General features: G+C 68.1%; 50 protein-coding genes and 1 tRNA gene (2 of these 51 only partly in view). 29 read left to right on the top strand and 22 right to left on the bottom strand.

Translation table 11 applies throughout. The features are described from left to right. Window positions 1-649, bottom strand: the 5' portion of a protein-coding gene (pobA, locus tag WG903_RS13730; protein ID WP_340076281.1) for a 4-hydroxybenzoate 3-monooxygenase. 527 nt of this gene lie to the left of the window's left edge; the window shows 649 of its 1,176 coding nt (coding positions 1-649); the start codon lies at window positions 647-649; the stop codon falls past the left edge of the window. A 113-nt stretch (window positions 650-762) separates the two neighbouring features. On the opposite strand from pobA, the gene WG903_RS13725 reads away from it, so the two are divergent. The 6 genes from WG903_RS13725 to WG903_RS13700 all read left to right on the top strand — a co-directional run bounded on the left by WG903_RS13725 (window position 763) and on the right by WG903_RS13700 (window position 6,047). After that, window positions 763-1,521 carry an IclR family transcriptional regulator domain-containing protein gene (locus tag WG903_RS13725; protein ID WP_340076279.1) on the top strand — a complete coding sequence of 253 codons (759 nt, stop codon included), beginning with the start codon at window positions 763-765 and terminating at the stop codon, window positions 1,519-1,521. Window positions 1,522-1,649: 128 nt separating this feature from the next. Next, window positions 1,650-2,648: a sulfate ABC transporter substrate-binding protein gene (locus WG903_RS13720; protein WP_340076277.1), complete on the top strand. Its 999-nt coding sequence runs from the start codon at window positions 1,650-1,652 to the stop codon at window positions 2,646-2,648. Between the two features lie 3 nt (window positions 2,649-2,651). Continuing rightward, the gene (gene cysT, locus WG903_RS13715) at window positions 2,652-3,530 is read left to right on the top strand and encodes a sulfate ABC transporter permease subunit CysT (RefSeq protein ID WP_340076274.1); all 879 of its coding nucleotides are present in this window, start codon (window positions 2,652-2,654) and stop codon (window positions 3,528-3,530) included. Then, the gene (cysW, locus tag WG903_RS13710) at window positions 3,530-4,420 is read left to right on the top strand and encodes a sulfate ABC transporter permease subunit CysW (RefSeq protein ID WP_340076272.1); all 891 of its coding nucleotides are present in this window, start codon (window positions 3,530-3,532) and stop codon (window positions 4,418-4,420) included. The genes cysT and cysW overlap by 1 nt, the downstream gene beginning before the upstream one ends. Next, window positions 4,417-5,511, top strand: a complete 1,095-nt coding sequence (locus tag WG903_RS13705) for a sulfate/molybdate ABC transporter ATP-binding protein (RefSeq protein ID WP_340076270.1) — start codon at window positions 4,417-4,419, stop codon at window positions 5,509-5,511. The genes cysW and WG903_RS13705 overlap by 4 nt, the downstream gene beginning before the upstream one ends. A gap of 2 nt (window positions 5,512-5,513) precedes the next feature. Continuing rightward, window positions 5,514-6,047 (top strand): disulfide bond formation protein B, encoded by a 534-nt coding sequence (locus tag WG903_RS13700; RefSeq protein ID WP_340078245.1) that lies wholly within the window; start codon window positions 5,514-5,516, stop codon window positions 6,045-6,047. Here WG903_RS13700 and WG903_RS13695 read toward each other — a convergent pair. The 5 genes from WG903_RS13695 to argA all read right to left on the bottom strand — a co-directional run bounded on the left by WG903_RS13695 (window position 6,036) and on the right by argA (window position 10,597). After that, a complete protein-coding gene (locus WG903_RS13695; RefSeq protein ID WP_340076268.1) occupies window positions 6,036-7,391 on the bottom strand; it encodes an erythromycin esterase family protein in 1,356 nt (451 codons plus the stop codon). The genes WG903_RS13700 and WG903_RS13695 overlap by 12 nt on opposite strands. Window positions 7,392-7,401: 10 nt before the next feature. After that, window positions 7,402-8,070 carry a phosphoribosyltransferase gene (locus tag WG903_RS13690; RefSeq protein ID WP_340076266.1) on the bottom strand — a complete coding sequence of 223 codons (669 nt, stop codon included), beginning with the start codon at window positions 8,068-8,070 and terminating at the stop codon, window positions 7,402-7,404. After that, window positions 8,067-8,747 (bottom strand): dienelactone hydrolase family protein, encoded by a 681-nt coding sequence (locus tag WG903_RS13685; protein WP_340076264.1) that lies wholly within the window; start codon window positions 8,745-8,747, stop codon window positions 8,067-8,069. Before WG903_RS13685 ends, WG903_RS13690 begins: the two co-directional genes overlap by 4 nt. Before the next feature lie 82 nt (window positions 8,748-8,829). Continuing rightward, window positions 8,830-9,246, bottom strand: coding sequence for a VOC family protein (locus WG903_RS13680; protein WP_340076262.1), 417 nt, complete (start codon window positions 9,244-9,246; stop codon window positions 8,830-8,832). Window position 9,247: 1 nt separating this feature from the next. Then, window positions 9,248-10,597, bottom strand: a complete 1,350-nt coding sequence (argA, locus tag WG903_RS13675; RefSeq protein WP_340076260.1) for an amino-acid N-acetyltransferase — start codon at window positions 10,595-10,597, stop codon at window positions 9,248-9,250. A 74-nt stretch (window positions 10,598-10,671) separates the two neighbouring features. Here argA and WG903_RS13670 point away from each other — a divergent pair, with 74 nt between their 5' ends. Together WG903_RS13670 and hrpA are read left to right on the top strand one after the other, a co-directional pair. Further along, window positions 10,672-11,880, top strand: coding sequence for a diguanylate cyclase domain-containing protein (locus WG903_RS13670; protein WP_340076257.1), 1,209 nt, complete (start codon window positions 10,672-10,674; stop codon window positions 11,878-11,880). Between the two features lie 29 nt (window positions 11,881-11,909). Beyond that, entirely contained in the window at window positions 11,910-15,743 is a 3,834-nt protein-coding gene (hrpA, locus tag WG903_RS13665) for an ATP-dependent RNA helicase HrpA (protein ID WP_340076254.1), read from the top strand. 4 nt (window positions 15,744-15,747) lie between these two features. On the opposite strand, the gene WG903_RS13660 is transcribed toward hrpA, so the two are convergent. Continuing rightward, window positions 15,748-15,906, bottom strand: coding sequence for a DUF3309 family protein (locus WG903_RS13660; protein WP_340076252.1), 159 nt, complete (start codon window positions 15,904-15,906; stop codon window positions 15,748-15,750). Between the two features lie 192 nt (window positions 15,907-16,098). Here WG903_RS13660 and WG903_RS13655 point away from each other — a divergent pair, with 192 nt between their 5' ends. Then, complete coding sequence (locus tag WG903_RS13655) at window positions 16,099-16,794, top strand: (2Fe-2S)-binding protein (protein ID WP_340076250.1); 696 nt, start codon at window positions 16,099-16,101, stop codon at window positions 16,792-16,794. A gap of 4 nt (window positions 16,795-16,798) precedes the next feature. Here the strand turns inward: WG903_RS13655 and WG903_RS13650 are convergent, their stop codons facing one another. Genes WG903_RS13650 through lptF form a run of 5 tightly spaced genes read right to left on the bottom strand, consistent with a single transcriptional unit; the run spans window position 16,799 to window position 21,496 of the window. Continuing rightward, window positions 16,799-17,959: a pyridoxal phosphate-dependent aminotransferase gene (locus tag WG903_RS13650; protein WP_340076248.1), complete on the bottom strand. Its 1,161-nt coding sequence runs from the start codon at window positions 17,957-17,959 to the stop codon at window positions 16,799-16,801. Next, complete coding sequence (locus tag WG903_RS13645) at window positions 17,949-18,890, bottom strand: CysB family HTH-type transcriptional regulator (protein ID WP_340076246.1); 942 nt, start codon at window positions 18,888-18,890, stop codon at window positions 17,949-17,951. Before WG903_RS13645 ends, WG903_RS13650 begins: the two co-directional genes overlap by 11 nt. A gap of 43 nt (window positions 18,891-18,933) precedes the next feature. Then, complete coding sequence (locus WG903_RS13640; protein WP_340076244.1) at window positions 18,934-19,293, bottom strand: sirohydrochlorin chelatase; 360 nt, start codon at window positions 19,291-19,293, stop codon at window positions 18,934-18,936. Continuing rightward, entirely contained in the window at window positions 19,290-20,393 is a 1,104-nt protein-coding gene (lptG, locus tag WG903_RS13635) for an LPS export ABC transporter permease LptG (protein WP_340076242.1), read from the bottom strand. Before lptG ends, WG903_RS13640 begins: the two co-directional genes overlap by 4 nt. Continuing rightward, window positions 20,390-21,496: an LPS export ABC transporter permease LptF gene (lptF, locus tag WG903_RS13630; protein ID WP_340076239.1), complete on the bottom strand. Its 1,107-nt coding sequence runs from the start codon at window positions 21,494-21,496 to the stop codon at window positions 20,390-20,392. The genes lptG and lptF overlap by 4 nt, the downstream gene beginning before the upstream one ends. A 44-nt stretch (window positions 21,497-21,540) precedes the next feature. On the opposite strand from lptF, the gene WG903_RS13625 reads away from it, so the two are divergent. The 7 genes from WG903_RS13625 (at window position 21,541) to WG903_RS13595 (ending at window position 34,109) form a co-directional block, all read left to right on the top strand. Beyond that, complete coding sequence (locus WG903_RS13625; RefSeq protein ID WP_340076235.1) at window positions 21,541-23,031, top strand: leucyl aminopeptidase; 1,491 nt, start codon at window positions 21,541-21,543, stop codon at window positions 23,029-23,031. Further along, on the top strand, window positions 23,028-23,459 hold the full coding sequence (locus WG903_RS13620; RefSeq protein WP_340076232.1) for a DNA polymerase III subunit chi: 432 nt from the start codon (window positions 23,028-23,030) through the stop codon (window positions 23,457-23,459). The genes WG903_RS13625 and WG903_RS13620 overlap by 4 nt, the downstream gene beginning before the upstream one ends. Next, the gene (locus tag WG903_RS13615) at window positions 23,459-23,761 is read left to right on the top strand and encodes a hypothetical protein (protein ID WP_340076230.1); all 303 of its coding nucleotides are present in this window, start codon (window positions 23,459-23,461) and stop codon (window positions 23,759-23,761) included. Before WG903_RS13620 ends, WG903_RS13615 begins: the two co-directional genes overlap by 1 nt. Window positions 23,762-23,905: 144 nt before the next feature. Continuing rightward, window positions 23,906-25,033 carry a branched-chain amino acid ABC transporter substrate-binding protein gene (locus WG903_RS13610; RefSeq protein ID WP_340076228.1) on the top strand — a complete coding sequence of 376 codons (1,128 nt, stop codon included), beginning with the start codon at window positions 23,906-23,908 and terminating at the stop codon, window positions 25,031-25,033. A gap of 457 nt (window positions 25,034-25,490) precedes the next feature. Beyond that, on the top strand, window positions 25,491-31,919 hold the full coding sequence (locus WG903_RS13605; protein WP_445263633.1) for a HAMP domain-containing protein: 6,429 nt from the start codon (window positions 25,491-25,493) through the stop codon (window positions 31,917-31,919). A 5-nt stretch (window positions 31,920-31,924) separates the two neighbouring features. Beyond that, complete coding sequence (locus tag WG903_RS13600) at window positions 31,925-33,991, top strand: hybrid sensor histidine kinase/response regulator (protein WP_340076222.1); 2,067 nt, start codon at window positions 31,925-31,927, stop codon at window positions 33,989-33,991. A 28-nt stretch (window positions 33,992-34,019) separates the two neighbouring features. Further along, window positions 34,020-34,109: transfer RNA gene (locus WG903_RS13595), tRNA-Ser, on the top strand. A gap of 33 nt (window positions 34,110-34,142) precedes the next feature. On the opposite strand, the gene WG903_RS13590 is transcribed toward WG903_RS13595, so the two are convergent. Next, complete coding sequence (locus tag WG903_RS13590; protein WP_340076220.1) at window positions 34,143-34,958, bottom strand: ChbG/HpnK family deacetylase; 816 nt, start codon at window positions 34,956-34,958, stop codon at window positions 34,143-34,145. 23 nt (window positions 34,959-34,981) lie between these two features. On the opposite strand from WG903_RS13590, the gene WG903_RS13585 reads away from it, so the two are divergent. Then, window positions 34,982-35,371 (top strand): GtrA family protein, encoded by a 390-nt coding sequence (locus tag WG903_RS13585; RefSeq protein WP_340076217.1) that lies wholly within the window; start codon window positions 34,982-34,984, stop codon window positions 35,369-35,371. Here WG903_RS13585 and WG903_RS13580 read toward each other — a convergent pair. Genes WG903_RS13580 through WG903_RS13565 form a run of 4 tightly spaced genes read right to left on the bottom strand, consistent with a single transcriptional unit; the run spans window position 35,301 to window position 39,251 of the window. Beyond that, window positions 35,301-36,872 (bottom strand): glycosyltransferase family 39 protein, encoded by a 1,572-nt coding sequence (locus WG903_RS13580; protein ID WP_340076215.1) that lies wholly within the window; start codon window positions 36,870-36,872, stop codon window positions 35,301-35,303. The two genes, WG903_RS13585 and WG903_RS13580, sit on opposite strands and share 71 nt — an antisense overlap. A gap of 2 nt (window positions 36,873-36,874) precedes the next feature. Further along, window positions 36,875-37,879 (bottom strand): glycosyltransferase family 2 protein, encoded by a 1,005-nt coding sequence (locus tag WG903_RS13575; protein WP_445263603.1) that lies wholly within the window; start codon window positions 37,877-37,879, stop codon window positions 36,875-36,877. 14 nt (window positions 37,880-37,893) lie between these two features. After that, complete coding sequence (locus tag WG903_RS13570; protein WP_340076213.1) at window positions 37,894-38,814, bottom strand: SPFH domain-containing protein; 921 nt, start codon at window positions 38,812-38,814, stop codon at window positions 37,894-37,896. Between the two features lie 11 nt (window positions 38,815-38,825). Beyond that, the gene (locus WG903_RS13565) at window positions 38,826-39,251 is read right to left on the bottom strand and encodes an NfeD family protein (RefSeq protein ID WP_340076211.1); all 426 of its coding nucleotides are present in this window, start codon (window positions 39,249-39,251) and stop codon (window positions 38,826-38,828) included. Window positions 39,252-39,337: 86 nt separating this feature from the next. Between WG903_RS13565 and WG903_RS13560 the strand changes: the two genes are divergently transcribed. The 4 genes from WG903_RS13560 to WG903_RS13545 all read left to right on the top strand — a co-directional run bounded on the left by WG903_RS13560 (window position 39,338) and on the right by WG903_RS13545 (window position 44,107). Further along, a complete protein-coding gene (locus WG903_RS13560) occupies window positions 39,338-41,602 on the top strand; it encodes an arginine/lysine/ornithine decarboxylase (protein WP_340076209.1) in 2,265 nt (754 codons plus the stop codon). 133 nt (window positions 41,603-41,735) lie between these two features. After that, entirely contained in the window at window positions 41,736-41,990 is a 255-nt protein-coding gene (locus tag WG903_RS13555; protein WP_340076206.1) for a hypothetical protein, read from the top strand. Between the two features lie 33 nt (window positions 41,991-42,023). Further along, a complete protein-coding gene (locus WG903_RS13550; protein ID WP_340076203.1) occupies window positions 42,024-43,298 on the top strand; it encodes a sensor histidine kinase in 1,275 nt (424 codons plus the stop codon). After that, window positions 43,295-44,107: a LytR/AlgR family response regulator transcription factor gene (locus WG903_RS13545; RefSeq protein WP_340076201.1), complete on the top strand. Its 813-nt coding sequence runs from the start codon at window positions 43,295-43,297 to the stop codon at window positions 44,105-44,107. The genes WG903_RS13550 and WG903_RS13545 overlap by 4 nt, the downstream gene beginning before the upstream one ends. 34 nt (window positions 44,108-44,141) lie before the next feature. Here the strand turns inward: WG903_RS13545 and fabI are convergent, their stop codons facing one another. After that, entirely contained in the window at window positions 44,142-44,936 is a 795-nt protein-coding gene (fabI, locus tag WG903_RS13540) for an enoyl-ACP reductase FabI (RefSeq protein WP_340076199.1), read from the bottom strand. 189 nt (window positions 44,937-45,125) lie between these two features. Between fabI and rimP the strand changes: the two genes are divergently transcribed. The 8 genes from rimP to WG903_RS13500 are packed head-to-tail and all read left to right on the top strand — an operon-like array spanning window position 45,126 to window position 55,151. Beyond that, a complete protein-coding gene (gene rimP, locus WG903_RS13535; RefSeq protein WP_340076197.1) occupies window positions 45,126-45,695 on the top strand; it encodes a ribosome maturation factor RimP in 570 nt (189 codons plus the stop codon). 1 nt (window position 45,696) lies between these two features. Continuing rightward, window positions 45,697-47,196, top strand: a complete 1,500-nt coding sequence (nusA, locus tag WG903_RS13530; protein WP_340076195.1) for a transcription termination factor NusA — start codon at window positions 45,697-45,699, stop codon at window positions 47,194-47,196. A gap of 18 nt (window positions 47,197-47,214) precedes the next feature. Then, a complete protein-coding gene (infB, locus tag WG903_RS13525) occupies window positions 47,215-50,067 on the top strand; it encodes a translation initiation factor IF-2 (RefSeq protein WP_340076193.1) in 2,853 nt (950 codons plus the stop codon). A 3-nt stretch (window positions 50,068-50,070) separates the two neighbouring features. Then, on the top strand, window positions 50,071-50,436 hold the full coding sequence (rbfA, locus tag WG903_RS13520) for a 30S ribosome-binding factor RbfA (RefSeq protein ID WP_340076191.1): 366 nt from the start codon (window positions 50,071-50,073) through the stop codon (window positions 50,434-50,436). A 2-nt stretch (window positions 50,437-50,438) separates the two neighbouring features. Next, window positions 50,439-51,380, top strand: coding sequence for a tRNA pseudouridine(55) synthase TruB (truB, locus tag WG903_RS13515; protein ID WP_340076189.1), 942 nt, complete (start codon window positions 50,439-50,441; stop codon window positions 51,378-51,380). Continuing rightward, entirely contained in the window at window positions 51,377-53,215 is a 1,839-nt protein-coding gene (gene typA / locus WG903_RS13510) for a translational GTPase TypA (protein ID WP_340076187.1), read from the top strand. The genes truB and typA overlap by 4 nt, the downstream gene beginning before the upstream one ends. Continuing rightward, the gene (locus WG903_RS13505; RefSeq protein ID WP_340076185.1) at window positions 53,212-54,084 is read left to right on the top strand and encodes a DMT family transporter; all 873 of its coding nucleotides are present in this window, start codon (window positions 53,212-53,214) and stop codon (window positions 54,082-54,084) included. The genes typA and WG903_RS13505 overlap by 4 nt, the downstream gene beginning before the upstream one ends. Beyond that, window positions 54,081-55,151: an enoyl-CoA hydratase/isomerase family protein gene (locus WG903_RS13500; RefSeq protein ID WP_340076183.1), complete on the top strand. Its 1,071-nt coding sequence runs from the start codon at window positions 54,081-54,083 to the stop codon at window positions 55,149-55,151. Before WG903_RS13505 ends, WG903_RS13500 begins: the two co-directional genes overlap by 4 nt. A 10-nt stretch (window positions 55,152-55,161) precedes the next feature. Here WG903_RS13500 and WG903_RS13495 read toward each other — a convergent pair whose 3' ends face one another. The 4 genes in view from WG903_RS13495 to smpB are tightly spaced (at most 60 nt apart) and all read right to left on the bottom strand, a layout consistent with a single transcriptional unit that may run on beyond the window. Beyond that, window positions 55,162-55,977 (bottom strand): anti-sigma factor family protein, encoded by an 816-nt coding sequence (locus WG903_RS13495; protein ID WP_340076181.1) that lies wholly within the window; start codon window positions 55,975-55,977, stop codon window positions 55,162-55,164. Window positions 55,978-55,988: 11 nt separating this feature from the next. Then, window positions 55,989-56,507, bottom strand: coding sequence for a sigma-70 family RNA polymerase sigma factor (locus WG903_RS13490; RefSeq protein WP_340076179.1), 519 nt, complete (start codon window positions 56,505-56,507; stop codon window positions 55,989-55,991). A 9-nt stretch (window positions 56,508-56,516) separates the two neighbouring features. Further along, on the bottom strand, window positions 56,517-56,876 hold the full coding sequence (locus WG903_RS13485; protein ID WP_340076176.1) for a hypothetical protein: 360 nt from the start codon (window positions 56,874-56,876) through the stop codon (window positions 56,517-56,519). Between the two features lie 60 nt (window positions 56,877-56,936). Then, window positions 56,937-57,141 carry the 3' portion of an SsrA-binding protein SmpB gene (smpB, locus tag WG903_RS13480; RefSeq protein ID WP_340076174.1) on the bottom strand. 269 nt of this gene lie beyond the right edge of the window, so the window shows 205 of its 474 coding nt (coding positions 270-474); the start codon falls outside the window, past its right edge; it ends in the stop codon at window positions 56,937-56,939.

Here is a 57,141-nt window from a genome sequence, read left to right as displayed (position 1 = left end):
GGCTGCGCATGGAGCACAGCGCGAACCCGCGCTCGCTGTTGGCGTACACGATGGCGTGCGGCGACACGGGCGGCACGTCGGCCAGCAGGCCCAGCCAGCCGAAGGGGTAGACCTTCTCGTACTCGCGGATCGCGTCGCGCGGCACGCTGGCGCGGCACACGCCATGGAAGCCGTCGCAGCCCGCGATGAAGTCGCAATCGATCGTGTGCAGCTGCCCGTCCTTGCGGTACTGCACCTGCGGTCGCGTGCCGTCGAAGCCGGAGACGGCGACGTCCTGCGCTTCGTAGACCGTCGGCAGGTTCTCGTCGCGGCGCGCGTCCATCAGGTCGTGCGTGAGCTCGGTCTGGCCGTAGGCGGTGACGACCTTGCCGCCGGTGAGGCCGTGCACGTCGATGGGGTGGCGCCGGCCGTCGAAGGCGAGGTCGATGGCGTGGTGGACGACGCCTTCGCGGTGCAGCCGCGCGCCGACGCCGGCCTCGTCCATAAGGTTCACGGTGACCTGCTCGAGGATGCCCGCGCGGATGCGGCCGAGCACATAGTCCGCGCCCTGGCGCTCGACGATGACGTTGTCTATGCCGGCCCTGTGCAGCAGCTGGCCGAGCAGGAGCCCCGAGGGGCCGGCGCCGACGATGGCGACCTGGGTGCGCATGGCTTGTCTCCTTGCCTGGCAGCTTAGGAGCGGCGAGGGCGGCGCCGGGCGCCGGCCAGCGGGCTTTGTGCGATCATTGCGCACGCTGCGCGATCATCGCGCAAGGGATGCCCATGGCGATCGCGAAGCCGGACTTCATCGAGGGCATGGCCAAGGGGCTGGCCGTGCTGGAGAGCTTCGACACCGAAAGGCAGAGGCTCAACGCGTCGCTGGCGGCGCAGCGCGCCGGCATCACGCGCGCGGCGGCGCGCCGCCACCTGCTCACGCTCGCGCACCTGGGCTACCTGGAAACCGACGGCAGCCACTTCTGGCTGGCGCCCAAGGTGCTGCGTTTTTCGGGCAGCTACCTCGCATCCGCGCGGCTGCCGCGCATGGTCCAACCCACCTTGAACCGGCTGGCGGCGCAGACGGGCGAGTCGTTCTCCGCCGTCGTGCTGGACGGTGACTGGGTGGTGATCGTGGCGCGCAGCGGCGTCACGCGCATGCTCGCGTACGGCCTGCACCTGGGTGCGCGCCTGCCGGCGCACGCCACCTCGACGGGCCGCGTGCTGCTGGCCGCGAAGACGCGCACCGACTTCAACGCCTGGATGAAGGGCCGCGAACTGCCCCGGCTCACCTCGCACACGGTGGTGGACCCCAAGCGCTTCCGCGCGCTGATCGACCAGGCGCGCCAGCAGGACTGGGCCTTCGCGGCCGAGGAGCACGAGCTGGGCGTGCAGGCGCTGGCCGTGCCGCTGCGGAACATGCAGGGCTCGACGGTGGCGGCACTCAATGTGGTGATTCCCCCGGCGCGCTCGGATGCGAAGGAAATGGAAGCCAAACTGCTTCCTTTGCTGCTCGAAGCGGCTCGCGAGCTGCGCCCGCTCCTGTAGCCATATGCGCCACCCGAATTTGCAAACAACGAGGGTATCGTTGGGATTCCCCGCCGCCAGCCCGACAATGGCGGTTTCCTCACAATAAGCAAGCCGCGCGCCACGCGTGACGGCACGAGGACCTCCACATGAAATTGCACACCAAGACCTTTCTCGCGGGCCTGTTCCTGGCCGCCACCTCCCTCGCGTCCGCGCAGCAGCAGACGCTGCTCAACGTCTCCTACGACGTGGCGCGCGAGTTCTACAAGGACATCAACGCCGCCTTCGTGCCCTGGTACAAGGCCAAGACGGGCAAGGACGTGAAGATCGAGCAGTCGCACGCCGGCTCCAGCGCGCAGGCGCGCGCGGTGGCCGACGGCCTCGAGGCCGACGTCGTCACCATGAACACGACGACCGACGTCGAGTTCCTCGCCGAGAAGGGCGTCGTCGCCAAGGACTGGGCCAAGCGCTTCCCCGACAACGCCGCGCCCACCACGTCCACCATGCTGTTCCTGGTGCGCAACGGCAACCCGAAGGGCGTGAAGGACTGGGATGACCTGATCAAGCCCGGTGTGCAGGTCGTGGTGGTCAACCCCAAGACCGGCGGCAACGGCCGCTACGCCTACCTCGCGGCCTGGGGCTACATCAAGAAGAAGGGCGGCAGCGATGCGCAGGCCGCCGAATTCGTCGGCAAGCTGTACAAGAACGTCCCCGTGCTGGCGCGCGGCGGCCGTGACGCGACCACCGCCTTCCTGCAGCGGAACATCGGCGACGTCCTGGTCACGTTCGAGTCCGAGGTCGAGTCGGTCAACCAGGAATTCGGCGCGAACAAGGTCGACGTGGTGTACCCCTCGGTCAGCATCGTGGCCGAGAACCCGGTCGCCATCGTCGAGCGCACGGTGGCCAAGAAGGGCACGGCGGAACTCGCCAAGGCCTACCTCGACTTCCTGTACACGCCCGAGGGGCAGGAGATCGCGGCCAAGCGCTACATCCGTCCGCGCAGCGAGGCCATCCTGAAGAAGCATTCGGACAAGTTCAAGCCGGTCAAGCTGTTCACCGTGCAGGAGCTGTACGGCTCGCTCTCCGAAGCGCAGAAGGTGCACTTCAACGACGGCGGGCAGTTCGACAAGATCTACACGGTCAAGTAGCCCATGTCGGGCGGATCGATCGCGGTGCCGCTGCCGGTGAGCACCGCGCCCTCGCGCGGCGGCAGCAAGAAGGTGCTGCCCGGCTTCAACCTGACGCTCGGGTACACGCTGATGTACCTGGGCCTCATCGTGCTCATCCCGCTGTCGGCGCTGGTCTTCAAGACCTTCGCGCTTTCGGGGGCGCAGTTCTGGGACGCGGTGAGCTCGCCGCGCGTGGTCGCTTCGTACAAGCTCACGTTCGGCGCGTCGTTCATCGCCGCGGTCGTCAACGTCTTCTTCGGGCTGCTGCTGGCGTGGGTGCTGGTGCGCTACGACTTCTACGGCAAGCGCATCGTCGATGCCCTCGTCGACCTGCCGTTCGCGCTGCCGACGGCGGTGGCGGGCATCTCGCTCACGGCGCTGCTCGCCGGCAACGGCTGGATCGGCCAGTACCTCGAGCCGATGGGCATCAAGCTCGCGTTCAACCCCAACGGCGTGGTCATCGCGCTGATCTTCATCGGCCTGCCTTTCGTCGTCCGCACGGTGCAACCGGTGCTGGAGGACACGGAAAAGGAGCTGGAGGAGGCCGCGATGTCGCTGGGCGCGACGCGCTGGCAGACCTTCTACAAGGTAATCTTCCCCTCGATCGCGCCGGCGCTGCTCACGGGCTTCGCCATGGCCTTCGCCCGCGCCATCGGCGAGTACGGTTCGGTGATCTTCATCGCCGGCAACATGCCCATGGTCTCGGAGATCACGCCGCTGATCATCATCGGCAAGCTGGAGCAGTACGACTATGCGGGAGCGACGGCCGTGGCGGTCGTCATGCTCGTGATGTCCTTCGTCCTGCTGCTGGTCATCAACGCGCTTCAGGTGTGGCAGCGCAAGCGCGCGGGGGCGATCTGATGGACGTCACCCAGAAGCGCGTCGTCGCTACCGAGCCCGCATGGGTGCGCCGCCTGCTGATCGGCGTGGCGCTGGTCTTCGTCGTGCTGTTCCTCGTGCTGCCCCTGGCCGCCGTGGCCACCGAGGCCTTGCGCAAGGGCTTCGGCGCCTATCTCGAGGCCCTCAAGGAACCCGATGCTTGGTCGGCGATCCGCCTGACGCTCATCACGGCGGCCATCGCCGTGCCGCTCAACCTCGTGTTCGGCGTTGCCGCGGCGTGGTGCATCGCCAAGTACGAATTCAAGGGCAAGGCCTTCCTGACGACGCTGGTGGACCTGCCGTTCTCCGTGTCGCCGGTGGTCGCGGGGCTGATCTACGTGCTGGTCTTCGGGGCGCAGGGCTGGTTCGGCCCGTGGCTGGCCGAACACAACGTCAAGATCATCTTCGCCGTGCCCGGCATCGTGCTGGCCACCGTGTTCGTCACATTCCCCTTCATCGCCCGCGAACTGATCCCGCTGATGCAGGCGCAGGGCAACGAGGAGGAGCAGGCCGCCATCGTGCTCGGCGCGAACGGCTGGCAGACCTTCCGGCTCGTGACCCTGCCCAACATCAAGTGGGGCCTGATCTACGGCGTGATCCTGTGCAACGCGCGGGCCATGGGCGAGTTCGGCGCCGTGTCGGTGGTCTCCGGCCACATCCGCGGGCAGACCAACACCATGCCGCTGCACGTGGAAATCCTCTACAACGAGTACCAGTCGGTGGCCGCCTTCGCGGTGGCCTCGCTGCTGGCGCTGCTGGCGCTGGTCACGCTGGTGATCAAGTCGGTCGCCGAATGGCAGCACGAACGCGAAATGAAGGCCGCGGCGGAACTTCCGCCGGAACGGCCAGTCATGGCAAAGGAAGCCCCATGAGCATCGAAATCCGCAACGTCAGCAAGCGCTTCGGCGAGTTCCACGCCCTGCGCGACGTGTCGCTGGACATCCAGTCGGGCGAGCTGATCGCGCTGCTGGGGCCCTCGGGCTGCGGCAAGACCACGCTGCTGCGCATCATCGCGGGGCTGGAGACGGCCGATACGGGCTCGATCCTCTTCGCGGGCGAAGACACGACGGACGTCCACGTGCGCGAGCGCCAGGTGGGGTTCGTGTTCCAGCACTACGCGCTGTTCCGCCACATGACGGTCTTCGAGAACGTGGCTTTCGGGCTGCGCGTCAAGCCGCGCAAGCAGCGCCCCAGCGAAGCGCAGATCAAGCAGAAGGTGATGGACCTGCTCAAGCTGGTCCAGCTCGACTGGCTGGCCGACCGCTTCCCGCACCAGCTGTCGGGCGGGCAGCGCCAGCGCATCGCACTGGCCCGTGCGTTGGCCGTCGAGCCCAAGGTGCTGCTGCTCGACGAGCCCTTCGGCGCGCTGGATGCGAAGGTGCGCAAGGAACTGCGCCGCTGGCTGCGCCGCCTGCACGACGAACTGCACGTCACCAGCATCTTCGTGACGCACGACCAGGAAGAGGCGCTGGAAGTCGCCGACCGCGTGGTGCTGATGAACGCCGGCAAGGTGGAGCAGTGCGGCTCGCCGCAGGAGGTCTGGGACCACCCGGCCAGTCCCTTCGTCTACGGTTTCCTGGGCGACGTGAACCTGTTCCATGGCCGCGCGCACGAGGGCGAACTGGAATTCCAGGGCCTGCACTTCGATTCGCCCGAGCACGCCGGTGCCCAGAACGCCAAGGCATCGGCCTACGTCCGCCCGCACGACCTGGAAGTCCAGCGCTACACGCCCGGCGAAGGCGAAAAGCCGCGTGGCGTGGTCGTCAACCTCACCCGCGCCATCGTCGTCGGCCCCATCGCCCGGCTGGAGCTGGTGCCCGTGGACGAGCGCGACGGCACAAGCGATAACATCATCGAGGCGCAGATCCCCTCCGAGCAGTACCGCCAGATGGGCCTGAAGGAAGGGGAGACGCTGGTGGTGACGCCCAAGCGGGCACGCGTTTTCGTGGAAGGACAGGCTTGAACATCGTTTTCGACTGGCTGGACAACGCGCCGCGCCGCGTGCTCGCGGCCATCGCGTTCGTGTGCGTGGGATTGCTGGCCTTCGGCCTCTACCTGCAGCACGTGGTGGGGCTGGAGCCTTGCCCGATGTGCATCGTGCAGCGCTACGCGATGGTGATCGTGGCGCTCGTGGCCGGCGTCACTGCCGCGATCAAGTCGCGCGGTGCATGGGTTGCGGGCGGCCTGCTGGTGGCGGCTTCCAGCGGCTTCGGCGCTTTCGTCGCCGCGCGCCAGAGCTGGCTGCAGTGGTACCCGCCCGAGATCGCCTCGTGCGGCCGCGACTTCTACGGGATGATCGAGACCTTCCCGCTCAAGCGCGCGATCCCCATGATCTTCCGCGGCAGCGGCGACTGCACCAAGGTCGACTGGACCTTCCTCGGCCTGTCGATCGCCAATTGGTCCTTCCTTTGGTTCTGCGCGATCGCGCTGGTCGCGCTCGTGCTCGTTGCGCGCCAATTGCGCCGCCGCGGCGGCACGCCCCGGGCTTCATACGCCTGACGGGTAGGTCTCCGGCGCTTCCCGTGAATGCTGCTCGCCGCTATCCAGCGGCTGCAGGGCATTCGTCTCGTCGATGTGGACCATCGCGTCGAACTGCTCGAAGAGCGTCGTTTCGAAGTAGTGGCTCATGCGCTCGGTCTCGGGCCGGTAGATGACGCCGATGGCGCGCTGCAGGCGCCGCTGCATCGCCAGGCCGCGCACCGCTTCATTGCCGCGCAGGATCAGCACGGCGCGCTCGGCGCCGGCGCGGTGGAACAGGTCTTCCCAGCTGCCGTCCAGGCCGTCGCGCACGCGCTTGCGCTGCGCGGGCTCGTCCCAGTCGTCGGCCGCCGTCACCCAGCCGCGGTGCGTGGAGAAGCCGACGAGCACCGCGTCCGCGCCGTAGCGGTCGCGCGAGAGCTGGCCCAGGTTCCACTCGCCCATGTCGCCCATCTCGGTGGCGCTGGCGTCGCCCAGGTGCGAGTTGTGCGCCCACACGGCGATGCGCGGCGGCGCGCCGTTCGTCGCGGCGAGATGCCGGTCCAGCGCCTGCAGCGTCTCGGCCATGTGGCTGTCCCGCAGATTCCACGACGACACGCGGCCGCGGAACATGGTGCGGTAGTACTCCTCGGCGTTGTGCACCAGGCGCGCGTTCTGCTGCGCGTAGAACAGCTCGTCGCGCTCCAGGCCGCTGGCTGGCGAAACTTGCGCGGCTCGCCGGTTCATCTCGCGCAACTGCTGCACCACTTCGTCCTCGCAGGACGGCGCCGCGCCGTACGAGGCCGCGTAGCCGTAGGCCTGGCTGTCGCCCCTGGCGTGGTCGAAGCACGCGTAGCGCGCGCGGGCACGGCGCGCCTCCTCGGCGTCGTGCGCGTCCAGGTACTTCAGCACCTCCTGCATCGACGTGAACAGGCTGTACAGGTCCAGGCCGTAGAAACCCACGCGCTGCTGCTGCGGCCGCTTCGCGTTCCATTCGCGCAGCCACTCCACGAAGTCGCGCACCTCGGTGTTGCGCCACATCCACGACGGGAAGCGCTGGAAGCCGCGCAGTGCGGCTTCCGCGCCGCGGTCGTCGGAGACCCCGCGCACGTAGCGGTTCACGCGCCAGGCATCGGGCCAGTCGGCTTCGACGGCCACCGCCGTGAACGCCTTCTCCTCGATCAGGCGCTGCGTGATGCGGATGCGCTCGCGGTAGAACTCCCGGGTGCCGTGCGACGCTTCGCCCAGCAGGGCAAAGCGCGACCTGCCCACGAGCTGAAGCAGCGCATCGTGGTCGTGTGCGTCGCCGGGCAGTGGGTGGAGGTGCCGCCGCAGGTCCCCGGCCACGCGTTCGGTGTCGGTGGACGGGGACTGCCAGATCGCCATGGTGGGCCGCTCAGTGCGCGGGCTGCGCGTGTTCGCGCTCGGCCTGGGCGAGGAGGCGTTTGACCTCCTCGTCGGTGGACTGCGGGAAATCGCGGTACCACAGGCCCACGGCGCGGAAGGGCGCGGGCATCGCGGCGCAGACGACCTCGTCGGCCTCGCGCGCAAGCCGCTCGCAGGTTTCGCTCGCGCCGACCGGAACGGCGGCGACGAGCCAGTGCGGATTCAGTTTGCGGATGGCCGCGACCGCCGCGCGCATGGTGGCGCCGGTGGCCAGACCGTCATCGACCACGACCACCGTACGCCCTTCGATGGCGACCGGCGGGCGCAAGCCGCGGTAAAGGCTCTCGCGGCGCACGAGCTCCGCGCGCTCGCGCGCCACCACTTCCTGCACCTCGCGCGGGCTCACGCCGAATCCCGCATCCGCGTTCATCACCTGCACGCCGCCGCTGGCGATGGCACCCATCGCGTATTCCTCGTGGCCCGGGTGTCCGAGCTTGCGGACGATGAACACGTCGAGTTCGGCGTGCAGCGCGCGCGCCACTTCGTAGCCGACGGCGACGCCGCCGCGCGGCAGGGCCAGCACCAACAGGTCTTCGTGCCCTTGCAGGTGCGCGAGGCGCTCCGCCAGGACGCGGCCGGCCTCGCGCCGGTCGGCGAAAGGCAGGCGCGGGGCGCTCATGAAGCGGCCTCGTGCAAGCGCGCGAAATGCTTCGAGAACCATTGCGATGCGGCTTCCGACACGCGGTCCAGCGCCCCGTGTTCCTCGAACAGGTGCGTGGCGCCGGGAACGACCTGCAGTTCCTTGCGGCACTGCAGGCGTTCGTAGGCTTCCTGGTTGAGCCCGATGACACCGTGGTCGGCGCCGCCGACGATGAGCAGCGTCGGCGCCGTCACGGCTGTGAGGCAGGCGGGCCCCGCGAGGTCGGGCCGGCCGCCTCGCGAGACCACGGCGGCGATCCGGTTGCCCAGACGCGCGGCCGCGATCAGCGCCGCGGCGCTGCCGGTGCTGGCGCCGAAGTAGCCAATGGGCAGTGCCTTCGCCTCCGGCAGGGAACTCACCCAGGCCGTCGCCTCCTGCATGCGGCCGGTGAGCAGGGGGATGTCGAAGCGGTGCTCGCGCGTGTGCAGGTCGTGCTGCTCCTCGTCGGCGGTGAGCAGGTCGAAGAGCAGGGTGGCGATGCCCGCGTCCTGCAGACGGCGCGCCACTTGGCGGTTGCGCGAGCTGTGCCGGCCGCTGCCGCTGCCGTGCGCGAACAGCACGATGCCCGCCGCGTCGGCGGGCGCGACGAAATCCCCGTACAGCCAGGCAGGGCCGGCGGGGATGCGGACTTCGCGGGAAGCGGCGGGCTGGGCCATCGAGTCTCCAACTTAAGGTGGGGTCGCCACGCCCGTCTGTCGGACGCTGCGCCTTCCGTTGTAGGAGGCGCCGGGGCGGAATTCAACCCCGGGGCGGGCCTTTCAGCTCGATGGTGTTGCCTTCGGGGTCGCGCAGGTAGATGGAAGGGCCTTCGCCTTCGGCGCCGAAGCGCGAACCGGCCTCGCCGGCCTCGGCGCCGCAGGCGCGCAAATGGGCACGGATGGCCTGCTCGTCATAGGGCTCGATGCGCAGGCAGAAATGGTCGAGGTTGCGGCCCTCCGCGCCCGGAGCCGCGCCGCCGGCACGGCCGAGCTTGCCGTCCACCGGCACCAGGTCGATCAGCGAGGAGCCTGCGCGCACCTGGTACAGGCCGATGTCATCGCGCATGCGCTCTTCGGTGCAGCCGAGTACGTCCACGTAGAAGCGCAGCATGGGCTGAAGGTCCTTCACGCGCAGGACGATGTGGTCCAGGCCGTGGAGCGCGAACGGCGCCGCCATGTCAGGACAGCTTCTTGACGAACACCATGCTGCGCCGGTCCCAGTTGTACTTGCGCTTGCGCGCCTCGGGCAGCCAGTCGGCGTCCACCTGCACGAAGCCGCGCTTGAGGAACCAGTGCATGGTGCGCGTGGTGAGCACGAAGATGCTGTCCAGGCCCATGGAGCGGGCGCGCTGCTCGATGCGCTTGAGCACCTTCTCGCCGTCGCCCTGGCCCTGGCTTTGCGGCGACACGGTCAGCGCCGCCATCTCGCCGGTCTTCGCCTCGGGATACGGATAGAGCGCAGCGCACGCGAAGATCACGCCGTCGTGCTCGATGATCGTGTAGTTGGCGATGTCGCGCTCGATCTCCGTGCGGTCGCGCTTGACCAGCGTGCCGTCCTTCTCGAAGGGTTCGATCAGCTGCAGAATCCCGCCCACGTCGTCGGCCGTGGCCTCGCGCAGCTCTTCCAGCTTCTCGTCCACCACCATCGTGCCGATGCCGTCGTGCACGTACACCTCGAGCAGGATGGAGCCGTCCACCGCGAAGGGGATGATGTGGCTGCGATCCACGCCGGACTTGCAGGCCTTCACGCAGTGCTGCAGGTAGAAGGCGGTGTCGCTGGGCTGCTGCGGGCTGGGCAGTGACGCCAGCAGCTGTTCCGCCGCGGCCAGCGGCAGCTCGGTGTCGATGGGGTTGTCCTCGGACTCGGGCTCCAGCGGCTTGACGCGGATGCCGGGGATCTCCGTGAGGAACACCAGCTTGTCGGCCTGCAATGCGATGGCCACGCTGGTGGCGACCTCTTCCATCGTCAGGTTGAAGGCCTCGCCGGTCAGCGAGAAGCCGAAGGGCGAGATCAGCACCATCGCGCCGTGGTCCAGCGAGCGCGTGATGCCGCCCACGTCCACCTTGCGCACCAGGCCCGAGTGCTGGAAGTCCACGCCGTCGACGATGCCCACCGGCCGCGCCGTGATGAAGTTGCCCGAGATCACGCGCACGCGCGAGCCGGCCATGGGCGTGTTGGGCAGGCCCATGCTGAAGGCGGCCTCGATCTCGTAGCGCAATTGCCCGGCCGCTTCCTGCGCCGAATCGAGCGCGACTTCGTCGGTGATCCGCATGCCGTGCGAATACTTCGCCGCATGGCCTTTGGCCTTGAGCTGCTCGTTGACCTGCGGGCGGAAGCCGTGCACCAGCACAACCTTCACGCCCATGCTCTGGATCAGCGCGAGGTCCTGCGCGATGTTCTGCAGCTTGCCCGCCGCGATGGCCTCGCCCGCGATCGCCACCACGAAGGTGCTGCCGCGGTGCATGTGGATGTACGGCGCGACCGAGCGGAACCAGGGCACGAAGGTGAAATTGAAGATCGCGGACATGTCGCGGGAAAGTGTACGGCATGCCCCGCGTAGCCCCCGTTGCGCCGCTGCTGGCGCACCGTTATGGTGATCGCATGCAACTGCTGGTGGCAGCCTTCTGGGGCGCGTTCTTCGGCACCGCCGCACTCATGCTGGCCGGCGCCCTCACGGCATACCTCGCCGAGCTGCGGCGTGTCGCGTGGATCGCGGCGTCCGCGACGGTCACCGTCTGCCTGTTCGCCCTGAGCTACCTGGGGCTGGTCCCCCTGGAAAGCGAAGCGGCGCGCGTGCGCCTGGACGCCAACGTGTTCGCGCTGTGCGCCGCCTTGCTCGGGCACCTGGTGCTGGCCATGATCGGGCACATGCGCGAGCCCGCCGCGGCGCGCCGGTGGCGCACGGTGCTGTACGGCTCGGCCTTGTCCGTGGCGGCCATCGGCTGGCTGCTGCCGGCCTGGCAGGCCTTCGCTCTGAGCACCCTCGAAGGGTTCACCATCGGCGCCATTGGGCTCGTGCTGTGCATCGACCGCGCGCGGCACGGCGACCGCCTCGCGGGCCTGGCCATCGCCGGGGTCGTCTCCGTGGTCGGCGCCGCGACCGGGTTGACCTGGATCGTGGTGCAGGGCGATGCGCCGTGGCCGGTGCATGCGCTGAGCGCCGTCGGCGGCATGGCCTACCTGTCGGTGATCGCCGTGGTCCTGTGGCAGCGCTTCTCGTACCTCATCGAGCTGCGCGAAGTCATGTTGCACGGCGCGGCGTACGACCCCATCACCCGGATGCGCACCCATTCGGAGACCGGCCAGATGGTGGGCATCGCGTTCTTCGAGCAGATGCACGAGGGCAAGCTGGCGGGCGTCGTCGCTGTGTCCATCGGCAACCTGCTGGCGATCGAGAAGCTGCATGGCCGCGCCGCCGTGAACCACGGCCTGTTCGTCTCGGCGGGGCGCTTGCGCCGTGCCTTGCAGGGCGGCGTGGAGGCGGGCCGGCTCGGCGAGGACGGCTTCCTGGTGCTGGTGCGCGACGTCGACGACGTGGCGATGCTGGCGGAGCTGGGCCACGAGATCGTGCGGCGCCTGTCGCGGCCCGTGGCGCTGAGCACCAGCCCGGGCGAGCTGGAGGCCGGGCAGGCGAACTGGGTGGCCCAGGTGGGCGTGGGCATCGTCGTCGCCGCGGCGGACGAGCGCCCCTCGGCCGCGATCGCGCGGGCACGCGCGATGTCGCGGGCCGCGCTGGGTTTTCCCAGCCGGGTCGCGTGGGAAGACGACAGCGGCCATGTGGCGGAGGCGCCCCTGGCGGCGTCCGCTTGAGATAATCGAGGGCTTTCCACGCCCCCGCCTTGCCCGATTTCCGCATCACCTTTCCCGACCAGCTGCCCGTCAGCGGCAAGCGCGACGAGATCGCCGCCGCGATCGAGGCCAACCAGGTGGTCATCGTCTGCGGCGAAACGGGCTCGGGCAAGACGACGCAGCTGCCCAAGATCGCGCTGGCGATGGGCCGCGCCGCCAAGGGCAAGCTGATCGGCCACACGCAGCCGCGCCGCATCGCGGCCTCCAGCGTGGCCAAGCGCATCGCCGAGGAACTGCAGACGCCGCTGGGCGAGGTGGTCGGCTACAAGGTGCGCTTCCAGGATCGCCTTTCGCGCGGCGCGTCGGTGAAGCTGATGACCGACGGCATCCTGCTGGCGGAAACGCAGACCGACCCGCTGCTCAAGGCCTACGACACGATCATCATCGACGAGGCCCACGAACGCAGCCTCAACATCGACTTCCTCCTGGGCTACCTGCGCGAGATCCTCGCGCGGCGGCCCGAGCTGAAGGTCATCGTCACCTCGGCCACGATCGATGCCGAGCGCTTCGCGGAGCACTTCGCGTCGGCGAAGGGGCCGGCGCCCGTCATCTACGTGTCGGGCCGCACCTTCCCGGTGGAGGTGCGCTGGAAGCCCTTCGAGGAATCGCGCGATTACGGCCTCGAGGACGCCATCGCCGACGCCGTCGACGAGCTGTGGACCGGCCGCGAGGGCGGCGACATCCTGGTGTTCCTGCCGGGCGAGCGCGAAATCCGCGAGGCCGCCGATCACCTGCGCAAGCACCTGTCGCACAGCCCGCTGACGCGCGGCGCGGAGGTGATCCCGCTCTTCGCGCGCCTGTCGCAGCAGGAGCAGGACCGCGTGTTCGAGGCGCACCACGCGCGGCGGATCGTGCTGGCCACCAACGTCGCCGAAACGTCGCTCACGGTCCCGGGCATTCGCTTCGTGGTCGATGCCGGCACGGCGCGCGTCAAGCGGTACAGCTTCCGCAGCAAGGTGGAGCAGCTGCTGGTGGAGCCCATCAGCCAGGCGGCGGCCAACCAGCGAGCGGGCCGCTGCGGCCGCGTGGCCAACGGCACCTGCATCCGCCTGTACGACGAGAAGGACTTCACCGGCCGGCCGCGCTTCACCGACCCCGAGATCCTGCGCTCGTCGCTGGCGGGCGTGATCCTGCGCATGAAGTCGCTGCACCTGGGCTCGGTCGAGGACTTCCCCTTCATCGAGCGGCCCTCCAGCCGGGCCATCGCGGACGGCTACCAGCTGCTCAACGAGCTGGGCGCGGTGGACGATGCGAACGAACTCACGCCCATGGGCGCCGAGCTGGCACGCCTGCCGCTCGACCCTCGCGTGGCCCGCATGATCGTCGAGGCCCGCGAACGCGGCGCGCTCGACGAAGTGCTGGTGATCGCCTCGGCCCTGTCGGTGCAGGACGTGCGCGACCGCCCGCTGGAGCTGCAGGCGCAGGCCGACCAGCAGCACGCCAAGTTCGACGACGAGAAGAGCGAGTTCTCGGGCTACCTCAAGCTGTGGCAATGGCTCGACGAAGCGCGCGGCGGCCATGGCAAGGATCACCGGCTGTCGAACCGGCAGTACGAGCAGCTGCTGCGCCAGAACTTCGTCAACGTGCGGCGCGTGCGCGAGTGGCGCGACATCCATTCGCAGCTGCACACGGTGGTGGCCGAGCACAAGTGGCGCATCAACACCGCGCCGGCGAGCTACGACGACCTGCACAAGGCCATGCTCGCGGGCCTGCTGGGCAACATCGGCATCAAGGTCGAGGACGACGGCGCTGCACGGCCCGGCGGCGGGGAGTACCTCGGCGCGCGCGGCATCAAGTTCTTCCCGCACCCCGGCGCGCACTTGAAGAAGCGCCCGGGGCGCTGGATCGTCTGCGCCGAACTCGTGGAGACGACGCGCCTGTTCGGCCGTGGCATCGCCAACATCGACCCCATCTGGGTCGAACAGGTGGCGGGGCACCTGCTCAAGAAGCAGCTGCTGGACCCGCACTGGGAGAAGAAGGCGGGCGAGGTGATGGCCGCCGAGCGCGCCACGTTGTATGGCCTGGTGATCTACAGCGGCCGGCGCGTGCCGTTCGCCCGGGTGGACATGCACGGCGCGCGCGACATCTTCATCCGCGAGGCGCTGGTGGCGGGCCAGTGGGAAACGAAGCTGCCTTTCCTGGCTGCCAACCAGAAGCTGGTGCGCCAGGTGGAGGAGATCGAGCACAAGTCGCGCCGGCAGGACGTGCTGGTCGACGAGGAACTGATCTACGCCTTCTACGACAAGTTCATCCCGCGCGACGTCTTCGGCGCCGCGAGCTTCGAGCGCTGGTACCGCGACGCGAGCCGGGGCAACCCGGGCCTGCTGAAGCTCTCGCGCGACGAGCTGATGCGGCACGAGGCGGCCGGGATCACGACCGACGCCTTCCCGAAGATCGTGCGGATGGGCGGCGTGGATTGCGCGGCAACCTACCTGCATGAGCCCGGCGATCCGCGCGACGGCCTGACGGTGACCGTGCTGCTGTTCGTCCTGAACCAGGTGAGCGAGGAGCGCGCCGAGTGGCTCGTGCCGGGCATGCTGAAGGACAAGGTGCAGGCGCTGCTGAAAAGCCTGCCGCAGAAACCGCGCTCGCGTTTCGTGCCGCTGCCCGAATCGGCGGCGCGCATCGCCGGTGAGCTCGCGCAGCCCGAACGCTTCGCGAGCGGCTCGCTGACCGACGCGATGCTGAAGATCGTGCGCAGCGAGACCAGCCTGGACGTCAAGCGCGCCGACTTCAAGCTGGACATGGTGCCCGCGCACCTGTTCATGAACTTCCGCATCGTCGACGAGCATGGCCGGCAGCTGGGGATGGGCCGCAACCTCGGTGCGCTGAAGGCCGAACTCGGCGCCAAGGCACGCGGCGCGTTCCAGGCGCTGGCGGGGCTGGCGGTGACGACGAAGGCGGAAGGCGGCGAAGGCCCTGCGGACAAGGCGGTCGTCGCGGTGCCCAGGGGCGAAGTGCGCGAACAGGCGGCCGACCAGAGCTACACCGCGTGGACCTTCGGCGAGCTGCCCGAGCTGATGGAGATCCGCAAGGGCGGCACCAGCCTGGTGGGCTTCCCGGCGCTCATCGACCGCAAGGACGCGGTCACCCTCGAAGTCTTCGACGAACCCGAGGTCGCCGCCGCGAAACATCGCGCCGGCCTGCGGCGCCTGTTCGCGCTGCAGTTGAAGGACGCGCTCAAGTACCTGGAGAAGAACATCCCCGACCTGCAGCGCATGGCCGTGGCCTTCATGCCGCTGGGCACGCAGGAGGAGCTGCGCGACCAGGTCATCGAAGTCGCGCTGGACCGGGCCTTCCTGATGGACCCGCTGCCGGCGAACGAGGCCCAGTTCAAGCGCCGCCTGGAAGAAGGCCGCACGCGCCTGAACCTGATCGCAAGCGAAGTGGCCCGCCTGGCGTTCGCGATCCTCGTCGAGTACCAGACCGCGCTGCGCAAGATCAAGGATACGAAGGGGCAGCCCGAGGCCACGGCCGATGCGACGCAGCAACTGCAGCGCCTCGTGCCCAGGCGTTTCCTCGCGGCCACGCCCTGGGCGCAGCTGCAGCACTTCGCGCGCTACCTGAAGGCGATCACGATGCGCCTGGACAAGCTGCGCGGCGACCCCGCGCGCGACGCGTCACGGATGGCGGAAGTGAAGGCCCAGGAGCAGCGGTTCTGGCGCCTGGTGGCCGACCGCAAGGGCGCGATGGACGCGCGCATGGAGGAATTCCGCTGGCTCCTGGAGGAGCTGCGGGTGAGTTTCTTCGCCCAGGAGCTGCGCACCCCGCAGCCCGTGAGCGTGAAGCGGCTCCAGAAGGTCTGGGGCCAGCTGACGAACTGACGGCTTAGAGCCTGCCCATCAGCATCAGGATCAGCACGATCAGCAGCACGAGACCGAGGCCGCCCGACGGCGCATAGCCCCAGCCGCGGCTGTGCGGCCACGTGGGCAGCGCGCCGACCAGCAGCAGGATCAGGACGATCAGGAGCAGCAGCGACATGGACATGAGGTTCTCCCTTGTGTTCGGTATCGGCCCATGCTCCCACCGCCGGCGCGTGTGGCACGACAGTGCGCACCTGAGTTCGCGGTCAGGTGGCTCCTACCCGCGTGTGGGATAGCTTACGTTTGCACCCCGCTACTTTGTTCTTCGGTACAAGGCCGTATGGGGCGTTGCCGAAGCGCCATGCTCTACTGCAGCATGGACCGACGCAGTTTCATCGAGTCTTGTACCGCGGGGGCCGCGTGCCTGTCGTTTCCCCTCGGTGGCATCGCGGGCGATGCCCACCCGCGCGAGTACCAGCGCGCCGTGCTCGTGGACGAGCACGGGCAGCCGATCAAGGCCTCGAAGCTCACGCCGCTGACCAACTACGTCTTCCACTATCCCTTCGTCGCCACGCCCGTGTTCCTCATCGACCTGGGCAAGGCGGTGGCGCCGCACGTCGTGAGCACCAAGGATCGCGGCGCCTACCAATGGCCCGGGGGCGTCGGAGCGCGGAAGAGCATCGTGGCCTACTCGGCCATCTGCGCGCACAAGTTGGTCTACCCGACCAAGGACGTGAGCTTCATCAGCTTCCGCAAGACGCGCGCGCAGAAGGGCGTGCAGGACGAATTGATCCACTGCTGCGCCGAACACAGCCAGTACGACCCCGCGCGTGGCGCGCAGGTGCTCTCGGGCCCGGCCCCGCAGCCGCTGGCCACGGTGCTGCTCGCGTACGACGCGAAGCACGACACGCTCACGGCCCACGGCACGCTGGGCAACGAGGTCTTCGACGAGTTCTTCCGCAAGTACGAAGCCAAACTGAGCCTCGACGTGGGGCCGAAGGCCCACGAGCGAGTGACGCAGGCGACGGTGACGGAGTTGAGCCGCTTCTGCCGCAACTCGATCCAGTGCTGACGGCTTAGAGCTTCGCCAGCCGCCCCAGCGCGGTGTTCAGGGTCTCTTCCTTCTTCGCGAAGCAAAAGCGCACCACCCTCTGGTCGAAGCCGTTGCCATAGAAGGCCGACAGCGGGATGGCCGCGACGCCGATCTCGCTCGTGAGCCACTTGCAGAAGTCTTCTTCCTTCAGGTCGCTGACCTTCGAGATGTCCACGCACTGGAAATAGCTGCCTTCGCTCGGCAGGATCCGGAAGCGCGTCTTCTTCAGGCCTTCACGGAACACGTCGCGCTTGCGCTGGTAGAAGGCCGGCAGCTGAAGGTAGGGCTGCGGGTCGGCCATGTACGACGCCAGGCCGTGCTGCACCGGCGTGTTCACGGTGAAGACGTTGAACTGGTGGACCTTGCGGAATTCGGTGGTGAGTGCGCGCGGCGCCGCGACGTAACCGACCTTCCAGCCCGTCACGTGATACGTCTTGCCGAAGCTCGAGACGATGAAGGCTCGTGCCGCAAGCCCCGGGAAGCGCGCCGCGCTCTGGTGCTGCTCGCCGTCGAACACCATGTGTTCGTAAACCTCGTCGCTGATCAGGAAGATGTCCGTGGGCGCGAGCAGTTCCTCGAGCTGCCGCATCTCGGCGGCGGTCCACACGGTGGCGCTCGGGTTGTGCGGGCTGTTGACCAGGATGGCGCGCGTGCGCGGCGTGATGGCCGCCGAGATCTTCGCGAAGTCGGGCCGGAAGGTGCCCGGCGTGAGCGGCACGCGCACCACGGTGCCGCCGGCCAGCTCGATGTTGGGCACGTAGCTGTCGTAGCAGGGCTCCAGCACGATGACCTCGTCGCCGGGGCGCACGATGGCCAGCACCGCGGTGATGATGGCTTGCGTCGCGCCGGCCGTGATCGTGACTTCATCGCCCGGGTCGTACGTGTGGCCGTACATCGTTTCGATCTTCGCGGCGACGGCGGCGCGCAGCTGCGGGATGCCGGCCATCGGCGGGTACTGGTTCAGCCCGTGGGACATCGCATCGGTGACTGCCTGCACCAGCTTCGGGTCGCAGTCGAAATCGGGAAAGCCTTGCCCGAGGTTCACCGCGCCCTTTTCGGCGGCGAGGGCCGACATGACGGTGAAGATCGTCGTGCCGACGGCGGGCAGCTTGGTCTGCAGGGGCGGGGTGCGTTCAGATCCCATAGTCGTTGGAATGGCCGCTCATGGCCTTGGCGATCAGGTTGCGGTCGAGGCGGTCGGACAGCAGCTCGGCGAACTTGAAGACGAAGTTGCGCAGGTACGCGCCGCGCTTGAAGGCGACGCGCGCGACGTTCTGCCCGAAGATCGCGCCGAGGGGGCGCACGACCAGGTCGCCCTTGTCGTCGCCCTGCATGGACATCTCGGCGACGATGCCGATACCCAGGCCCAGGCGCACGTAGGTCTTGATCACGTCCGAGTCGATGGCCTCCAGCGCGATGCGCGGCTCCAGCTTCTTGTGCGCGAACGCGGTGTCGATGCGCGTGCGGCCGGTGAACGAGGGGTGGTAGGTGATGATGGGCTCGGCCGCGATGTCCTCGAGCGAGATGCGTTCCTTCTTCGCGAGCGGGTGGCCTTGCGGCAGCACCAGCACGTGCTGCCACTCGTAGCAGGGCAGCGTGACGAGCTCCTGGTAGTCCGAGAGCGATTCGGTCGCGATGCCGATCTCGGCGACCTCGTCGATGATGTAGCGCGCCACCTGGTCGGGCGAGCCCTGGTGCAGCGTGACGTTGACCTTGGGATAGGCCTCTCGCAGTTTGGCCACGGGCACGGGCAGCACGTAACGCGCCTGCGTGTGCGTGGTGGCGATCGACAGCGTGCCGCTGTCCTGGGCGCTGAACTGCTCGCCGATGCGCTTGAGGTTGCCGACCTCGCGCATGATCAGCTCGATGCTCTTGAGGACGTGCTGCCCGGGCTCGGTCACGCGCTTCAGGCGCTTGCCGTGACGGGCGAAGATTTCCACGCCCAGCTCTTCTTCCAGCTCGATGATCGCCTTGGAGACCCCGGGCTGCGAGGTGTGCAGGGCCTTGGCGGCCTCGGTCAGGTTGAGGTTGCGCCGGACCGCCTCCTGCACGAAACGGAACTGGTGAAGGTTCATGCCAAATTTCTTCTAAGGAAGAAATTCATTATGCACGAGCTTCTTATTCCAGCGCCGTTTGGGCCAGCAAGTCCAGCACCTTCGCGTTTTCGCCCACGGACGGCCGCAGGTCGAACGCCACGGTGGGGTGGGCACGCCGGCACTCTTCGACGAGGCGGGGCAGATCTTCGCGGGCATGGCGCCCGGCGCCCAGGAACATCGGGACGACGCGGATCGCATCGATGCCGGCGCCCGCGAGTTCGGCCGCGACCGCCGGCAGGTGGGGCGAATCGAGTTCGAGGAAGGCGCAGCGCACCTCGACCTCGGTGACGCGGGCGCGGATGCGGCGCGCCACCGCGTCCATCGGCTCGCGCCATTGCGGGTCGCGCGAGCCATGGCCGAAGAGCACGATCGCGCGCTTCATCGTCGCAGCACCAGCCAGCCGAAGGCCCCCAGCGAGAACATCGTGTAGATCACCGCCGGCGCGGCTGCGGTCAGCCAGGGCCGCCAGTTCTGCAGGTTGCCGATGTAGCCGAAGACGTTGTTCAGGAGGAAGAAGCTGATTCCCAGCAGCACGCCGCCGAAGACGTAGCCCGTGATCCCGCCCGAGCGGAAGTGCAGGTAGGCGAAGGGCAGGGCCAGCACCACCATCACCGTGCAGCTGAGGGGGTAGAACACCTTGCGCCAGAACTCGATCTCGTAGCGCTGCGAGGTCTGCCCGTTGGCCTCGAGGTGGCGGATGTACTGGAACAGGTCCAGCGTGCCCATGCGCTCGGGCTTGAGCAGCGCCACCGACACCATCTCCTGCGTGATCTCGGTGGGCCAGCGGTAGCTGGGCATGCGCACGCGGTCGACCTTGGGCGTGTCGGGGCCGGCGCTGGAGAACTCGCTGCGCTCGGCGTTCTCCAGCACCCACGAGCCGTCGTCGGCGAAGCGGCCGCGCGCGGCCTGCGTGATGGACACGAGGTAGCCCTTCGCGTCGGCTTCGTAGATGCGGATGGACTGCATGTCGCCGTCGGGCGAGAGCGAGCCGACGTTGACGTTGTAGGTGTGGAAGGACTGCCGCTCCTTCAGCCACGCGCCCGTCTGCCCGACGCTGATGCGGCCCTCCAGCCGCGCCTTGAGCAGCTGCGCCGTGCGATCGGCCGCCGGCGCCAGGTAGTCGCCCGCTGCGAACGTGGCGGCCGCGAAGGCCAGGCCGAGGAACAGCAGGGTGCGCATCGCGCGCCACGGCCCCAGCCCGCTGGTGCGCAGGATGGTGTATTCCGAGCTTTGCGCCAGCCGCGCCATCACGAAGATCGTCCCGATCAGCACCGCGATGGGCAGCAGCTCGTACAGGTGGCTGGGCACCATCAGCGCCACGTACATGAACGCCTGCGTCAGGCGGTAGCCGGTCATGCCGCGCCCCACGTTGGGCAGCTCGTCGACCAGGTCGAAGAAGAAGAACAGCGCGAGGAAGCCCACGGTCACGAACAGGACGGCGGCGATCACCTCGCGGTAGATCAGGCGGCGGATGGTCTTCACGCGGGCTCGGCCTCTTTCGCGCGGCGGGCGAACCGCAGCAGGGTCCAGTTGTTGTGCTGCTTGGCGAGCCACAGCGCCGACAGCAGGAACACCCCACCGTGCAGGGCCAGCATGAAACCCGCGAAGCTCGCGCGCCCCGTGGTCACCCAGCTCTGGCCGATGTTCAGGAGGTTGTAGTAGATGACGAAGGCGAACAGGGCGAACACCAGGTTGCCGCTGCGGCCCGCGCGCGGGTTCACGTTGGACACGATGACGGCGATCACCACGAAGTTGAACGCCGCCAGCGCCAGGCCCAGCCGCCAGCCGAGCTCGCCCAGGTTCACCGGCGTCGGCTCCATCACCAGCGTGAGCGTCGACCGCGTCTTGGCCGGCGCGGAATCGCGCGATGCCAGTTGCGGGCCACCCACGCGCGCCGCGTACTCGTCGAACTCGCTCACGCGGATTTCCTTGGGGCCCTTCGTCGGCGTCTCCATGCGCTGGCCGTTGCCCAGCAGCAGGAACTGCCCCTGGCCGATCTCGACGATGCGGCCGCTGCGCGCGGCGGTGACGGACTCCTTGCCGTGCTCGTTGGTGGCGATGAAGATGTTCTTGCCCGACTTGTTGTCCGGCGTGTCCTTGTCCAGGAAGAACACGCGCGTGCCGCTGGCCGATTCCTGGAACTGCCCCGGCGCGACGCGCTCGAGGTCGCCGCGCTTGCCGTAGCGCTCCTTCAGCTCCTGGGTCTGCGAATTGGCCCAGGGCCAGATGACCAGGGCCAGCGCCGCGACCACCAGCAGGATCGGCCAGGCGAAGCGGAACAGCGGCGCGAGCAGCGCCGACAGGCCGCGGCCCGCGCCGAACCAGATCACCGTCTCGCTGTCGCGGTACATGCGCGAAAGCGTGCCGACGATGGCGATGAAGAGCGACAGCGTGAGGATCGGCGGCAGGTAGCCCAGCACCGTGTAGCCCATGACCATGAGGATGTCCTCGGGGTTCACGGTGCCCTTGGTGGCGAGGCTCAGCGTGCGCACCAGCGTCATCGTCATCACGATGGTCACGAGCACGACCAGCGTCGCCCCGAAACTGCGGGCCAGTTCCTTGCGCAAGGACGAATGGAATAACATCGGCGCGGCAAAAACCTTACACAGCAGAACAGATCCCTCAGATTATGGACTTCCAACTCAAGACCCTGGACGCCGCGGGCGCGGCTCGCGAGAAGTGCGATGCGCTCGTGTTCGTGATCGCCGAAGGCTTCAAGCCCGGCCGCGACCCGTTGTCGCGCCTGGCCGCCGAAGCCGTGAAGGCCGGCGACCTGGACACCAAGCCCGGCAAGCTGCTGCAGGCGTATCGCCCTGCCGGGGTCGGCGCGAAACGCGTGGTGCTCGCGAGCGCCGGCGACGGCTCGCCGCGCCGCGTCCAGGCCGCGATCGGGTCGGCCGTGTCGTCGCTGAAGTCCGCGGGCGCCAAGCGCCTCGTCGTCGTGCTGCCCAGCGGCGCCGGCGACGACCACGTGCGCGCCGCAGTGGCCGGCACGGCCGAAGCCAGCTACGTCTACGTCGCCACGAAATCCAAGCCCGAAGGCCGCGAGCTCGAGCGCATCACCATCGCGGTGGGCAATGCGGCCGCGTCGAAGGGCGCGTTTGAGCTGGCGCGCGCGACCGCCGCGGGCATCGAGTTCGCGCGCGAGCTGGGCAACTTGCCGCCCAACCTCGCCACGCCCACGCGCCTGGGCGAAGAGGCCAAGGGCCTCGCCCGCACCTACGGCTTCCGCTGCGAAGTGCTCGGCCCGAAGGAGATCGCCAAGCTCGGCATGGGCGCCTTCATGGCCGTGGCGCAGGGCTCGGAGGAGCCGGCGCGCTTCATCGTGCTCGAATACAGGGGCGGCGCCGCGAACGAGGCGCCGGTGGTCCTCGTCGGCAAGGGCATCACGTTCGACTCCGGTGGCATCTCGATCAAGCCGGCGCCCGACATGGACGAGATGAAGTTCGACATGAGCGGCGCGGGCAGCGTGCTGGGCACCTTCCGCGCGCTCGGCGAAGCCAAGCCGGCGATCAACGTCGTGGGCCTGATCCCCTCGTGCGAGAACCTGCCCGACGGCCGCGCCGTCAAGCCGGGCGACATCGTCAAGACCATGAATGGCCAGACGGTGGAAATCCTGAACACCGACGCCGAAGGCCGCCTGATCCTGTGCGATGCGCTGGCCTATGCCGAGCGCTTCAAGCCGGGCGCCGTGGTGGACATCGCCACGCTCACCGGCGCCTGCGTGGTGGCGCTGGGCTTCGTGCGCAGCGGCCTGTTCTCGCCCGACGATGCGCTGGCGCAGGAACTGCTCGCGGCCGGCGAGGCCGCGAACGACCTCGCGTGGCGCATGCCGCTGGACGACGAATACGCGGACGGCCTGAAGACCAATTTCGCGGACGTCGCCAACGTCGGCCCGCGCTGGGGCGGCGCGATCACCGCCGCCAAGTTCCTGCAGCGCTTCACGTCCAAGTACCGCTGGGCGCACCTGGACGTCGCGGGCCCGGCTTCGAAGAGCGGGCCGCAGAAGGGCTCCACCGGCCGCCCCGTCGGCCTGCTGTTCCAGTTCCTGCTGGCCCGACAGAACGGCGCCGCCGCGCCGGCGAAGGCCGCCAAGGCCAAGGGCGCGAAGGCCCGGTGACCAGCGTCGAGTTCCGCTTCAACGCGCCCGACAAACTGGGCTACGCCTGCACGATGCTGCGCCGGGCGGCGCTGCAGCGTGCGAAGGTGGCGGTGACTGCGGAGCCCGAGCTGCTGCGCGAGCTGGATCGCGTGCTGTGGACGTTCGAGCCCCTCGAGTTCGTGCCGCACTGCTTCTCCGGGGCGCCCGCCGAAGTGCTCGAGGCATCGCCCATCGTGCTGTGCGATTCGCCGCGCGGGGCGCCGCACCACGATGTGCTGGTCAACCTCGGCGCGGAGGTGCCCGAGGGTTTCGAGCGCTTCGAGCGCCTGATCGAGGTGGTGACGCCCGACGAGGCCGACCGCCAGGGCGCGCGCGGCCGTTGGCAGCACTACAAGAGTCGCGGCTACGAGATCCAGCGCAAGGACCTCGAGGCGCAGGAGGGCTGATGGCCGCCCGCACCCCGCCCAAGTTCGTGCCGACGCTCACCGAGGTCGTGCGCAGCGGCGTGGCCTCGGGCGCATCGAAAGCCGAAGGCGGCCTGACGCAGGAGCAGCTGGTGCAGCGCGTGATGCAGCGCGTGGACATGGCGCTGGAAAGGCGCCTGCGCGAGGCGATCGCGGCCACCGTGCTCGAACAGACGCGGGCGCTCGGCCCCATCCTGCGCGAGGAGATCGAGCTGGTGGTGCGCGAGGCGGTTTCGCAGGCGTTCGCCGAGGAACTGTCGCCGCCGCACAAGACGCGCAAGTGACGCGGCGGGTTGGGGTTATCCCGTTCATCGAAAGCGCGGGCGAAGGCGTTTCCCCTATGGCCCGGGTGCGGAAATTGCGATATGTTCGCGCCCGTTGAGCCCACGAGGTTCTCAACCTTTATCCCTACCCTGGAGGTTCCCCCTATGCAAATGAAATACAAGCTGACGGTGGCCGCGGCCATCGCCGCCGTCGCGGGCTTTGCGTCCGCGCAAGAAGTGCTGAAGATCGGCCACGTGGCCCCGATGTCCGGCCCGCAGGCCCACTACGGCAAGGACAACGAGAACGGCGTCCGCATGGCCATCGAGGACCTCAACGCAAAGGGCGTCACGATCGGCGGCAAGAAGTACAAGGTCGAAATCGCCGCCGAAGACGACGCCGCCGACCCGAAGCAGGGCACGGCCGCCGCCCAGAAGCTGTGCGACGCCAAGGTCGCCGGCGTGGTCGGCCACCTGAATTCCGGCACGACGATCCCGGCCTCGAAGGTCTACAACGACTGCGGCATCCCGCACGTCACGGGCGCGGCGACCAACCCGAACCTGACCAAGCCGAACTACAACACCACGTACCGCATCATCGCGAACGACAACGCGCTGGGCGCGGGCCTGGCCATCTACGCGGCCGACAAGCTCAAGCTCAAGAAGGTCGCCGTGATCGACGACCGCTCGGCCTACGGCCAGGGCGTCGCCGAGATCTTCGCGAAGACCGCGAAGGAAAAGGGCATCGAGATCGTGGACAACCAGTTCACGAACGACAAGGCCACCGACTTCATGGCCATCCTGACGGCCATCAAGTCCAAGAACCCGGACGCCATCTTCTTCGGCGGCATGGACACGCAGGGCGGCCCGATGCTGCGCCAGATGGAGCAGCTGGGCATCTCCAACGCCAAGTTCTTCGGCGGCGACGGCATCTGCACCGAGAAGATCATCGAGCTCTCGGGCAAGAGCAAGCTGCTGGACAACGTGGTTTGCGCCGAAGGCGGTGCGTCGCTCGACAAGATGCCCGGCGGCAAGGCCTGGAAGGACAAGTACGACAAGAAGTACCCCGGCCAGTTCCAGGTCTACAGCCCCTACACGTACGACGCGACGTTCGTGCTGGTCGACGCGATGACCCGCGCCGGCTCCACGGACCCGAAGAAGTACATCCCCGAGCTGAAGAAGGCCAACTACAAGGGCGTGACGGGCACGATCGTGTTCGAGCCCAACGGCGAACTGAAGAACGCCGCCATGACGCTCTACTCGTACAAGGGCGGCAAGAAGGCCCCGATCAACTGAGCAAAGGGGCAAAAACGAGGCTCAGCTTCGCGAGCCTCGTCCTTCTGAAAAGGGACCCACGGGTCCCTTTTTTGTTTTCCTGCTCACATCTCGTTTCATGGCACACGCCTACTGACTTGTAGGTTGGGCATGGCTATCGCCGTCAGCCCATTCCTACAACCCGCGCCAGTATTGGCTTTGCGGGCCATCCACATTTCGCACCGGTTGTAGCGGTCATGCCAAGGAAGTAATCTCGCCCCCGCTTCTTGCCGAGTTGAGGCAGGTACGTCTATTGGGGGAACGCATGGAAGTAGTAGCGAAGTTGCCCACCGCGGATCAGCGCGACAGTGAACTGAGGCAGGTGCTCAAGGCACTGGGCGCGTTCCGTCGCGGCGAAGCCGGGGTCACGTTGCCGACCGAATGGGACGGCGTCTACGGGAAGATCGCCAACGAGTTCAACGAGCTCACGGCGCAGACGATGCGCACGTCGAACCGGCTGCACTCGCTGGACCCGGCGAGCCGCAGCGCCGCCAAGGCCAACCGGCGCATGCCCGACGACAAGCTCACGGGCTTCTGGCAGGAGGATGTCGCCTCCGTCAACGGCCTGCTGGATTACTGCGAATCCGTTTCCGCGCACACGCGCACGCTGCTCGCGGCGCTGACGGACCTGAAGAAGGGCAACCCGCGCGCCGCGCTGCCGCAGGACTGGACGGGCGTGTTCGGCAAGGTCGCCGACGCCTTCAACGACGTGGTGCAGGAAAACCTGCGCATGTCGCAGGAGCTGGCGCGCCTGTCGCGCGTGGTCGGCAAGGAAGGCAAGCTGAAGGAGCGGGCGCAGGTGCCCAACGCCACCGGCTTCTGGCGCGAGAGTGCCGACTCCATCAACTCCCTGATCTCCGACCTGGTGCACCCGACGTCCGAAGTGGCGCGCGTGATCGGCGCGGTGGCGCAGGGCGACCTGACCAAGTCCATGGCGCTGGAAGCCGAAGGCCGGCCGCTGGAGGGCGAATTCCTGCGCACGGCCATGACCATCAACAAGATGGTGCAGCAGCTGGGCACCTTCGCGGCCGAAGTGACGCGTGTGGCGCGTGAAGTGGGTACCGAAGGCAAGCTGGGCGGCCAGGCCGACGTGCAGGGCGTGGCCGGCACGTGGAAGGACCTGACCGAGTCCGTGAACTTCATGGCCGGTAACCTCACCTCGCAGGTGCGCAACATCGCCGACGTGACCAAGGCCGTGGCCGCCGGTGACCTTTCCAAGAAGATCACGGTGGACGTGAAGGGCGAAATCCTGGAGCTGAAGAACACCATCAACACCATGGTGGACCAGCTGTCCTCGTTCGCTTCGGAAGTGACGCGGGTGGCGCGCGAAGTGGGTACCGAAGGCAAGCTGGGCGGCCAGGCCGACGTGCAGGGCGTGGCCGGCACGTGGAAGGACCTCACGGACAACGTGAACTTCATGGCCTCCAACCTCACGGGCCAGGTGCGCAACATCGCCGACGTGACGACCGCCGTGGCGGCCGGCGACCTCTCCAAGAAGATCACGGTGAACGTGAAGGGCGAGATCCTGGAGCTGAAGAACACCATCAACACCATGGTGGACCAGCTGCGCGCCTTTGCCTCGGAAGTGACGCGCGTGGCGCGTGAAGTGGGTACCGAAGGCAAGCTGGGCGGCCAGGCCGACGTTCCCGGCGTCGCCGGCACGTGGAAGGACCTGACCGACTCCGTGAACTCGATGGGCGGCAACCTCACGGCACAGGTGCGGAACATTGCGGACGTGACCAAGGCCGTGGCGGCAGGGGACCTGTCCAAGAAGATCACCGTGGACGTGAAGGGCGAGATCCTGGAGCTGAAGGCCACGATCAACACCATGGTGGACCAGTTGCGGTCGTTCGCCTCGGAAGTGACGCGCGTGGCCCGCGAGGTGGGCTCCGAAGGCAAGCTGGGCGGCCAGGCCGACGTGCAGGGCGTGGCCGGCACGTGGAAGGACCTGACCGATTCCGTGAACTCCATGGCCGGCAACCTGACCGGCCAGGTGCGCAACATCGCCGACGTGACCAAGGCCGTGGCGGCCGGTGACCTTTCCAAGAAGATCACCGTGGAGGTGAAGGGCGAAATCCTGGAGCTGAAGAACACCATCAACACCATGGTGGACCAGCTGTCCTCGTTCGCATCCGAAGTGACGCGCGTGGCGCGTGAAGTGGGTACCGAAGGCAAGCTGGGCGGCCAGGCCGACGTGCAAGGCGTAGCCGGCACGTGGAAAGACTTGACCGAGTCCGTGAACTTCATGGCCGGCAACCTGACGGGCCAGGTGCGCAACATTGCCGAGGTGACGACGGCCGTGGCGGCCGGCGACCTGTCCAAGAAGATCACCGTGGAGGTGAAGGGCGAAATCCTGGAGCTGAAGAACACCATCAACACCATGGTGGACCAGCTTCGAAGCTTCGCCTCCGAAGTGACGCGTGTGGCGCGTGAAGTGGGTACCGAAGGCAAGCTGGGTGGCCAGGCCGACGTGCAAGGCGTGGCGGGTACCTGGAAGGACCTGACCGACTCGGTGAACTCGATGGCCGGTAACCTGACCTCGCAGGTGCGGAACATCGCGGACGTGACGAAGGCCGTGGCCGCGGGCAACCTGTCCAAGAAGATCACCGTGGAGGTGAAGGGCGAAATCCTGGAGCTGAAGAACACCATCAACACCATGGTGGACCAGCTGTCCTCGTTCGCATCCGAAGTGACGCGTGTGGCCCGCGAAGTGGGCTCCGAAGGCAAGCTGGGCGGCCAGGCCGACGTGCAGGGCGTGGCGGGTACCTGGAAGGACCTGACCGAGTCGGTGAACTTCATGGCCGGCAACCTCACGTCGCAGGTGCGGAACATCGCGGACGTGACCACCGCCGTGGCGCGGGGCGACCTCTCGCGCAAGATCACCGTGGAGGTGAAAGGCGAAATCCTGGAGCTGAAGAACACCATCAACACCATGGTGGACCAGCTCTCTTCGTTCGCCTCGGAAGTGACGCGCGTGGCGCGCGAAGTGGGTACCGAAGGCAAGCTGGGCGGCCAGGCCGACGTGCAGGGCGTGGCTGGCACGTGGAAGGACCTCACGGACAACGTGAACTTCATGGCCTCGAACCTGACGGGCCAGGTGCGAAACATCGCGGACGTGACGAAGGCCGTTCAGGCCGGCGACCTGTCCAAGAAGATCACCGTGGAGGTGAAGGGCGAGATCCTGGAGCTGAAGAACACCATCAACACCATGGTGGACCAGCTTCGAAGCTTCGCCTCGGAAGTGACGCGCGTGGCGCGCGAAGTGGGTACCGAAGGCAAGCTGGGCGGCCAGGCCGACGTGCAAGGCGTGGCCGGCACGTGGAAGGACCTCACCGACAACGTGAACTTCATGGCCGGCAACCTCACGGCGCAGGTGCGGAACATCGCGGACGTGACCAAGGCCGTGGCGGCCGGTGACCTGTCCAAGAAGATCACCGTGGAGGTGAAGGGCGAGATCCTGGAGCTGAAGAACACCATCAACACCATGGTGGACCAGCTGCGGTCCTTCGCTTCCGAAGTGACCCGCGTCGCGCGTGAAGTGGGCACCGAAGGCAAGCTGGGCGGCCAGGCCGAGGTGACCGGCGTGGCCGGCACGTGGAAGGACCTCACGGACAACGTGAACTTCATGGCCGGCAACCTCACGTCGCAGGTGCGCGGTATCGCCAAGGTGGTGACCGCCGTTGCCAACGGCGACCTGAAGCAGAAGCTGACCGTGGAGGCCAAGGGCGAGATCGCCGCGCTGGCCGAGACGATCAACTCGATGACCGACACGCTGGCGACGTTCGCCGACCAGGTGACGTCGGTGGCCCGCGAAGTGGGCGTCGAAGGACAGCTGGGCGGCCAGGCCAAGGTGCCGGGCGCCGCGGGCACGTGGAAGGGCCTGACGGAGAACGTGAACCAGCTGGCCGCCAACCTCACAACGCAGGTGCGGGCCATTGCCGAAGTGGCGACCGCCGTGACGCAGGGTGACCTGACGCGTTCGATCACGGTGGAAGCGCTGGGCGAGGTGGCCGCGCTGAAGGACACGATCAACGAGATGATCCGCAACCTGCGCGACACGACCCAGCTGAACGCGGAGCAGGATTGGCTGAAGACAAACCTCGCGAAGTTCTCGCGCATGCTGCAGGGCCAGAAGGACCTTGTGGCCGTCGGCCACCTGATCCTGTCGGAGCTGGCGCCCGTGGTCGGCGCGCAGCAGGCCGAGTTCTACGTGCTGCGCTACACGCACGAGACGCCCAAGCTGCGCCTGATGGCGAGCTACGCGTCGGAAGGCCAGAGCTCGTACGGCAAGGAACTCGACATGGGCGAAGGCCTGGTCGGCCAGTGCGCGTACGACAAGAAGAAGCTGCTGCTGACCTCGAGCATCCCCGAGTCGCTGCGCATCGCGTCGGGCCTGGCCCAGGTGCAGCCGCTCAACGTGCTGGTCATGCCCATCATCTTCGAAGGGCAGGTGCGCGGCGTCGTCGAACTGGCGTCGGTGCAGAACTTCAACCCGACGCACCAGGCCTTCCTGGACCAGCTGATGGAATCGATCGGCATCGTGATCAACACGATCGAGGCCAACACGCGGACGGAAGACCTGCTGTCGCAATCGCAATCGCTGGCGCAGGAGCTCCAGAGCCGCCAGCAGGAGCTGCAGCAGACCAACCAGGAACTGCAGGAAAAGGCCCGCTTGCTGGTGCACCAGAACCAGGAGGTGGAGCGCAAGAACGCGGAAGTGGAACAGGCGCGGCAGGAGCTGGAGAACAAGGCGAAGCAGCTGGCGCTGACCTCCAAGTACAAGTCCGAGTTCCTCGCGAACATGTCGCACGAGCTGCGCACGCCGCTCAATTCGCTGCTGATCCTGTCGGACCAGCTGTCGAAGAACATCGAGGGCAACCTGAACCCGAAGCAGGTGGAGTTCGCCAAGACCATCCACTCGTCGGGCAACGACCTGCTGATGCTGATCAACGACATCCTGGACCTGTCGAAGATCGAGTCGGGCACGGTGGTGGTGGACGTGAACGAGCTGCGCCTGTCGGACCTGCAGCTGTACGTGGAGCGCACCTTCCGCCACGTGGCCGAGGCGAAGAACGTGGACTTCATGATCCACACCGGCGTGAACCTGCCGACGTCGATGGTCACGGACGTCAAGCGCCTGCAGCAGATCCTGAAGAACCTGCTGTCCAACGCCTTCAAGTTCACGCACCAGGGCCACGTGACGCTGACCATCGAGGAAGCGTTCACCGGCTGGTCGGCCGACAACGAGGAACTGCACCGCGCGCAGCAGGTGGTGGCGTTCTCGGTGGAGGACACCGGCATCGGCATCTCGGGCGACAAGCAGCAGATCATCTTCGAGGCCTTCCAGCAGGCCGACGGCTCCACGAGCCGCAAGTACGGCGGCACGGGCCTGGGCCTGGCCATCTCGCGCGAGCTGTCCAAGCTGCTCGGCGGCGAGATCAAGCTGACGAGCTCGCCGGGCTCGGGCTCGACCTTCACGCTGTACCTGCCGCTGGCCTACATCGGCGCGCGCGGCCAGCGCCGCGGCGTCGCCGCGAACGAGCCGCGCTCGGACGCCACGCTGCCCGGCCCGGCCACGGCCAAGCGTGCGCAGCCGCAGCAGCGCCCCGAGCCGGACGTCGAGGATGCGGTGGTCCTCGACGAAAGCGTCATCCTCAAGAACGAGGCGGGCGATGACCGCGACACCATCGCGGGCGGCGACCTGGTTCTGCTGATCGTCGAGAACGACATCGCCTTCGCCAAGTTCCTGCTCGATGCCGCGCGCGCCAAGGGCTTCAAGGGCCTGGTCACGCCGATGGGCGCCGGCGCCCTGACGCTCGCCAACCAGTACAAGCCCAGCGCCATCACGCTCGACATGTACCTGCCCGACATGGACGGCTGGCGCGTGCTGGACCGCCTGAAGCAGGACATGGCCGCGCGCCACGTGCCGGTGACGGTGATCTCCACGGACGACTCGAAGGAGCGGGCTTTCCGCTCGGGTGCGGTGGCCTTCGTCGAGAAGCCGATCCAGCGCAAGGAAGTGCTCGACACGATGCTGGACAAGCTGCACTCGTACCTGACGCGCAGCCAGCGCAACGTGCTGGTGGCGCTGAAGGACGCGTCCGCGCGCAAGGAGCTGCTGGCCGAGCTCGAGGACGAACAGTTCTCGGTGATCGTCGCCAAGAGCGCCGACAAGCTCGCCGAGGCGCTGGAGGAGAACCGCTTCGACGCGGTGGTCCTCGAGGACGGCTTCCCCGGCCTGGAGCCGCGCGAATGCCGCAAGCTGCTGGCGGCGCAGGCCGAGCTGGGCCCCTTGCCGCTGCTGCTGTACCACGGCTCGTCCAAGGACGGCGGCAAGTTCACGTGGCACTCCGACGACAAGGTCACCGTGCACGAGTCGCACTCGGTGCCCAAGCTCTTCGACGACACGCTGCTGGCGCTGCACCACAACGTGGCCAAGCTGCCCGAGGCCAAGCGCGGCATCATCAACACGCTGCACGAGTCGAGCAAGCCGCTGCACGGCAAGCGCGTGCTGATCGTCGACGACGACATGCGCAACATCTTCGCGCTGGCGACCGTGCTCGAGGAGCACGGCATGGACATCGTGTGGTCCGACAACGGCCGCGACGCGATCCAGCGCGTGGCCAACGACCCGCAGATCAAGGTCGTGCTGATGGACATCATGATGCCGGAGATGGACGGCATGGCCACCATGAAGGAGATCCGCAAGCTGCCGCAGGGCAAGAACCTGCCGATGGTGGCGGTGACCGCGAAGGCGATGAAGGGCGACCGCGAGAAGTGCATCGAGGCCGGCGCCTGGGACTACCTGTCCAAGCCCGTCAACACGCAGGACCTCCTGACCGTGCTGAGGGCGTGGCTGCACCAGTGACGCATGTGACCGAAAAACCCACGACCGCCACCCCCGAAGACCAGGTCAGCATCCTGGTCGTGGACGACCTGCCGGAAAAGCACGTCGTCTTCCGCACCATCCTCGAGGACCTGGGGCACGTCGTCAGCGCGAACTCGGGCAAGGAGGCGCTCGCGCGCATCCTGGAGCAGGAGTTCGCGGTGATCCTGCTGGACGTCAACATGCCCGACATCGACGGGCTGGAGACGGCCGGCCTGATCCGCCAGTACAAGAAGTCGGCGCAGACGCCCATCGTCTTCATCACGGCCTACGTCGACGAGGTGCAGGCGGCGCAGGGCTATGCGCTGGGCGCGGTGGACTACATCCCTTCGCCGGTGGTGGCGGACGTGCTGCGCTCCAAGGTGCGCGTGTTCGTCGAGCTGTTCCGCATGAACCGCGAGCTGCAGCACCAGGCTGCGGCCCGCGAGGCGCTCGCGCGGTCCGAGGCGGCGCGGGCGGCGGCGGAGGATGCGATCACGCGGGCCGACTACCTCGCGGAAGCCAGCCGCGTGCTGTCGCGGTCGCTGAACCTCGACGACACCATCGCCGCGGTGCTGGACCTGTGCGTGCCGGTGCTCGGCGACCGGGCCATCGTGGGCCTGGCCGACCGCGAAGGCGGCGTGCGCCGGCTCGAGATGCAGCCCGCGGCCCAGGCCAACGATACCGAGGCCTTCAGCCCGCAGCTGCGAGCCGAATGCGACCAGGCGATCCGCACGCGGAAGTTCCGCGTCTGGAAAGACGGCGCGCGCGGTGCGGCCATCGCGCCGCTGATGGCCGGCGACGAGCCGCGCGGCGCGCTGGTGATCCTGGGCGCGGCCGAGAGCTTCGACGCGCAGCGCAACGCGCTGGTGCGCGAGGTTGGCAGCCGCGCGGGCATCGCGATGGAGAACGCGCGCCTGTACACGGCCGTGCAGGAGGCCGACCGGCGCAAGAACGAGTTCCTGGCCATGCTGGCGCACGAGCTGCGCAACCCGCTGGCCCCCATCCGCAACGCCGTCCACATCATGCAGGCCGGCGACGTATCGGTCGAAACGATGCACTGGGCGCGCGACGTGATCGGCCGGCAGGCCGACCACATGACGCGCCTCATCGACGACCTGCTGGACGTCTCGCGCATCGTGCAGGGCAAGGTCACCGTGCGGCCCGAGCCGCTCTCGCTCGAATCGATCGTGGAGCGTGCGGTCGAGGCCACCGCGCCGCGCATGCAGGCGCGCGAGCAGGAGGTGGTGCTGCGCCTGCCCGACGAGCCCATCGAGATCCAGGGCGACGCGGTGCGCCTGTCGCAGGTGCTGTCGAACCTGGTCAACAACGCGTCGAAGTTCTCGGGGCCGGGAACGGCGATCGAGATCGCGGCCACGTACGCCGACGGCCAGGTGCGCATCGCGGTGAAGGACGAGGGGGCGGGCATCGAGCCCGACTTCCTGCCGCACATCTTCGACCTGTTCGCGCAGGGTGACCAGTCGCTCGACCGCTCTCAGGGCGGGCTGGGCATAGGCCTCACGCTGGTCAAGCACCTGGTGGAGCTGCATGGCGGCGGCGTCGAGGCCTTCAGCGCCGGCAGCGGCAAGGGCACCGAGGTGATCGTGCGCCTGCCGGCCACCGTCGTGGAGCGCCCGCAATCGGCCACCATCGCGCCCATCGTGGCGCGGCCCGCGGCGGCGCGCGACAAGCCGGCGCGCATCCTGGTTGTGGACGACCTCGCGGCGTCGGCCGAGACGCTGATGACGCTGCTGGAGATGGAAGGCTTCGAGGTCAAGACCGCGCACGAGGGCATGTCGGCGCTGAGGATCGCCGAGGACTTCCGGCCCGACGTGGTGCTGCTCGACATCGGCCTGCCCGGCATGAACGGCTTCGAGGTGGCCAACCGCCTGCGCAGCCAGCCGCAGTCGCGCGACGCGCTGCTGATCGCGCTGACGGGCTACGGCGAGGCCGAGAGCCGCTCGCGCTCGGTGCAGGCGGGCTTCGACTTCCACATGGTCAAGCCGGCCGACGTGAACCTGCTGCTGACGATGCTGTCCGACCCGGCGAAGATGCGCAGGGCGGAAGCGGCGTAGCCCGCTGGTAGAATCTGCGGTTCGCGCAGGAGAGGTGGATGAGCGGTTTAAGTCGCACGCCTGGAAAGCGTGTGTGGGCTAATCCCCACCGCGGGTTCGAATCCCGCCCTCTCCGCCAGAAGCACCGTGAAGCCCGCACCCGCGGGCTTTTTCACGAGGCGGCTACGATCTCGCTCATGCGCACCACGGTCACCCCCGCACCGCGCAGCACCTCATCGAACCCATCTTGCGAGAACACTTCCCACTCCACGACGCGCGGCTGCGCGATCTCGTCGCCGGGCACGATGCCGGTGGCCACGTGCGCCATCAGCAGGTCGCCGTCGCGTGCATGCGCCATCCAGTCGGCGAGCAGCCGGCGGTAACGGTCGGCGCCGCCGCGGAAGTCGTAGACGCCCAGCAGCGAGCGGTTCTGCGGCAGGCGCGTACGCCGGCCGGACGTCACCCAGGCCAGCGCACCCATCGTCTCGATGACCATGCCCTTGAAGCGCCAGCGCGCCGCGCCGCGGATGCTGCGCAGCCAGGGGCGGTGGCCGCCCGCATAGCGGCGCTCCAGTTCCTCGATGACGATGTCGCGCACCACCGGGAACTGGTGGATGTGCTGGTGCCCGTCCACGTGCGCGGGCGCGCGGCCCATCGTGGCCTCGAAACGATCGAGCTGCGCCACCAGCTCCGCGCGCACGCGCTTGCGGTCGAGCGTGCGCAGCAGGCTGTCGCGCATCCACGCGCCCACGGGCTTGCGCAGCGTCGCGTCGAGCGGGTCTTCGGTCAGGTCCAGGTGCAGGCCGGCATCGACGCGTCCGGCATCGAAGGCTTGCTTCAGCCGCGGCGCGTCCTGGGTCCACGCCGGCCCGCCCACCAGGCAGCTCGTCGCGCTGACGCGCCCGCGCCCGACCAGGGCGAGGATCGCCTCGTCCACGGCCGGGTGCAGGCCGTAGTCGTCGATGCAGATGGCGATGCGGGCCGTCATGGTTTCACGCAGGGGATGCTCGCATGCTGCGCCGGGTAACCTGGTTCATCGTCGTCGGCAGCACCTCGGCAGGGGTGCACCTGCTCACGGTGATGGGGCTGGTGTCGCAGCTCGGCTGGCATCCGCTGGCGGCGAACATCGTCGCATGGCTCATCGCGTTCTGCATCTCCTTCATGGGCCACTACCACCTGAGCTTCCCGCGCTCCGGTGCGCCGCTGGCCCGCGCCGCGGCCCGCTTCCTGGCGATCTCCGCCACCGGCTTCGCGATCAACGAGGCGACGTACGCGCTGCTGCTGCACCTCGCGGGCACGCACTGGTACGCGGTCATCCTGTTCTTCGTGCTCATCGGCGTGGCGGTGATGACGTGGATCCTGAGCTCGCGCTGGGCTTTCCGCGGCACTGGTCCCGCCTGAGCGGCGTATCCGCCGCCGCGCGCCACAGCGACAGCTCGCCGCGCGTGGCGACCTTCTCGGCGTGCTTGAGCCACGGGAACTCCTCGATGATGTTCGTGTTGCCCACGAACCAGGCAACGCCTGCGGCGGCGCACGCCCGGGGCAATACCGCGTCGTGTTCGACCAGCCATTCGCGGTGCTCGGCGAACGCGGCGGCGTCGGCCAGTTCGCGGCGCCAGTTGTCGCGGCTGGCGACGGCTTTCGGCGACCAGTCGGCGGCGACCACCACCGGCTTGCGCAGCCGCGCCTCGAACAACAGGCCGTAGCGGTATTCGTCCAGGGCGAAGACCTCGTCGGCCGGCGCGGCGCGCTCGCGCAGCAGCCGCGCCAGCTCGCCTTGCGAGCCGTCGGCATGGCGCGCGAGCAGGGCGGTGCCCGCCAGGCAGGCGGCCACGGCGACGGCGGCAGCGATGCGCCACGCGGATTGCCAGCGCGGCGCGCGCGCGCGCAAGGCCGTTGCCGCGTCGGCGGCCAGGTAGATGAGAGGCGGCACCACCGGCAGGATGTAGCCGGCCAGCTTCGAGCGCGGCAGCGAAAAGAACAGCGTGATCGCCACGGCCCACAGCAGCATCAGCCGGCGCGCGGCGGCCGGTTCCGATCGTTCGCGCCATTCGCGCTGCCGCGCGCCGGCCCACCACAGCGACCAGGGCAGCGTGGCCGCCGCCAGCACCACCGGGTAGAACCACGGCCCGCGCGGGTTGTTGAAGCCGCCTTCCGAGAAGCGCTGGAAGTGCTGCACCACGAAGAAGTAGTGCGTGAACGACTCGAAGCGCTGCTGCATCAGCACGAACCACGGCGCCGCGACGATCAGGAAGCACAGGATGCCCGGCCACCAGAGCAGCTGGAACATCGCCTGCCACCGCCGCTCCACCAGCAGCCACAGGACCAGCACCATGCCGGGCAGCACGATGCCGATGAGCCCCTTGGCCAGCACGCCCAGCGCGCACAGCACGTAGGCGAGTAGCACGGTGCGCTTCCACGCCGCATCCTCGCGGCCCAGCAGCACCGCATGCGTGAAGGCGAGGATGGTGGCGGCGATGCAGCCGGCCACCAGCATGTCGAGGTTGGCGTACTGCGCGCCGAAGAAGAACAGCGGCGCGGTGACCAAGGCGAACAGGCCGGCCAGCGCCGTGTCGCGCCCGGCCCAGCGCCCTGCGAAGAGGAAGAGCGACGCCGTCCCCAGGCACGCGCCCAGCCATGGGGCGGCGCGCGCGGCGACTGTCGTGTCGGAAAGGGCAAGCGCCGTGGCGGTGATCCAGTAGAAGAGCGGCGGCTTGTGGAAGTAGGGCAGCCCGTCCAGCATGGGCACCAGCCAGTCGCCCGAGTGCAACATGCCCCACGCGACGCCGATGTAGCGGCCCTCGTCGGGCAAGGCCAGCGGCCGCAGCCACGCGGTGGCGGCCAGCCAGAAAAAAGCGGCGACCAGCAGCGCGCCATCGCGCCGCGCGGTTTGTGCAGGCACGGTCACGGCGCCGAATCCGGCAGCCCGCGCCCCACTTCGCGCTTGACCAGGTACACGGGGCGCTGCTTCACCTCCTCGAAGATGCGCCCGATGTACTCGCCGATGATCCCCGTGAAGATCATCTGCACGCCGAAGAAGAACAGCATCGCCACCACGATGGTCGTCCAGCCGGAGACCTGGTTGCCGATGAAGAAGTACTCGATGCTGATGAACGCGCCATACGCGAAACCGAGCAGGGCCATCACCACGCCCACGTAGCTCACGATGCGCAGCGGCCAGGTGGTGAACGACGTCAGCCCGTCCAGCGACAGGCCCACGAGCCGCCGCAGGCTGAAGTGCGACCGGCCGTGGGCGCGCTCCTCGGGCAGGTAGGGCAGGGCTTCGGCGTGGAAGCCGACCCAGGCGTACAGGCCCTTCATGAAGCGGCGCCGCTCGGGCAGCAGCAGCAGCGCCTGCACGGCGGACCGGTCCATCAAGCGGAAGTCGCCGGCGCCCGCGGGCACCTCGAAGCGGTCGCCGGCGTTGAGCAGGCGGTAGAACAGGCCCGTGCCCGCGCGCTTGACCAGCGACTCGTCCGAGCGGTCCTCGCGCACGGCATACACGATGTCCGCGCCCTGGCGCCAGCGGCCCAGCATGTCGGTGATGAGCCCGGGCGGGTGCTGCAGGTCGGCGTCCAGGATGACGACGATGCCGCCGCGCGCCGACTCCAGGCCGGCGGTGATGGCGGCTTCCTTGCCGAAGTTGCGCGACAGCTGCAGCAGGCGGATGCCGGGCACGCGGTGGGCCCAGGCGGCTCCAATGGCGGGCGTCGCGTCGGTGCTGCCATCGTCGATCAGCAGGATTTCCCAGGGCAGGCCCAGCGTGGGCAGCACCTCCGCCAGTTTGGGCAGCAGCAGCTCAAGGTTCTTCGCCTCGTTCTTGCAGGGCACGATGCAGGACAGGCCCGCGCCCGCGTCGCGCGGGACCGCGGGGCGGTGGGGTTCCTGCTGGGCCACTGCTGCGTCCACGCGCGGATTCTCGCTCAGGCGGCGGGCGACTTCGTGGTTTGCATCATCTTCATCGCCGAGGCGATGAGCGTGGCCATCTCGGTGGTGTTGCTCGGGACGATGAGCGTCGTGGTCGCGTCGGCGGCGACCTTGCTGTATGCGTCCACCGCGCGCTCGGCCACTTTCAATTGCACGGCCTGCTCGCCGCCGGGCTGGCGGATCGATTCGGCGACCTTGCGGATGGCCTCGGCAGTGGCTTCGGCCACGGCGAGGATGGCCGCCGCCTCGCCTTCGGCCTTGTTGATCTGCGCCTGCTTCTCGCCCTGCGAGCGGGCGATGAAGGCCTCGCGCTCGCCGGTGGCGATGTTGATCTGCTCCTGCCGGCGGCCCTCGGACGCGGCGATCAGGGCGCGCTTTTCGCGCTCGGCGGTGATCTGGGCCTGCATCGCGTGCAGGATCTCCTTGGGCGGTGTGAGGTCCTTGATCTCGTAACGCAGCACCTTCACGCCCCAGGTGAGCGCCGCCTCGTCGATCGCCGCGACCACCTGGCCGTTGATGATGTCGCGCTCCTCGAAGGTCTTGTCTAACTCCAGCTTGCCAATAACGCTGCGTAGAGAGGTCTGTGCAAGTTGAGTTATCGCCACGATGTAGTTGGACGAGCCGTAGCTAGCCTGCTTCGGGTCAGTCACCTGAAAGTACAAGATGCCATCGACTTGAAGTTGCGTGTTGTCCCTCGTGATGCAAACCTGGCTGGGCACGTCCAGCGGCACCTCCTTCAGGCTGTGCTTGTAGGCCACGCGGTCGATGAAGGGGATGACGAAGTTCAGCCCCGGGGCCAGCGTGCCGTGGTAGCGGCCCAGGCGCTCGACCACCCAGGCGTGCTGCTGGGGCACGACCTTGAGCGTGCGGATCACGAAGACCATGGCGACGACGAACAGGATGATGGCGGTGTACATGCTGCTTGCTCCTAGGCTTTCTCGACCACGAGGCGGTTGCCGACGACCTCGCGGATGCGGTGCGGGCCGGGCTCTCGCGCGGTGCCGGGTGCGGCGACGGCCGTCCACCGGGCGCCGCGGTAGTGGACGCTGGCCGAGCCGTCGGCGCCCCAGGCGTCCACCTGCACGACCTCGCCGATGTCCGGGTTGACGTCCGGGTTGGCGCGCGCCTGGGCGCCCGGGGGCTCGCGCCGCCGCTTGGCGTGCCAGGCCGCGACCGCGCCGCCCCCGACGAGGGCTGCGGCGACCACCTGCAGGGTCGGATCCAGCCCCAGGTGGGCCGCGATGGCGCCCGCGGCCAGGCCCGCCGCGATCATCAGCAGGTAGAACGTTCCGGTGCCCAGCTCGACGGCGACCGCGATGCCGGCGGCGACCCACCACCACGTGGCTTGTGCCATGGACCCTCCTCGTTTCGGCGCATTGTGGCAAATCTTGCATACACTTCGCGCCTGTTTTGCGTTTTCCCGCCTGAAAGGCCGCCGCGATGAAGTTCCGCTTCCCCATCGTCATCATCGACGAGGACTACCGCTCCGAGAACACCTCGGGCCTGGGGATCCGCGCATTGGCCCAGGCCATCGAGGCCGAGGGCTTCGAGGTGCTGGGCGTCACCAGCTACGGCGACCTGTCGCAGTTCGCGCAGCAGCAAAGCCGCGCCAGCGCCTTCATCCTGTCGATCGACGACGAGGAGTTCACGCCGGGGCCGGACCTGGACCCGGCGGTGCTGAACCTGCAGACCTTCATCGACGAGGTGCGGCGCAAGAACGCCGACGTGCCGCTTTACATCTACGGCGAGACCAAGACCTCGCGCCACCTGCCCAACGAGATCCTGCGCGAGCTGCACGGCTTCATCCACATGTACGAGGACACGCCGGAGTTCATGGCGCGCCACATCATCCGCGAGGCGAAGTCGTACCTGGAAGGTATCCAGCCGCCGTTCTTCAAGGCGCTGCTCGATTACGCCGAGGACGGTTCGTATTCCTGGCACTGCCCGGGCCACTCGGGCGGGGTGGCGTTCCTCAAGAGCCCCATCGGCCAGATGTTCCACCAGTTCTTCGGCGAGAACATGCTGCGCGCGGACGTGTGCAACGCTGTCGATGAACTGGGGCAGCTTCTTGACCACACGGGGCCCGTCGCGGCCAGCGAGCGCAACGCGGCGCGCATCTTCAACGCCGACCACTGCTTCTTCGTCACCAACGGCACGTCCACGTCGAACAAGATGGTGTGGAACCACACGGTGGCGCCCGGCGACGTGGTGGTGGTGGACCGCAACTGCCACAAGTCGATCCTGCACTCGATCATCCTCACGGGCGCGATCCCCGTGTTCATGAAGCCGACGCGCAACCATTTCGGCATCATCGGGCCGATCCCGCAGTCGGAGTTCTCGCCCGAGGCGATCAAGGCCAAGATCCGCGCCAACCCGCTGCTGGCCGGCGTGGACGCCGACAAGGTCAAGCCCCGCATCCTCACGCTGACGCAGTCCACCTACGACGGCGTCCTGTACAACACCGAGACCATCAAGGGCATGCTGGACGGCTACGTCGAGGCGCTGCACTTCGACGAGGCCTGGCTGCCGCACGCGTGCTTCCACCCGTTCTACGGCAACTTCCACGCGATGGGCCGCAAGCGCGCGCGGCCGCAGAAGTCGCTGGTCTACGCCACGCAATCCATCCACAAGCTGCTGGCCGGCATCAGCCAGGCCAGCCACGTGCTGGTGCAGGACGCGAACGAGAACAAACTGGACCGCCATTTGTTCAACGAGTCGTTCCTGATGCACACGTCCACCAGCCCGCAGTATTCGATCATCGCCAGCTGCGACGTCGCGGCCGCCATGATGGAGCCGCCCGGCGGCACGGCGCTGGTGGAGGAGTCGATCCTGGAAGCGCTGGACTTCCGCCGCGCCATGCGCAAGGTCGACCAGGAGTACGGCAAGGACTGGTGGTTCAAGGTCTGGGGCCCGGACAAGCTGGTGGACGAGGGCATTGGCCGCGCCGACGACTGGATCATCAAGGGCGAGGCGCGCACGGCCAAGTGGCACGGCTTCGGCAACCTGGCCGAGGGCTTCAACATGCTGGACCCGATCAAGTCCACCATCGTCACGCCCGGCCTGGACCTGAACGGCAAGTTCGCCAAGACCGGCATCCCGGCATCGATCGTCACGCGCTTCCTCGCCGAGCACGGGATCATCGTGGAGAAGACCGGCCTGTATTCCTTCTTCATCATGTTCACCATCGGCATCACCAAGGGCCGCTGGAACACCATGCTCACGGCGCTGCAGCAGTTCAAGGACGACTACGCGCGCAACCAGCCGATGTGGAAGATCCTGCCCGAGTTCTGCCAGCAGTTCCCGCGGTACGAGCGCATGGGGCTGGCCGACCTGTGCCAGCACGTGCACGAGCTCTATGCCAAGTACGACATCGCCCGCCTGACCACCGACATGTACCTGTCGGACCTGCAGCCGGCGATGAAGCCCAGCGACGCCTTCTCCTACATCGCCCACCGCAAGACCGAGCGGGTGGAGATCGACCACCTGGAAGGCCGGGTGACCACGTCCCTGGTCACGCCTTACCCGCCGGGCATCCCGCTGCTGATCCCGGGCGAGGTGTTCAACAAGAAGATCGTGGACTACCTGCGCTTCTCGCGGGAGTTCAACTCGATGTGCCCGGGCTTCGAAACCGACATCCACGGGCTGGTCGAGGAGGTCGATGCGGACGGGAAAGTACGGTTCTTCGCCGACTGCGTGAAGAACTGAGGCTCCCGCCCGTCCCGCCAGCCGGCGGTTCGTCGCACTTTCCCGCAGTTCGTCGCATCCCGCTCGCGGCGGGGCGGGGCGGTCCCTACAGTCCATCTCCATCGGGGCCCCAACGGCCTCCAGGAGAGACGAAATGACCACGAACCGCCCCCAACCGCTCAATTCCGCCGCCACCCGCTTCGCCGCCGCCTTCGCCGTGGCCGGCCTGGTGACCGCCGCCTGCTTCGCCGCCGGCCATGAAAGCCACCGCGCCGTCGACGAAAGCTCGGCCGCCATGTCCCGCGGCACGATCTACGTGAAGCTGCCGACGGTGGAGATCGTGGCGCGCCGCGAGGCCGCCAGCGCCGTCGCCGCCAGCACCGTTCACCGCGCCGCCGCGGCCCTGTGATCCATGAAGGGAACGGACGGGAATAATCCGGCCATGGAACCCGAGAAGAAACCCGTCCCGCAGCGCCGTTTCGGCCTGGACGTCGACTGGCTGCTGCGCGCGAACGCCCAGGTCAGCACCTGGGCCGCGTCCATGAGCTGGTGGCGGCTGCTGCTGCTGTTCATCATCGTCATCGCGGCGGGCGGCATCATCTCCGAGCAGCTGCACCTGCGCCACGACACCGTCAAGGTGGTGCGCAACAAGGAAAAGAACAACGTCGACGTGCAGATCGGCGGCCCCGGCGGCATCACCATCGTCCGCCGCCGCGCCACGCCCACCCCGGCGGCCTCCGCGGCTTCCGCGCCTTCGGCCGAACACGAGGACGAAGAGGCCGCCGAGAAGCCGCCCGCGCCACCCATCCCGCCCGTGCCCGGCAAGAAGGGCATCCGCATCGAAGGCATCGACGTCGACACCGACGACGACGACGACACGCCCCGCACCATCAGCAAGCAGATCTTCACCTTCCGCGGCCTGATCGGCGACGTGGGCTCCGCGCTGCTGGTCATCGTGTTCGCCTACCTCGTGGCGTCGAAGATCGTCGTGCGCAAGGTCGCGCAGGCCGACGCCAAGGTGAAGTCGGCGCAGCAGTCCGCCGAGCACGAGGCCATGGAGCGCCAGCTGGTGCAGGCCCGCCTGCAGGTGCTGCAGGCCCAGGTCGAGCCGCACTTCCTGTTCAACACGCTCGGCGCCATCGACTACCTGATCGAGACCGACCCCAAGCGCGCCAGCCAGATGCAGAAAGCGCTGATCGTCTACCTGCGCGGCGCGCTGCCCCAGATGCGCCAGGAGACGTCCACGCTGGGCCGCGAACTGCGCCTGATCCGGTCCTTCCTCGACCTGCTCAAGATGCGCATGGAGGACCGGCTGGACGTCGAGTTCGCCGTGCCCGAAGGCGCCGAAAGCGCGGAATTCCCCCCCATGATGCTGCAGTCGCTGGTGGAGAACGCCATCAAGCACGGCATCGAGCCCAAGCCCGAAGGCGGCAAGGTGACGGTGGCCGCGCGCATCCAGAACGGCCAGCTGTGGGTGGAGGTCAGGGACACCGGCATCGGCATCCCCGACACCACGCGGCTCGAAAGCGCCACCTCGGGCACCGGCCTGGGCCTGCAGAATATCCGCGAGCGCCTGGCCATGATGTTCCCCGGCAAGAGCCGCCTGATGATCGTGTCCGACGACACGCAGGGCACCACCGTGAAGATCGTCGTGCCCTACCAGGTGGGTCCCGAGACGGTGGCCAACATCGACGGGCTGCGGGGGACGCCGGCATGAACGCCCCCGCCAAACCCCTGACGGCGGTGATCGCCGACGACGAGCGCCTGCTGCGCGAGCAGCTCAAGACCCGGCTGCAGGCGGCTTGGCCCGACCTGCAGATCATCGGCGAGGCCCGCGACGGCAACGAGGCCCTCGCCAGGGCCGACGAGCTGCGCCCCGACGTGATGTTCCTCGACATCCGCATGCCCGGCATGACGGGCATCGAGGCGGCGCGGGAGATCCTGGCGCTGCCCGGCTGGCAGGGCGAGATCGTCTTCGTGACGGCGTACGACGAATACGCCGTCTCCGCCTTCGAGCACGGCGCGCTCGATTACCTGCTCAAGCCGGTGGAGCCCGAACGCCTGGTCCAGACGGCGCAGCGCGTGAAGTCGCGCCTGGCCCGCCGCGCGGTCCCGCCGCCGCCCACCGACGAAGTGGCGCTGGACTCGCTGTTGGCCAAGCTGTCGCAGCTGCAGCAGGGCATCACGCCGCGGCCATCCGAGCCGCTGCGCTGGATCCAGGCCACGACGGGCAGCACCACGAAACTGATCGACGTGAAGGACGTGCTGTTCTTCAAGTCGGACGAGAAGTACACGCGGGTGCAGACCCGCGACCAGGAGGCGTTCATCCGCACGCCGATCCGCGAACTGCTGCCCCAATTGGACCCGCAGCAGTTCTGGCAGATCCACCGCAGCGCGGTGGTGAACCTGGGAGCCATTGCGGCGGTGACGCGCGACGACACCGGTCGCCAGCGTGTCCACATCCGCGAGCACGCCGAGGTGCTCGAGGTCAGCCGCAGCTTCGCCCACCTGTTCCGCGCGTCCTGACCGGGGGCGTGGAACAGGTGGGCTGTTTTTTGGCCTAGTCGCCCAGCGCCACGGCCCCGTGGCTGAAGCCGCCGTCGACGTAGGTGATCTCCGAGGTCACCCCGGCGGCCAGGTCGCTCAGCAGGAAGGCGGCCACGTTCCCCACATCCTCGATGGTCACGTTGCGGCGCAACGGCGCGACGCCCGCCACCACGCCCAGGAGCTTGGAGAAATCCTTGATGCCGCTCGCGGCCAGGGTCTTGATCGGGCCGGCGCTGATGCCGTTGACGCGGATGGAGCGGCCATCGGGCAGCTTGCCCACCGCTTCGGCCAGGTAGCGCACCGAAGCCTCCAGCGACGCCTTGGCCAGGCCCATGGTGTTGTAGTTGGGCACGGCCCGCAGGGCGCCCAGGTAGGTCAAGGTCAGCAGTGCCGATTTGTCGTTGAGGTAAGGCAGCGCGGCCTTGGCCATGGCCGGGAAGCTGTAGGCGCTGATGTCGTGCGCGATGCGGAAGTTCTCGCGGGTCAGCCCGTCGAGGAAGTTGCCGGCGATGGCTTCGCGCGGAGCGAATCCGATGCTGTGCACGAACCCGTCGAATTTGGGCCAGGTGGCCGACAGGTCCTTGAAGAGCTGGTCGATCTGGGCGTCATCGCCCACGTCGCAGTCGAAGACCAGTTTCGAGCCGAAGTCGGCGGCGAATTCCGTGATGCGGTCCTTGAACCGGTCGCCCACGTAGCTGAACGCGAGTTCGGCCCCTTGGGCGTGGCAGCACTTGGCGATGCCGTAGGCGATGGACCGGTTGGACAGCACGCCGGTGACGAGGAACTTCTTGCCCGAAAGGAAACCCATGGAAGGCCTGGCTGAGTAGTAAAACTTTGCTGGGATTCTAAGGGCCGCATTCGGGGCGTTTGGCCTCCAAGCCGTTGCAAATCAAGGGTTTGCGGGTTACAATACCGGCCTCACGACCTAGACAGACGGGCGGAACCTACCGCCCGTTTTTTATGGTCGATCGGTTTTTGCGAAGGGTGTGGACAAGCGTTGGCGCTGCAGGATGTCGTCGAGCAGGCCGTGACCGGGCTCGGTTACGACCTCGTGGAGGTGGAGCGATCCGCCGGGGGCCTGCTGCGCGTCACGATCGACATGCCCTGGAAGGGGCGGGGCGCCGGCGAACAGTCCGTGAACGTTGAGGACTGCGAGAAGGTCAGCCGCCAGCTGCAGTACGCGCTGGAAGTCGAGGCCGTCGACTACAAGCGCCTGGAAGTTTCGTCGCCGGGCATCGACCGCCCGCTCAGGAACGAAAGCGACTTCGAGCGCTTCGCCGGCGAGGTGGTCGACATCACGCTGAAGCAGCCCATGGGCGAGGCGGGCGCCGGCCAGGTGGCGGCGAACCGCAAGAAATTCCGCGGCACGCTGGAAAAAGCCGGCGACCGCTGGCAAGTGGTGTGGAGCGATGCGCCGGAAGAAAAGCCGGGGCGCCGCGTGAGCAAGAAGAAGCAGCCTGCCCCGTTGCAGGCATTGGGTTTTTCGCTGGACGAGCTCAGGGAAGCGCGTCTGGCGTCGATAGTGGATTTCAAGGGCCGAAAGTCCCGAGCGCAAGGAGAGCAGTGACATGAACCGCGAACTGTTGATGCTGGTGGAAGCCATTTCGCGCGAGAAGAACGTCGAGCGCGATGTCGTGTTCGGCGCGGTGGAGTCCGCCCTGGCGCAGGCCACCAAGAAGCTGTACGAAGGCGACGTCGACATCCGCGTGGCGATCGACCGCGACAGCGGCGCCTACGAGACCTTCCGCCGCTGGCTGGTGGTGCCCGACGAGCAGGGCCTGCAGAACCCCGACGCCGAAGAGATGCTGATGGACGCCAAGGAGCGCGTCGAGGACGTCGAGCCGGGCGACTACATCGAGGAGCCGGTGGAATCCGTGCCGATCGGCCGCATCGGCGCCATGGCCGCCAAGCAGGTGATCCTGCAGAAGATCCGCGACGCCGAGCGCGAGATGCTGCTGAACGACTTCATGTCGCGCGGCGACAAGATCTTCGTGGGCACCGTCAAGCGCATGGACAAGGGCGACATCATCGTCGAGTCGGGCCGCGTCGAAGGGCGCCTGCGCCGCAGCGAGATGATCCCCAAGGAGAACCTGCGCAACGGCGACCGCGTCCGCGCCATGATCATGGAGGTGGACCTGACGCTGCGCGGCGCGCCCATCATCCTGTCGCGCGCGGCGCCCGAGTTCATGATCGAGCTGTTCCGCCAGGAAGTGCCCGAGATCGAGCAGGGCCTGCTGGAGATCAAGAGCTGCGCCCGCGACCCGGGTTCGCGCGCCAAGATCGCCGTGGTCTCGCACGACAAGCGCGTCGATCCCATCGGCACCTGTGTCGGCGTGCGCGGCTCGCGCGTGAACGCCGTGACCAACGAACTCGCCGGCGAGCGCGTCGACATCGTGCTGTGGTCGGACGACCCGGCGCAATTCGTGATCGGCGCGCTGGCGCCCGCGAACGTCACCTCCATCGTCGTCGACGAGGAGAAGCACGCCATGGACGTGGTGGTCGACGAGGAGAACCTCGCCATCGCCATCGGCCGCGGCGGCCAGAACGTGCGGCTCGCGTCCGAGCTCACGGGCTGGAAGATCAACATCATGGACGCGAACGAATCGGCGCAGAAGCAGGCCGAGGAGTCCTCGGGCATCCGCCAGCTCTTCATGGAAAAGCTGGACGTGGACGAGGAAATCGCCGACATCCTGATCTCCGAAGGCTTCACCAGCCTGGAAGAAGTGGCCTACGTGCCGATCCAGGAAATGCTGGAGATCGAGGCCTTCGACGAGGACACGGTGAACGAACTCCGTGCCCGCGCCAAGGACGCGCTCCTCACGATGGAGATCGCCCGCGAGGAGAGCGTCGAGGAAGTCTCGCAGGACCTGCGCGACCTCGAGGGCCTCAACCCGCAACTGATTGCCAAGCTCGCCGAGAACGGCGTGCACACCCGCGACGACCTGGCCGACCTGGCCGTCGACGAGCTCACCGAAATCACCGCCCAGTCCGAGGACGAGGCCAAGGCCCTGATCATGAAGGCGCGCGAGCACTGGTTCACCGGTGCGGCGGCGGCGACCCATGAATAACGGGAGGCAAACGAACACATGTCCAGTACCACCGTCGCCGAGTTCGCCGCAGAACTCAAGAAATCTCCCGACACCCTGCTCGAGCAGCTGAAGAGCGCGGGCGTGGCCAAGTCGGCCGCGTCCGATTCGCTGTCGGAAACCGACAAGCAGAAGCTGCTCGGCTACCTGAAGGCCGCGCACGGCACCGCCGCCGCGCCCGAGCGCAAGAAGATCACGCTGACCAAGAAGTCGACCAGCGAGATCAAGCAGGCCGACGCCAGCGGCAAGGCCCGCACCATCCAGGTGGAAGTGCGCAAGAAGCGCACCTTCGTCAAGCGCGAGGAAGGCGGCGACACCGCCGTCATCGAAGCGCCCGAGCAGGAAGCCCCGCAGCCCTCCGCGCCGCGCGTGGACGAGGCCGAGCTGGCCCGCCGCGAGGAAGAAGCGCGCCGCCAGGCCGAGCTGATCCGCCGCCAGGAAGAAGACCTGGCGGAAAAGCGCCGCCTGCGCGAGGAAACGGAAAGGCGCGAGCGCGAAGCCGAGGAGCGTGCCGTGGCGCACGCCGCGAGCGAGGACGCGAAAAGGGAGAAGGTGCAGTCGGACCAGGCCACCGCTACCAAGGAAGCGGGGGAAGCGCAGGCCGCCCGCGCTGCCGCGCATGCCGAGGCGCGCGCGAAGGCGGACGCCGCGTCCAAGGCACGAGCCGAGGAAGAAGCGGCGCGCATGACCGACCTGGCCGACCGCCGCAAGAAGGCCGAAGCCGAAGCCGCCGCCATCCGCTCGATGATGTCCACGCCGAAGAAGGTGCTGGTGGCGAAGAAGCCCGAGGAGGCCAAGCCCGCCGCGAAGCCGGGCGATGCCAAGCCGGCCGCCAAGGGCACGCTGCACAAGCCTACGGTGACCCGTCCCGGCACGCAGGCGCCGGCGCCGGCGGCGCCGGGCGCGAACAAGGAAGTCAAGTCGGCCAAGCTCTCGTCGAGCTGGGCCAGTGACCCGTCCAAGAAGAAGGCCATCCCCACGCGTGGCGATGCCACCGGCGGCGTGGGCCGCAATTCGTGGCGCGGCGGCCCGCGCGGCCGCCGTGGCGACCGCGGCGACCACCGCGACGACCAGGCGCAAGCCGCGCCGGTCGAGCAGCGCGTGATCGAGGTGCACGTGCCGGAGACGATCACCGTCGCCGAGCTCGCGCACAAGATGTCGGTCAAGGCGTCCGAGGTGATCAAGCAGCTGATGAAGCTGGGCCAGATGGTCACCATCAACCAGCCGCTGGACCAGGACACGGCCATGATCCTGGTCGAGGAAATGGGCCACAAGGCCCTGCCCGCGGCGCTGGACGACCCCGAAGCCTTCACGCAGGAAGACGTGAGCACGGAAGCCGAGGCGAAGCCGCGCGCTCCCGTCGTCACCGTCATGGGCCACGTCGACCACGGCAAGACCTCGCTGCTGGACTACATCCGCCGCACCAAAGTCGCGGCGGGCGAAGCCGGCGGCATCACGCAGCACATCGGCGCCTACCACGTCGATACGCCGCGCGGCTCGATCACGTTCCTCGACACGCCGGGCCACGAGGCTTTCACGGCGATGCGCGCACGCGGTGCGCAGGCCACGGACATCGTGATCCTGGTGGTCGCGGCCGACGACGGCGTCATGCCGCAGACCAAGGAAGCCGTGAAGCACGCCAAGGCGGCGGGCGTCCCGATCGTGGTCGCGGTGAACAAGATCGACAAGCCGGGCGCCAACCCCGACCGCGTCAAGCAGGAACTCGTGGGCGAGGAAGTCGTGCCCGAGGACTACGGCGGGGATTCGCCGTTCGTCAACGTCTCCGCCCTCACGGGCCAGGGCGTCGAGGAACTGCTCGAGCAGGTGCTGCTGCAGGCCGAAGTGCTGGAGCTGAAGGCGCCCGTCGACACGATGGCCAAGGGCCTCGTGGTCGAGGCGCAGCTGGACAAGGGCCGCGGCCCGGTCGCCACCGTGCTGGTGCAATCCGGCACGCTGAAGATCGGCGACGTGGTGCTCGCGGGCCAGACGTACGGCCGCGTGCGCGCCATGCTCGACGAAGACGGCAAGGCCATCAAGGATGCCGGCCCGTCGATGCCCGTGGAGATCCAGGGCCTGACCGAGGTGCCGCAAGCCGGCGACGAGTTCATGGTGCTGACCGACGAGCGCCGTGCGCGCGAGATCGCGACCTACCGCGCCGGCAAGTTCCGCAACACGAAGCTGGCCAAGCAGCAGGCCGCCAAGCTGGAGAACATGTTCACGGACATGACCGCCGGCGAGGTGAAGGTGGTGCCCATCATCGTCAAGTCGGACGTGCAGGGCTCGCAGGAAGCGCTGTCGCAGTCGCTGCTGAAGCTCTCGACCGAGGAGGTCAAGGTCCAGCTCGTGTACGCGGCCGTCGGCGCCATCTCCGAGTCGGACATCAACCTGGCCATCGCCTCGAAGGCGATCGTGATCGGCTTCAACGTGCGCGCCGATGCCGGTGCGCGCAAGCTGGCCGAGAACAACGGCATCGACATCCGCTATTACAACATCATCTACGACGCCGTCGACGAGCTGAAGGCCGCGATGTCGGGGATGCTGGCACCCGAGAAACGCGAGGAAGTCATCGGCTCCGCCGAGATCCGCACGGTGTTCGTGGCGTCCAAGATCGGCACGGTGGCCGGCTGCATGGTCACGTCGGGCATGGTCACCCGCAGCTCGCACTTCCGCCTGCTGCGCGACAACGTGGTGATCTACACCGGCGAGATCGAGTCGCTCAAGCGCCTGAAGGACGACGTGCGCGAGGTCAAGGAAGGCTTCGAGTGCGGCATCAAGCTCAAGGGCTACAACGACATCAAGGAAGGCGACCAGCTCGAGTTCTTCGAAGTCAAGGAAGTCGCCCGTACGCTGTAAGCCATGAAGAAGCAGGCCAAGCCCAACCGAGCTTTCCAGGTCGCGGACCAGATCCAGCGCGACCTGGCGGAGCTCATCCGCGAGGTGAAGGATCCCCGCCTGGGCATGGTCACGATCAATTCGGTGGAGGTCACGCCCGACTACGCGCACGCGAAGGTCTTCTTCAGCGTGCTCGTGGGCGACCCGCACGAGTGCGAGGAGGCGCTGAACCACGCCGCCGGCTTCCTGCGCAACGGCCTCTTCAAGCGCCTGCACATCCACACCGTGCCGACGCTGCACTTCAACTTCGACCGCACGACCGAGCGGGCCGCCGACATGAACGCGCTGATCGCGCGCGCCGTCGCCTCCCGTTCCAAGATCGACGAGTAAGCATGTCCGCGCCACGCACCAGGGTGCAACGGCGCCCTGTGCATGGGGTGTTGTTGCTAGACAAACCGCTCGGCCTTTCCAGCAACCAGGCGTTGCAGAAGGCCAGTTGGCTGCTGCGCGCCGAAAAGGCGGGCCACACCGGCACGCTCGACCCGCTGGCCACAGGCGTCCTGCCGCTGTGCTTCGGCGCCGCGACCAAGTTCGGCCAGCTGCAGCTCGATGCGGACAAGACCTATGAAGCGACGATCCGCCTGGGCGTGAAGACGTCCACCGGCGACGCCGAGGGCGAGGTCGTCGCTACCCGCCCGGTGCCGCCGCTCGACGCCGCCCGCATCGAGGAAGTCGCGCAACGCTTCACCGGCGCCATCCGCCAGGTGCCGCCGATGCACAGCGCCCTCAAGAAGGACGGCCGCCCGCTGTACGAGCTGGCGCGCGCCGGCCAGGAAGTCGAGCGCGAGCCACGCGACGCCGTGGTGCGGTCGCTCTCGCTGCAAGCGGCGGCGCCGGAGGTGCTGATGCTCGTCGCCACCGTCAGCAAGGGCACCTACATCCGCACGCTGGGCGAAGACATCGGCGAAGCGCTGGGCTGCGGCGGCCACCTCACGTCGCTGCGGCGGGTCGCGTCCGGCGGCATCGCCGTGGACCGCTGCATCACGCTCGACAGGCTCGAAGCCCTGGGCGAAGACGAGCGCATGGCGCACCTTCACCCCGTGTCGTCGCTCCTCGATAGCCACACCCCTGTCACGCTCGGCGAAGACGATGCCGGGCGTTTCCTCTCCGGCCTGCGCCGCCGCGGCGACTGGCCGGACGGCGACCGCATCGCCGTCTATTCGTCGAATTCGCTTTTGGGCACCGGCCACGTCAAGGCCGGCGAACTCATCCCGGGCCGGCTGCTGAGCCCGATCGAAATCCAGCAGATCCTGCAAAGCGCCAACGCATCATGAACACCCGCCAGATCCGCAACATCGCCATCATCGCGCACGTCGACCACGGCAAGACCACCATGGTCGACCAGCTCCTGCGCCAGTCCGGCACCTTCGCCGAACACGAGAAGGTGGTCGACACCGTCATGGACAACAACGCCATCGAGCGCGAGCGCGGCATCACCATCCTCGCCAAGAACTGCGCCGTGTCCTGGAAGGGCACGCACATCAACATCGTCGACACGCCCGGCCACGCCGACTTCGGCGGCGAGGTGGAGCGCGCGCTGTCGATGGTCGACGGCGTTCTGCTGCTGATCGACGCGCAGGAAGGCCCGATGCCGCAGACGCGTTTCGTGACGAAGAAGGCGCTGGCCCTCGGCCTGCGTCCCATCGTCGTCGTGAACAAGGTCGACAAGCCGGGCGCCAACCCCGACAAGGTGATCAACGAGGCTTTCGACCTGTTCGACAAGCTGGGCGCCACCGACGAACAGCTCGACTTCCCCGTGGTCTACGCTTCGGGCATCAACGGCTGGTCGTCGCTGGAGCAGGGCGAGCCCGGCAAGCAATGGGGCCCCGACATGTCGGCCCTGTTCGACACGGTGCTCCAGCACGTGCCCGAACACGAGGGCGACCCGGCCGCCCCGCTGCAGCTGCAGATCTCCGCGCTCGACTACTCGTCGTTCGTCGGCCGCATCGGCGTGGGCCGCATCAACCAGGGCACGATCCGCCCGGCGATGGACGTCCTCGTCATGGAAGGCCCGGATGGCACGCAGGTCAAGGGCCGCATCAACCAGGTGCTGACGTTCGAAGGCCTGACGCGCGTGCAGGTCAAGGAAGCCGGCCCCGGCGACATCGTGCTGATCAACGGCATCGAGGAGGTGGGCATCGGCGTGACCGTGACCGACCCGCTCGAGCCGGCGCCGCTGCCCATGCTGAAGGTCGACGAGCCGACGCTGACGATGAACTTCTGCGTCAACACCTCGCCGCTGGCGGGCCGCGAAGGCAAGTACGTCACCAGCCGCCAGATCTGGGACCGCCTGCAGAAGGAACTGCAATCGAACGTGGCGCTGCGCGTGAGCGACACCGGCGAGGAAGGCGTGTTCGAGGTGATGGGCCGCGGCGAACTGCACCTCACCATCCTGGTCGAGAACATGCGCCGCGAAGGCTACGAGCTGGCGGTGTCAAAGCCGCGCGTGGTCTTCAAGGACATCGGCGGCGTGAAGCACGAGCCGATCGAGCTCGTGACGATCGACGTCGAGGACCAGCACCAGGGCGGCGTGATGCAGGCCATGGGCGAGCGCAAGGGCGAACTGGTCAACATGGAGCCGGACGGCCGCGGCCGCGTGCGCCTGGAGTACCGCATCCCCGCGCGGGGCCTCATCGGCTTCTCCAACGAGTTCCTGAACCTCACGCGCGGCTCGGGCCTGATCTCCAACATCTTCGACGGCTGGGAGCCGCACAAGGGCGACATCGCCGGCCGCAAGAACGGCGTGTTGATCTCCATGGACGACGGCGAGATCTTCACCTACGCGCTGGGCAAGCTGGACGACCGCGGCCGCATGTTCGTCAAGGCCAACGACCCGGTGTACGAGGGCATGATCGTCGGCATCCACAACCGCGACAACGACCTGGTGGTGAACGCCACGCGCACCAAGCAGCTCACCAACTTCCGCGTGAGCGGCAAGGAAGACGCGATCAAGGTCACCCCGCCGATCGAGCTCACCCTGGAATACGGCGTCGAGTTCATCGAGGACGACGAGCTCGTGGAGATCACGCCCAAGTCGGTGCGCCTGCGCAAGCGCTACCTGAAGGAGCACGAGCGCAAGCGCGCCAGCCGCGAGATGGCCGTCGCATGAAGCTCAAGCACGGCCAGGCGGTCGTGCTGATGGTCGCGGTGACCCTGATGTGGTCGATCGCGGGGGTGATCACGCGCCATCTCGAGCAGGCGCGCAGCTTCGAGGTGACGTTCTGGCGCAGCTTCTTCACGGTCGTCTCGCTGCTGGTCATCCTGCCGTTCTTCCAGGGCCGCGAGGTCTTCGCGAAGATCCGGCGCGGCGGCTGGCCGCTGTGGCTGTCGGGCGTGTGCTGGAGCGTGATGTTCACCGCGTTCATGGTGGCGCTCACGCTCACGAGCGTCGCCAACGTGCTGGTCACGATGTCGGTGGGGCCCTTCCTCACCGCCGTGCTCGCGCGCATCTTCATCGGCCACAGGATCCCGCCGCGTACGGCCGTGGCCATCGTCCTGGCCGGCTGCGGCATCGGCTACATGTACGGCACGCAACTCGGCGAGGGCAGCATCGCCGGGACGTTGGTGGCCCTCTTCGTGCCGCTGGCCGGCGCCGTGAACTGGACCGTCACGCAACGCTCGCATGCGCAGGGCCATGACGTCGACCTGGTGCCGGCGGTGCTCGTGGGCGCGGCGATCTCGTCGCTGGTGACGCTGCCGTTGGCCATGCCGTTCCAGGCGTCCGGCCACGACGTTGCGCTGCTTGCCTTGCTGGGCCTGGTGCAGCTGGCGATTCCCTGCGCGCTCTCGGTGGTGTGCGCCCGCGTGCTGAAGGCGCCGGAGATTTCGCTGCTCGGCCTGCTCGAGGTGATCTTCGGTATCGTGCTGGCATGGTGGGGCGCGGGCGAGGTGCCCACGCCCACGGTGCTGGCGGGCGGCTCGCTGGTGATCGGCGCGCTGATGCTCAACGAACTGGTGGGCTGGAGGCAAAGGGCATGAGCGATGTGATCGTCGAGATCGAAGGCCGCGCGGCCCTCATCACGCTGAACCGGCCAAAGGCGCTCAACGCGCTGACGCTGGACATGATCCGCCAGGTTTCGGCGGTGCTGCTGGCGTGCCGCGACGCGGAAGCCATCGAGTTCGTGGCCCTGCGCGGCATGGGCAAGGATGGCCCTTTCGGCAACCTGTGCGCCGGCGGCGACCTGCGCTTCTTCCACGAAGCGGTGCTCTCCGGCAACCCGGAGCTCGAGGACTTCTTCACCGAGGAATACGAGCTCAACTACCTCGTCAACACCTTCCCGAAGCCGTATGCGGTGTTCATGGACGGCATCGTCATGGGCGGCGGCATGGGCATCAGCGGACATGCGCGGCAGGGCGCGACCCTGCGCATCGTCACCGAGCGCACGAAGATGGCCATGCCGGAGACGAACGTGGGCCTGTTCCCCGACGTGGGCGGCGGCTGGTTCCTGTCGCGCTGCCCCGGCCACATCGGCGAGTACCTGGCCCTCACCGGCACGGTGATCGGCGGCGCCGACGCGCTCTATGCGGGCCTCGCCGACGCGCTGGTGCCCTCCGAAGGCCTGCCGTCGCTGTGGGAGTCGATCGCGGGGCAGGGCGTGGCGAACAAGGGCAAGGCGGTGCTGGAGGAGTCGGCGCTGGCGAAGAACGAGGACGCGATCGAGCGCTTCTTCTCGCTGCCGACGGTCGGCGAGATCGTGGCCGCGCTCGAAGGCGAGGCGTCTGCGTTCGCACGCGAAACCGCCGCCATGCTGCGCCAGCGCTCGCCCCTCATGCTGCACGTGGTGCTGGAGCACCTGCGCCGCGCGCGCACGTTGTCGCTGGCCGACGACCTGCGCCTGGAGCGCAACATGATCCGCCGCTCGTTCCACCTGCGGCCGGGGACGGCCAGCGAGACGATGGAAGGCATCCGCGCCACGGTGATCGACAAGGACCGCCAGCCGCGCTGGAACCCGGCGCGCATCGAGGACGTGACGCCCGCGATGGTGCAGGCCTTCTTCGACCCGCCCTGGCCGGCCTACGCGCACCCGCTGCGCGACCTCGCCTGAAGGCGAGGCGCTACCAGTCGACCTGCTGGTACGCGGCCTTCGCGATCTCCAGCAATTCCCCGCGCGGCAGGGGCGCCGTGATGGCGCAGCCGAAGCCCTGGTCCACCCAATAGAAGCCCGGCACGGGACCGTCGTCGAAGAAACGGAAGGCGGTTTCGCGCGTGTCGACCTTGGCCTTCTCGCCATCCTTCACGGCGCCCAGGTAGAGCGTGAGCCGCTGGCCCGCCCCGTTCTGGTACATGAACTGGGCGCGCGCGCCGTTCTCGCCGGGCAGGAGCCGCCCGCCGAGCAGCTCGAAGCCCTTCGAGCGCAGGTCGGGCACCTTCAGCGGGTGGCCCAGGCGCTTGGACAGCCACTGCACCAGGTGGTCCTGCTGCTGCGCCGTCACCTCGACCGGGTGGCGCACCTCGGGCTGGTAGACCACGTGCGCGAACGCGGCCTGGCGCATGAACTGCTGCACGGGCGACGGCGCATTGAAGCGCGCGGTGTATTCGATGCTGGCGACCCAGCCCAGGCCGAAGGCCATGACCACCGAGGCGGCCATGCCGGCCCAGCGGGTCCATTGCTCCGCGGACGAGCGCAGGGCCTGCGCCCGGTTCGCCGCCGCGAGCAGCGGCGCGGGCAGGGTGTCGATGGCGGGGGCGGCGAAGGTGCGCTTGAGCGCGTCGCGCTGCGCCATCCACGCGCTGGCCGTGGCCTGGGCTTGCGGGTCGGACTCGAGGCGATGCCGCAGGTCGGCGGTCTGCGCCGCCGTCAGGCGGCCGTCGACCAGCGCATGCAGCTCGTCTTCGTCGACGCGCGGGGGACCGCTTTGTCGGGTGTCCATCGGGTTCTCCATCACTTCATCCGGCGCAGCCGGGGCTGGCCGGCCACGGGGCGGCTGTTGCCGTCGCCGCCCTCCATCAGTTCACGCAGGCGGGCGCGCGCGCGCGACAGGCGCGACATCACGGTGCCGATCGGGATGCCGAGCACGCGCGCCGCGTCCGCGTAGCTCATGTCTTCCAGCGTCACGAGCAGCAGGACCGAGCGCTGGTCGTCGGGCAGCCGCTGCACGCAGCGCGCGAGGTCCAGCGCCGAGTCGCGGTCCCCTTCGGGCGCCGGCAGGTCCGAGTGCACGTCGTCCAGCGGCGTGGCCGGGGCCGCCTGCATGCCGCGGCGCTGGTTCACGTAGAGGTTGTGCATCAGCGTGAACAGCCAGGCGCGCAGGTCGGTGCCCGCCAGCCACAGCTGCCACTTGGCGCAGGCGCGCTCCAGCGTGTCCTGCACCAGGTCGTCGGCGGCCCAGGCGTCGCCGGTCAGCGCCCGCGCGTAGCGGCGCAGGCCGGGCAGTTGTTCGATGACGTGCGTGCGCTCCATGGCCCCCTGTCAGGACGTCCGCTGCATTGCATGCTTGCGCTTGCCGCTTGTCAATGACCGGGCCTGGGGCAACAAACTTGCGAAGGCCGGCGTGGCCCGGGCCAGGCGCCGGCGGCCTTCCGCCTCCCCGTACAGCTGCGAAACGACCGTCATGACGTCGGCCCGCAGCTCCCACAGGCCGCGGGCGTCGGGGGCGTGGCGGATCTTCAGCGCGAGCGTGGGGCGCTTTTTCGAGCCGGCTTCACCCAGCGCCTCCTGCAGGGCCCGGCGGGCCTCGTCCAGCGCCGCCGGGTCGGCCGCCACGGCGGGGCCCGCGGTCAGCCAGTCGGAGATCGAAATGCTGTGCAGGCCGGAACGGATCCAGAACATCGCGGGTCTCCCAGGTTGTCTTTTCAACCCATGAACACCGTGGCTGGGCCGTTTATTCCCTCACTTGTGGCGCTGCTTCATGGCGCGTTCCACTTCCCGCTTGCCTTCGCGGTCCCGGATCGTGTCGCGCTTGTCGTGCTCGGCCTTGCCCTTGGCCAGGGCGACCTCGCATTTGACCTTGCCGGCCTTCCAGTGCAGGTTGATCGGCACCAGGGTGTAGCCCTTCTGCTCCACCTTGCCGATGAGGCGGCGGATCTCGTCCTTG

The sequence above is a fragment of the Ramlibacter sp. PS4R-6 genome, from assembly GCF_037572775.1.
Classification (GTDB): Bacteria; Pseudomonadota; Gammaproteobacteria; order Burkholderiales; family Burkholderiaceae_C; genus Ramlibacter.
The sequence above is the reverse complement of the archived record's forward strand: the minus strand, read 5'-3'. Positions and strand labels throughout refer to the sequence as shown.

Coding starts and splice junctions, on each gene's coding strand:
- WG903_RS13725 (WP_340076279.1), top strand. CDS start 763: ATGGCGATCGCGAAGCCGGACTTCATCGAGGGCATGGCCAAGGGGCTG.
- WG903_RS13720 (WP_340076277.1), top strand. CDS start 1,650: ATGAAATTGCACACCAAGACCTTTCTCGCGGGCCTGTTCCTGGCCGCC.
- cysT (WP_340076274.1), top strand. CDS start 2,652: ATGTCGGGCGGATCGATCGCGGTGCCGCTGCCGGTGAGCACCGCGCCC.
- cysW (WP_340076272.1), top strand. CDS start 3,530: ATGGACGTCACCCAGAAGCGCGTCGTCGCTACCGAGCCCGCATGGGTG.
- WG903_RS13705 (WP_340076270.1), top strand. CDS start 4,417: ATGAGCATCGAAATCCGCAACGTCAGCAAGCGCTTCGGCGAGTTCCAC.
- WG903_RS13695 (WP_340076268.1), bottom strand. CDS start 7,391: ATGGCGATCTGGCAGTCCCCGTCCACCGACACCGAACGCGTGGCCGGG.
- WG903_RS13690 (WP_340076266.1), bottom strand. CDS start 8,070: ATGAGCGCCCCGCGCCTGCCTTTCGCCGACCGGCGCGAGGCCGGCCGC.
- WG903_RS13685 (WP_340076264.1), bottom strand. CDS start 8,747: ATGGCCCAGCCCGCCGCTTCCCGCGAAGTCCGCATCCCCGCCGGCCCT.
- WG903_RS13680 (WP_340076262.1), bottom strand. CDS start 9,246: ATGGCGGCGCCGTTCGCGCTCCACGGCCTGGACCACATCGTCCTGCGC.
- argA (WP_340076260.1), bottom strand. CDS start 10,597: ATGTCCGCGATCTTCAATTTCACCTTCGTGCCCTGGTTCCGCTCGGTC.
- WG903_RS13670 (WP_340076257.1), top strand. CDS start 10,672: ATGCAACTGCTGGTGGCAGCCTTCTGGGGCGCGTTCTTCGGCACCGCC.
- WG903_RS13660 (WP_340076252.1), bottom strand. CDS start 15,906: ATGTCCATGTCGCTGCTGCTCCTGATCGTCCTGATCCTGCTGCTGGTC.
- WG903_RS13655 (WP_340076250.1), top strand. CDS start 16,099: ATGGACCGACGCAGTTTCATCGAGTCTTGTACCGCGGGGGCCGCGTGC.
- WG903_RS13650 (WP_340076248.1), bottom strand. CDS start 17,959: ATGGGATCTGAACGCACCCCGCCCCTGCAGACCAAGCTGCCCGCCGTC.
- WG903_RS13645 (WP_340076246.1), bottom strand. CDS start 18,890: ATGAACCTTCACCAGTTCCGTTTCGTGCAGGAGGCGGTCCGGCGCAAC.
- WG903_RS13640 (WP_340076244.1), bottom strand. CDS start 19,293: ATGAAGCGCGCGATCGTGCTCTTCGGCCATGGCTCGCGCGACCCGCAA.
- lptF (WP_340076239.1), bottom strand. CDS start 21,496: ATGTTATTCCATTCGTCCTTGCGCAAGGAACTGGCCCGCAGTTTCGGG.
- WG903_RS13625 (WP_340076235.1), top strand. CDS start 21,541: ATGGACTTCCAACTCAAGACCCTGGACGCCGCGGGCGCGGCTCGCGAG.
- WG903_RS13615 (WP_340076230.1), top strand. CDS start 23,459: ATGGCCGCCCGCACCCCGCCCAAGTTCGTGCCGACGCTCACCGAGGTC.
- WG903_RS13610 (WP_340076228.1), top strand. CDS start 23,906: ATGCAAATGAAATACAAGCTGACGGTGGCCGCGGCCATCGCCGCCGTC.
- WG903_RS13605 (WP_445263633.1), top strand. CDS start 25,491: ATGCGCACGTCGAACCGGCTGCACTCGCTGGACCCGGCGAGCCGCAGC.
- WG903_RS13590 (WP_340076220.1), bottom strand. CDS start 34,958: ATGACGGCCCGCATCGCCATCTGCATCGACGACTACGGCCTGCACCCG.
- WG903_RS13585 (WP_340076217.1), top strand. CDS start 34,982: ATGCTGCGCCGGGTAACCTGGTTCATCGTCGTCGGCAGCACCTCGGCA.
- WG903_RS13570 (WP_340076213.1), bottom strand. CDS start 38,814: ATGTACACCGCCATCATCCTGTTCGTCGTCGCCATGGTCTTCGTGATC.
- WG903_RS13565 (WP_340076211.1), bottom strand. CDS start 39,251: ATGGCACAAGCCACGTGGTGGTGGGTCGCCGCCGGCATCGCGGTCGCC.
- WG903_RS13560 (WP_340076209.1), top strand. CDS start 39,338: ATGAAGTTCCGCTTCCCCATCGTCATCATCGACGAGGACTACCGCTCC.
- WG903_RS13555 (WP_340076206.1), top strand. CDS start 41,736: ATGACCACGAACCGCCCCCAACCGCTCAATTCCGCCGCCACCCGCTTC.
- WG903_RS13550 (WP_340076203.1), top strand. CDS start 42,024: ATGGAACCCGAGAAGAAACCCGTCCCGCAGCGCCGTTTCGGCCTGGAC.
- WG903_RS13545 (WP_340076201.1), top strand. CDS start 43,295: ATGAACGCCCCCGCCAAACCCCTGACGGCGGTGATCGCCGACGACGAG.
- fabI (WP_340076199.1), bottom strand. CDS start 44,936: ATGGGTTTCCTTTCGGGCAAGAAGTTCCTCGTCACCGGCGTGCTGTCC.
- nusA (WP_340076195.1), top strand. CDS start 45,697: ATGAACCGCGAACTGTTGATGCTGGTGGAAGCCATTTCGCGCGAGAAG.
- infB (WP_340076193.1), top strand. CDS start 47,215: ATGTCCAGTACCACCGTCGCCGAGTTCGCCGCAGAACTCAAGAAATCT.
- rbfA (WP_340076191.1), top strand. CDS start 50,071: ATGAAGAAGCAGGCCAAGCCCAACCGAGCTTTCCAGGTCGCGGACCAG.
- truB (WP_340076189.1), top strand. CDS start 50,439: ATGTCCGCGCCACGCACCAGGGTGCAACGGCGCCCTGTGCATGGGGTG.
- typA (WP_340076187.1), top strand. CDS start 51,377: ATGAACACCCGCCAGATCCGCAACATCGCCATCATCGCGCACGTCGAC.
- WG903_RS13505 (WP_340076185.1), top strand. CDS start 53,212: ATGAAGCTCAAGCACGGCCAGGCGGTCGTGCTGATGGTCGCGGTGACC.
- WG903_RS13500 (WP_340076183.1), top strand. CDS start 54,081: ATGAGCGATGTGATCGTCGAGATCGAAGGCCGCGCGGCCCTCATCACG.
- WG903_RS13495 (WP_340076181.1), bottom strand. CDS start 55,977: ATGGACACCCGACAAAGCGGTCCCCCGCGCGTCGACGAAGACGAGCTG.
- WG903_RS13490 (WP_340076179.1), bottom strand. CDS start 56,507: ATGGAGCGCACGCACGTCATCGAACAACTGCCCGGCCTGCGCCGCTAC.
- WG903_RS13485 (WP_340076176.1), bottom strand. CDS start 56,876: ATGTTCTGGATCCGTTCCGGCCTGCACAGCATTTCGATCTCCGACTGG.